Annotated in this window: 51 protein-coding genes and 1 pseudogene (1 of these 52 running past the window's edge); 37 read left to right on the plus strand and 15 right to left on the minus strand. The window is 50.9% G+C overall.

The features are described from left to right. The 11 genes from AACS80_RS21025 to AACS80_RS21075 form a co-directional block, all read left to right on the plus strand. Nucleotides 1-1,309: glutamate decarboxylase (locus tag AACS80_RS21025; protein ID WP_130238282.1), on the plus strand; the 1,309-nt coding region annotated here is incomplete at its 5' end. A gap of 155 nt (nucleotides 1,310-1,464) precedes the next feature. Beyond that, nucleotides 1,465-3,000: an acid resistance gamma-aminobutyrate antiporter GadC gene (gene gadC / locus AACS80_RS21030; RefSeq protein WP_130210471.1), complete on the plus strand. Its 1,536-nt coding sequence runs from the start codon at nucleotides 1,465-1,467 to the stop codon at nucleotides 2,998-3,000. Nucleotides 3,001-3,130: 130 nt separating this feature from the next. Continuing rightward, a complete protein-coding gene (locus AACS80_RS21035; RefSeq protein WP_135409973.1) occupies nucleotides 3,131-4,450 on the plus strand; it encodes a family 10 glycosylhydrolase in 1,320 nt (439 codons plus the stop codon). 349 nt (nucleotides 4,451-4,799) lie between these two features. After that, the gene (gene dosC / locus AACS80_RS21040; RefSeq protein WP_130210475.1) at nucleotides 4,800-6,182 is read left to right on the plus strand and encodes a diguanylate cyclase DosC; all 1,383 of its coding nucleotides are present in this window, start codon (nucleotides 4,800-4,802) and stop codon (nucleotides 6,180-6,182) included. A 24-nt stretch (nucleotides 6,183-6,206) separates the two neighbouring features. Continuing rightward, entirely contained in the window at nucleotides 6,207-8,606 is a 2,400-nt protein-coding gene (gene dosP / locus AACS80_RS21045; RefSeq protein WP_138183982.1) for an oxygen-sensing cyclic-di-GMP phosphodiesterase DosP, read from the plus strand. Between the two features lie 256 nt (nucleotides 8,607-8,862). Continuing rightward, nucleotides 8,863-9,444 (plus strand): D-alanyl-D-alanine dipeptidase, encoded by a 582-nt coding sequence (ddpX, locus tag AACS80_RS21050; RefSeq protein ID WP_130210479.1) that lies wholly within the window; start codon nucleotides 8,863-8,865, stop codon nucleotides 9,442-9,444. 13 nt (nucleotides 9,445-9,457) lie between these two features. Then, nucleotides 9,458-11,008: an ABC transporter substrate-binding protein gene (locus AACS80_RS21055; protein WP_135409972.1), complete on the plus strand. Its 1,551-nt coding sequence runs from the start codon at nucleotides 9,458-9,460 to the stop codon at nucleotides 11,006-11,008. Between the two features lies 1 nt (nucleotide 11,009). Continuing rightward, the gene (locus tag AACS80_RS21060; RefSeq protein WP_130210483.1) at nucleotides 11,010-12,032 is read left to right on the plus strand and encodes an ABC transporter permease; all 1,023 of its coding nucleotides are present in this window, start codon (nucleotides 11,010-11,012) and stop codon (nucleotides 12,030-12,032) included. Further along, nucleotides 12,029-12,925 carry a D,D-dipeptide ABC transporter permease gene (gene ddpC, locus AACS80_RS21065; RefSeq protein ID WP_135409971.1) on the plus strand — a complete coding sequence of 299 codons (897 nt, stop codon included), beginning with the start codon at nucleotides 12,029-12,031 and terminating at the stop codon, nucleotides 12,923-12,925. The genes AACS80_RS21060 and ddpC overlap by 4 nt, the downstream gene beginning before the upstream one ends. Beyond that, nucleotides 12,922-13,908, plus strand: coding sequence for an ABC transporter ATP-binding protein (locus tag AACS80_RS21070; RefSeq protein ID WP_135409970.1), 987 nt, complete (start codon nucleotides 12,922-12,924; stop codon nucleotides 13,906-13,908). The genes ddpC and AACS80_RS21070 overlap by 4 nt, the downstream gene beginning before the upstream one ends. Continuing rightward, a complete protein-coding gene (locus AACS80_RS21075) occupies nucleotides 13,901-14,827 on the plus strand; it encodes an oligopeptide/dipeptide ABC transporter ATP-binding protein (RefSeq protein WP_135409969.1) in 927 nt (308 codons plus the stop codon). Before AACS80_RS21070 ends, AACS80_RS21075 begins: the two co-directional genes overlap by 8 nt. Nucleotides 14,828-14,882: 55 nt before the next feature. Here the strand turns inward: AACS80_RS21075 and AACS80_RS21080 are convergent, their stop codons facing one another. Continuing rightward, nucleotides 14,883-15,773, minus strand: coding sequence for a LysR family transcriptional regulator (locus tag AACS80_RS21080; RefSeq protein WP_138183983.1), 891 nt, complete (start codon nucleotides 15,771-15,773; stop codon nucleotides 14,883-14,885). 141 nt (nucleotides 15,774-15,914) lie between these two features. Between AACS80_RS21080 and AACS80_RS21085 the strand changes: the two genes are divergently transcribed. Genes AACS80_RS21085 through AACS80_RS21110 form a run of 6 tightly spaced genes read left to right on the plus strand, consistent with a single transcriptional unit; the run spans nucleotide 15,915 to nucleotide 21,628 of the window. Beyond that, nucleotides 15,915-16,622, plus strand: a complete 708-nt coding sequence (locus AACS80_RS21085; RefSeq protein WP_135406595.1) for a CoA transferase subunit A — start codon at nucleotides 15,915-15,917, stop codon at nucleotides 16,620-16,622. A gap of 2 nt (nucleotides 16,623-16,624) precedes the next feature. Continuing rightward, nucleotides 16,625-17,281, plus strand: a complete 657-nt coding sequence (locus AACS80_RS21090; RefSeq protein WP_135409968.1) for a CoA transferase subunit B — start codon at nucleotides 16,625-16,627, stop codon at nucleotides 17,279-17,281. A 9-nt stretch (nucleotides 17,282-17,290) separates the two neighbouring features. Then, on the plus strand, nucleotides 17,291-18,496 hold the full coding sequence (locus AACS80_RS21095; protein ID WP_130210497.1) for an acetyl-CoA C-acetyltransferase: 1,206 nt from the start codon (nucleotides 17,291-17,293) through the stop codon (nucleotides 18,494-18,496). Further along, on the plus strand, nucleotides 18,486-19,409 hold the full coding sequence (locus tag AACS80_RS21100; protein WP_135409967.1) for a 3-hydroxyacyl-CoA dehydrogenase family protein: 924 nt from the start codon (nucleotides 18,486-18,488) through the stop codon (nucleotides 19,407-19,409). Before AACS80_RS21095 ends, AACS80_RS21100 begins: the two co-directional genes overlap by 11 nt. A gap of 45 nt (nucleotides 19,410-19,454) precedes the next feature. Then, nucleotides 19,455-20,846 carry a GntP family permease gene (locus AACS80_RS21105; protein ID WP_130224856.1) on the plus strand — a complete coding sequence of 464 codons (1,392 nt, stop codon included), beginning with the start codon at nucleotides 19,455-19,457 and terminating at the stop codon, nucleotides 20,844-20,846. 11 nt (nucleotides 20,847-20,857) lie between these two features. Further along, nucleotides 20,858-21,628 carry a 3-hydroxybutyrate dehydrogenase gene (locus AACS80_RS21110; RefSeq protein WP_135409966.1) on the plus strand — a complete coding sequence of 257 codons (771 nt, stop codon included), beginning with the start codon at nucleotides 20,858-20,860 and terminating at the stop codon, nucleotides 21,626-21,628. Between the two features lie 34 nt (nucleotides 21,629-21,662). Here the strand turns inward: AACS80_RS21110 and osmC are convergent, their stop codons facing one another. Next, on the minus strand, nucleotides 21,663-22,094 hold the full coding sequence (osmC, locus tag AACS80_RS21115; protein WP_000152305.1) for a peroxiredoxin OsmC: 432 nt from the start codon (nucleotides 22,092-22,094) through the stop codon (nucleotides 21,663-21,665). Between the two features lie 344 nt (nucleotides 22,095-22,438). Here osmC and bdm point away from each other — a divergent pair, with 344 nt between their 5' ends. From bdm to AACS80_RS21140, 5 genes are all read left to right on the plus strand, one after another. Beyond that, nucleotides 22,439-22,654, plus strand: coding sequence for a biofilm-dependent modulation protein (gene bdm, locus AACS80_RS21120; RefSeq protein WP_130261363.1), 216 nt, complete (start codon nucleotides 22,439-22,441; stop codon nucleotides 22,652-22,654). A 101-nt stretch (nucleotides 22,655-22,755) separates the two neighbouring features. Next, nucleotides 22,756-22,893 (plus strand): stationary-phase-induced ribosome-associated protein, encoded by a 138-nt coding sequence (gene sra, locus AACS80_RS21125; protein WP_000841557.1) that lies wholly within the window; start codon nucleotides 22,756-22,758, stop codon nucleotides 22,891-22,893. A gap of 156 nt (nucleotides 22,894-23,049) precedes the next feature. Further along, nucleotides 23,050-24,747 (plus strand): malate dehydrogenase, encoded by a 1,698-nt coding sequence (maeA, locus tag AACS80_RS21130; RefSeq protein ID WP_024166593.1) that lies wholly within the window; start codon nucleotides 23,050-23,052, stop codon nucleotides 24,745-24,747. A gap of 133 nt (nucleotides 24,748-24,880) precedes the next feature. Next, nucleotides 24,881-25,891, plus strand: coding sequence for an alcohol dehydrogenase AdhP (gene adhP / locus AACS80_RS21135; protein ID WP_000642407.1), 1,011 nt, complete (start codon nucleotides 24,881-24,883; stop codon nucleotides 25,889-25,891). A gap of 145 nt (nucleotides 25,892-26,036) precedes the next feature. Beyond that, entirely contained in the window at nucleotides 26,037-26,321 is a 285-nt protein-coding gene (locus tag AACS80_RS21140; protein ID WP_004975840.1) for a HigA family addiction module antitoxin, read from the plus strand. Nucleotides 26,322-26,325: 4 nt separating this feature from the next. On the opposite strand, the gene AACS80_RS21145 is transcribed toward AACS80_RS21140, so the two are convergent. The 4 genes from AACS80_RS21145 to fdnG form a co-directional block, all read right to left on the minus strand. Next, the gene (locus AACS80_RS21145; protein ID WP_130259035.1) at nucleotides 26,326-26,802 is read right to left on the minus strand and encodes an NUDIX hydrolase; all 477 of its coding nucleotides are present in this window, start codon (nucleotides 26,800-26,802) and stop codon (nucleotides 26,326-26,328) included. A gap of 71 nt (nucleotides 26,803-26,873) precedes the next feature. Continuing rightward, the gene (gene fdnI / locus AACS80_RS21150; protein WP_000045638.1) at nucleotides 26,874-27,527 is read right to left on the minus strand and encodes a formate dehydrogenase-N subunit gamma; all 654 of its coding nucleotides are present in this window, start codon (nucleotides 27,525-27,527) and stop codon (nucleotides 26,874-26,876) included. Continuing rightward, a complete protein-coding gene (gene fdnH / locus AACS80_RS21155) occupies nucleotides 27,520-28,404 on the minus strand; it encodes a formate dehydrogenase N subunit beta (protein ID WP_001240581.1) in 885 nt (294 codons plus the stop codon). The genes fdnI and fdnH overlap by 8 nt, the downstream gene beginning before the upstream one ends. Nucleotides 28,405-28,416: 12 nt before the next feature. Next, the gene (fdnG, locus tag AACS80_RS21160; RefSeq protein ID WP_138183984.1) at nucleotides 28,417-31,464 is read right to left on the minus strand and encodes a formate dehydrogenase-N subunit alpha; all 3,048 of its coding nucleotides are present in this window, start codon (nucleotides 31,462-31,464) and stop codon (nucleotides 28,417-28,419) included. A gap of 231 nt (nucleotides 31,465-31,695) precedes the next feature. On the opposite strand from fdnG, the gene yddG reads away from it, so the two are divergent. The 7 genes from yddG (at nucleotide 31,696) to AACS80_RS21195 (ending at nucleotide 41,953) form a co-directional block, all read left to right on the plus strand. After that, nucleotides 31,696-32,577, plus strand: a complete 882-nt coding sequence (gene yddG, locus AACS80_RS21165; protein WP_130210507.1) for an aromatic amino acid efflux DMT transporter YddG — start codon at nucleotides 31,696-31,698, stop codon at nucleotides 32,575-32,577. Nucleotides 32,578-32,856: 279 nt separating this feature from the next. Then, the gene (gene narU, locus AACS80_RS21170) at nucleotides 32,857-34,245 is read left to right on the plus strand and encodes a nitrate/nitrite transporter NarU (RefSeq protein WP_138183985.1); all 1,389 of its coding nucleotides are present in this window, start codon (nucleotides 32,857-32,859) and stop codon (nucleotides 34,243-34,245) included. Between the two features lie 81 nt (nucleotides 34,246-34,326). Next, the gene (gene narZ, locus AACS80_RS21175; protein WP_135409964.1) at nucleotides 34,327-38,067 is read left to right on the plus strand and encodes a nitrate reductase Z subunit alpha; all 3,741 of its coding nucleotides are present in this window, start codon (nucleotides 34,327-34,329) and stop codon (nucleotides 38,065-38,067) included. Further along, on the plus strand, nucleotides 38,064-39,608 hold the full coding sequence (gene narH / locus AACS80_RS21180) for a nitrate reductase subunit beta (protein WP_130210513.1): 1,545 nt from the start codon (nucleotides 38,064-38,066) through the stop codon (nucleotides 39,606-39,608). The genes narZ and narH overlap by 4 nt, the downstream gene beginning before the upstream one ends. Next, nucleotides 39,608-40,303: a nitrate reductase molybdenum cofactor assembly chaperone gene (gene narW / locus AACS80_RS21185; RefSeq protein ID WP_131162613.1), complete on the plus strand. Its 696-nt coding sequence runs from the start codon at nucleotides 39,608-39,610 to the stop codon at nucleotides 40,301-40,303. The genes narH and narW overlap by 1 nt, the downstream gene beginning before the upstream one ends. Next, nucleotides 40,300-40,980 (plus strand): respiratory nitrate reductase subunit gamma, encoded by a 681-nt coding sequence (narI, locus tag AACS80_RS21190; protein WP_130210515.1) that lies wholly within the window; start codon nucleotides 40,300-40,302, stop codon nucleotides 40,978-40,980. Before narW ends, narI begins: the two co-directional genes overlap by 4 nt. A 79-nt stretch (nucleotides 40,981-41,059) precedes the next feature. Then, a complete protein-coding gene (locus AACS80_RS21195) occupies nucleotides 41,060-41,953 on the plus strand; it encodes a PhzF family isomerase (RefSeq protein ID WP_135409963.1) in 894 nt (297 codons plus the stop codon). Between the two features lie 100 nt (nucleotides 41,954-42,053). Here AACS80_RS21195 and nhoA read toward each other — a convergent pair whose 3' ends face one another. Further along, nucleotides 42,054-42,899: an N-hydroxyarylamine O-acetyltransferase gene (gene nhoA, locus AACS80_RS21200; protein WP_130210519.1), complete on the minus strand. Its 846-nt coding sequence runs from the start codon at nucleotides 42,897-42,899 to the stop codon at nucleotides 42,054-42,056. Nucleotides 42,900-43,073: 174 nt separating this feature from the next. On the opposite strand from nhoA, the gene AACS80_RS21205 reads away from it, so the two are divergent. Further along, nucleotides 43,074-43,643: a flavin reductase family protein gene (locus AACS80_RS21205; RefSeq protein WP_130217588.1), complete on the plus strand. Its 570-nt coding sequence runs from the start codon at nucleotides 43,074-43,076 to the stop codon at nucleotides 43,641-43,643. A 3-nt stretch (nucleotides 43,644-43,646) separates the two neighbouring features. Here AACS80_RS21205 and pptA read toward each other — a convergent pair whose 3' ends face one another. Next, nucleotides 43,647-43,874, minus strand: a complete 228-nt coding sequence (gene pptA / locus AACS80_RS21210; protein ID WP_130210863.1) for a tautomerase PptA — start codon at nucleotides 43,872-43,874, stop codon at nucleotides 43,647-43,649. A 305-nt stretch (nucleotides 43,875-44,179) separates the two neighbouring features. Here pptA and AACS80_RS21215 point away from each other — a divergent pair, with 305 nt between their 5' ends. Together AACS80_RS21215 and AACS80_RS21220 are read left to right on the plus strand one after the other, a co-directional pair. Beyond that, nucleotides 44,180-46,156: an alkyl/aryl-sulfatase gene (locus tag AACS80_RS21215; protein ID WP_130222654.1), complete on the plus strand. Its 1,977-nt coding sequence runs from the start codon at nucleotides 44,180-44,182 to the stop codon at nucleotides 46,154-46,156. Nucleotides 46,157-46,258: 102 nt separating this feature from the next. After that, on the plus strand, nucleotides 46,259-47,308 hold the full coding sequence (locus AACS80_RS21220; protein WP_138183986.1) for a GGDEF domain-containing protein: 1,050 nt from the start codon (nucleotides 46,259-46,261) through the stop codon (nucleotides 47,306-47,308). Nucleotides 47,309-47,315: 7 nt separating this feature from the next. On the opposite strand, the pseudogene AACS80_RS21225 reads toward AACS80_RS21220, so the two are convergent. Beyond that, nucleotides 47,316-47,427 (minus strand): annotated as a pseudogene (locus AACS80_RS21225) (glutathione S-transferase); the annotation flags it as partial. A gap of 226 nt (nucleotides 47,428-47,653) precedes the next feature. Here AACS80_RS21225 and ansP point away from each other — a divergent pair. Continuing rightward, the gene (gene ansP, locus AACS80_RS21230; protein WP_135409961.1) at nucleotides 47,654-49,153 is read left to right on the plus strand and encodes an L-asparagine permease; all 1,500 of its coding nucleotides are present in this window, start codon (nucleotides 47,654-47,656) and stop codon (nucleotides 49,151-49,153) included. A gap of 80 nt (nucleotides 49,154-49,233) precedes the next feature. Here ansP and yncE read toward each other — a convergent pair whose 3' ends face one another. Then, nucleotides 49,234-50,295, minus strand: coding sequence for a 7-bladed beta-propeller protein YncE (yncE, locus tag AACS80_RS21235; RefSeq protein ID WP_135409960.1), 1,062 nt, complete (start codon nucleotides 50,293-50,295; stop codon nucleotides 49,234-49,236). 240 nt (nucleotides 50,296-50,535) lie between these two features. On the opposite strand from yncE, the gene pqqU reads away from it, so the two are divergent. Then, the gene (gene pqqU / locus AACS80_RS21240) at nucleotides 50,536-52,638 is read left to right on the plus strand and encodes a TonB-dependent receptor PqqU (RefSeq protein ID WP_135409959.1); all 2,103 of its coding nucleotides are present in this window, start codon (nucleotides 50,536-50,538) and stop codon (nucleotides 52,636-52,638) included. 142 nt (nucleotides 52,639-52,780) lie between these two features. On the opposite strand, the gene mcbR is transcribed toward pqqU, so the two are convergent. Next, on the minus strand, nucleotides 52,781-53,446 hold the full coding sequence (mcbR, locus tag AACS80_RS21245) for a colanic acid/biofilm transcriptional regulator McbR (protein ID WP_130210191.1): 666 nt from the start codon (nucleotides 53,444-53,446) through the stop codon (nucleotides 52,781-52,783). A 198-nt stretch (nucleotides 53,447-53,644) separates the two neighbouring features. Continuing rightward, complete coding sequence (curA, locus tag AACS80_RS21250; RefSeq protein ID WP_135409958.1) at nucleotides 53,645-54,682, minus strand: NADPH-dependent curcumin/dihydrocurcumin reductase; 1,038 nt, start codon at nucleotides 54,680-54,682, stop codon at nucleotides 53,645-53,647. Between the two features lie 180 nt (nucleotides 54,683-54,862). Here curA and AACS80_RS21255 point away from each other — a divergent pair, with 180 nt between their 5' ends. Both AACS80_RS21255 and AACS80_RS21260 read left to right on the plus strand, forming a co-directional pair. Beyond that, the gene (locus AACS80_RS21255; RefSeq protein ID WP_130210195.1) at nucleotides 54,863-55,381 is read left to right on the plus strand and encodes a GNAT family N-acetyltransferase; all 519 of its coding nucleotides are present in this window, start codon (nucleotides 54,863-54,865) and stop codon (nucleotides 55,379-55,381) included. Then, nucleotides 55,378-55,827 (plus strand): DMT family transporter, encoded by a 450-nt coding sequence (locus tag AACS80_RS21260; protein WP_001548534.1) that lies wholly within the window; start codon nucleotides 55,378-55,380, stop codon nucleotides 55,825-55,827. The genes AACS80_RS21255 and AACS80_RS21260 overlap by 4 nt, the downstream gene beginning before the upstream one ends. On the opposite strand, the gene ydcY is transcribed toward AACS80_RS21260, so the two are convergent. Then, the gene (gene ydcY, locus AACS80_RS21265) at nucleotides 55,828-56,061 is read right to left on the minus strand and encodes a DUF2526 family protein YdcY (protein WP_113649882.1); all 234 of its coding nucleotides are present in this window, start codon (nucleotides 56,059-56,061) and stop codon (nucleotides 55,828-55,830) included. 85 nt (nucleotides 56,062-56,146) lie between these two features. After that, the gene (locus AACS80_RS21270; protein WP_130260844.1) at nucleotides 56,147-56,320 is read right to left on the minus strand and encodes a GhoT/OrtT family toxin; all 174 of its coding nucleotides are present in this window, start codon (nucleotides 56,318-56,320) and stop codon (nucleotides 56,147-56,149) included. Between the two features lie 194 nt (nucleotides 56,321-56,514). Between AACS80_RS21270 and yncL the strand changes: the two genes are divergently transcribed. Continuing rightward, complete coding sequence (yncL, locus tag AACS80_RS21275; protein WP_074399477.1) at nucleotides 56,515-56,610, plus strand: stress response membrane protein YncL; 96 nt, start codon at nucleotides 56,515-56,517, stop codon at nucleotides 56,608-56,610. A 98-nt stretch (nucleotides 56,611-56,708) separates the two neighbouring features. On the opposite strand, the gene patD is transcribed toward yncL, so the two are convergent. Beyond that, on the minus strand, nucleotides 56,709-57,671 hold the 3' portion of the coding sequence (patD, locus tag AACS80_RS21280) for an aminobutyraldehyde dehydrogenase (RefSeq protein ID WP_131161500.1). Its footprint extends 462 nt past the window's final position; the window shows 963 of its 1,425 coding nt (coding positions 463-1,425); its start codon lies off the right edge, out of view — the gene reads right to left on this strand; its stop codon occupies nucleotides 56,709-56,711.

Below are 57,671 nucleotides of genomic sequence, written 5' to 3' on the forward strand. Positions count from 1 at the left end.
TTTTCCGCTGCATGAAATGCGTGATGATGTCGCATTTCAAATTATCAATGATGAATTATTTCTCGACGGTAACGCTCGTCAGAATCTGGCAACTTTTTGCCAGACCTGGGACGACGAAAATGTCCATAAATTGATGGACCTGTCGATCAATAAAAACTGGATCGACAAAGAAGAATATCCGCAATCCGCAGCCATCGACCTGCGCTGTGTAAATATGGTTGCTGACCTGTGGCACGCGCCTGCACCGAAAAACGGCCAGGCCGTTGGCACCAACACCATTGGTTCTTCCGAGGCCTGTATGCTCGGCGGGATGGCGATGAAATGGCGTTGGCGCAAGCGTATGGAAGCCGCAGGTAAGCCGACCAATAAACCAAACCTGGTCTGCGGCCCGGTGCAAATCTGCTGGCATAAATTTGCCCGCTACTGGGATGTCGAGCTGCGTGAGATCCCTATGCGTCCCGGCCAGCTATTCATGGATCCGAAACGCATGATTGAGGCCTGCGACGAAAACACCATCGGCGTGGTGCCGACTTTCGGCGTGACCTATACCGGTAACTATGAGTTCCCGCAACCGCTGCACGATGCACTGGATAAATTCCAGGCCGACACCGGTATCGACATCGACATGCACATCGACGCCGCCAGCGGTGGTTTCCTTGCGCCGTTCGTGGCGCCAGATATCGTCTGGGACTTCCGCCTGCCGCGCGTGAAATCGATCAGTGCTTCAGGCCATAAATTCGGTCTGGCTCCGCTGGGCTGCGGCTGGGTTATCTGGCGTGATGAAGAAGCGCTGCCGAAAGAACTGGTATTCAACGTTGACTATCTCGGCGGTCAGATTGGTACTTTCGCCATCAACTTCTCCCGTCCGGCAGGTCAGGTGATTGCCCAGTACTATGAATTCCTGCGCCTCGGTCGTGAAGGCTATACCAAAGTACAGAACGCCTCTTACCAGGTTGCTGCTTATCTGGCGGATGAAATCGCCAAACTGGGGCCGTATGAGTTCATCTGTACGGGTCGCCCGGATGAAGGTATCCCGGCGGTGTGCTTCAAACTGAAAGACGGGGAAAATCCAGGATATACCCTGTATGACCTCTCTGAACGTCTGCGCCTGCGCGGCTGGCAGGTTCCGGCATTTACCCTCGGTGGTGAAGCCACCGACATCGTGGTAATGCGCATTATGTGCCGCCGTGGCTTCGAAATGGACTTCGCTGAACTGTTACTGGAAGACTACAAAGCCTCCCTGAAATACCTCAGCGATCACCCGAAACTGCAGGGTATTGCCCAGCAGAACAGCTTTAAACATACCTGATAACGTTTAAGCGGTAACGGTGTCCCGAAACGAACCCGTTTCGGGACAATTTCCGAAGTCTGTTCACTGGCATTAGCAACGGAAAAAATTGTTCTGAAAGCACTTCAGAGCAAAACAGGTGCGGTTCCACAGGACAACCGTTTTAGGGGGATAATATGGCTACATCAGTACAGACAGGTAAAGCTAAGCAGCTAACATTACTCGGGTTCTTCGCCATCACGGCGTCGATGGTAATGGCTGTTTATGAATACCCTACCTTCGCAACATCTGGCTTTTCATTGGTCTTCTTCCTGCTCTTAGGCGGGATTTTATGGTTTATTCCCGTTGGTCTTTGTGCTGCGGAAATGGCTACCGTGGACGGCTGGGAAGAAGGTGGCGTGTTCGCCTGGGTATCAAATACCTTGGGGCCGAAATGGGGATTCGCTGCAATCTCATTTGGCTATCTGCAAATCGCTATTGGCTTTATTCCAATGCTCTATTTCGTGTTAGGGGCGCTGTCCTACATTCTGAAATGGCCAGCACTGAATGAAGAGCCGGTAACGAAAACTATCGCGGCGCTGATTATTCTTTGGGCGCTGGCATTAACTCAGTTTGGCGGTACTAAATATACTGCGCGAATTGCGAAAGTGGGTTTCTTCGCGGGTATTCTACTGCCTGCATTTATTTTGATTGCATTAGCAGCGATTTATCTGCACTCCGGAGCACCGGTTGCTATCGAAATGGATGCCAAAACATTCTTCCCTGATTTCTCGAAAGTTGGCACTTTGGTTGTGTTTGTCGCCTTCATTTTGAGTTATATGGGGGTAGAAGCTTCCGCGACCCACGTCAATGAAATGAGCAACCCCGGGCGCGACTATCCACTGGCAATGTTACTACTGATGGTGGCAGCGATTTGCTTAAGTTCAGTAGGCGGTTTGTCCATTGCGATGGTGATTCCGGGTAATGAAATCAACCTCTCCGCAGGTGTAATGCAAACATTCACCGTGCTGATGTCTCATGTGGCACCGGAAATTGAGTGGACGGTTCGCGTTATCTCTGCCCTGCTGCTGCTGGGTGTTCTGGCGGAAATCGCCTCATGGATTGTTGGCCCTTCTCGTGGGATGTATGTCACCGCGCAGAAAAATCTACTGCCCGCCGCGTTCGCTAAAATGAACAAAAATGGTGTGCCGGTAACTCTGGTAATTTCCCAGCTGGTGATTACCTCTATCGCGTTGATCATCCTCACCAACACCGGTGGTGGTAACAACATGTCCTTCCTGATCGCACTGGCGCTGACGGTGGTGATTTATCTGTGTGCTTATTTCATGTTGTTTATTGGCTACATTGTGTTGGTTCTTAAACATCCTGACTTAAAACGCACATTTAATATCCCTGGTGGTAAAGGGGTGAAACTGGTCGTGGCTATTGTCGGTCTGCTGACTTCAATTATGGCGTTTATTGTTTCCTTCCTGCCGCCGGATAACATCCAGGGTGACTCTACCGATATGTATGTCGAATTACTGGTCGTTAGTTTCCTGGTGGTTCTTGCCCTGCCCTTTATTCTCTATGCCATTCATGACCGTAAAGGCAAAGCGAATACAGGTGTTACACTGGAGCCAATTAACAGCCAGAACGCGCCGAAAGGTCACTTCTTCCTGCATCCACGTGCTCGTTCACCGCACTATATTGTGATGAACGATAAGAAACACTAACCGTGTCTGAGTGGTAATAACACAAGGGAGCGAAAATTAATCGCTCCCTTTTGCGTACTTATTGCCGTATTGACTTGCCCCAGATAAGTACGAGAATAAGCGCACATCTGTTTACCGGAAATAAGCATATATGGATATCTGCTCCCGAACTGTGAAATCCGCGATTAAAAGGCCAGCGGCACTGGTTGCACTGGCTCTTTTACTGTGTAGTTGTAAAAGCACGCCTCCAGATTCAATGACGACACCACCAGCAGGCTCAAAACCACCAGCGACCACACAACAATCGTCGCAACCTATGCGCGGTATCTGGTTGGCCACGGTGTCCCGCCTCGACTGGCCTCCCGTCTCCTCGGTTAACATCAGCAACCCCACCAGCCGGGTTCGCGTGCAACAGCAGGCGATGATCGACAAACTGGAAAACTTGCAACGACTGGGAATTAACACGGTCTTTTTCCAGGTGAAGCCCGACGGCACAGCCCTTTGGCCGTCGAAGATTTTGCCATGGTCCGATCTAATGACCGGCAAAATTGGTGAATATCCTGGTTACGATCCGCTGCAATTTATTCTCGACGAAGCCCATAAGCGTGGGATGAAAGTACATGCCTGGTTTAATCCCTACCGCGTGTCGGTTAATACGAAGCCCGGAACTATCAGGGAACTGAATAGCACCCTGTCTCAACAACCGGCCAGTGTCTATGTTCAACATCGCGACTGGATCAGGACGTCAGGTGACCGTTTTGTTCTCGACCCAGGGATCCCTGAAGTTCAGGACTGGATCACATCGATAGTTGCTGAAGTGGTTTCTCGTTATCCGGTAGATGGCGTGCAGTTTGACGACTATTTTTATACTGAATCGCCGGATTCACGGCTTAACGATAACGAGACATACCGCAAATACGGTGGTGCATTTGCGTCAAAAGCTGACTGGCGGCGCAACAATACCCAGCAGTTAATTGCTAAGGTGTCGCACACCATTAAAAGCATTAAGCCGGAAGTCGAATTTGGTGTAAGCCCTGCGGGCGTCTGGCGCAATCGCTCACACGATCCGCTCGGTTCTGATACGCGCGGGGCCGCAGCTTATGATGAATCCTACGCAGACACTCGTCGTTGGGTCGAACAAGGCTTACTGGATTATATAGCCCCGCAAATTTACTGGCCGTTCTCGCGTAGCGCAGCACGTTATGACGTGCTGGCAAAATGGTGGGCAGATGTCGTCAAACCAACCAAAACCCGTCTTTATATTGGTATCGCCTTCTATAAAGTCGGCGAACCTTCAAAGATAGAGCCAGACTGGATGGTTAACGGCGGCGTGCCAGAACTGAAAAAGCAGCTCGATCTTAACGACGCCGTGCCAGAAATTAGCGGCACGATTTTGTTCCGCGAAGACTATCTGAACAAGCCGCAAACTCAACAGGCAGTTAGCTATCTGCAAAGCCGCTGGGGAAGCTAAACGCCCTTTCTTACTTTGTGACACTGCCGGTGCTTTAAACACCGGCTTGTCATCAACAAAACACTCTCAACTTATAATCAAATCAACTTAAGTCGAATTGTTATAATTCCCCTGATAAAAACGTATGAATATGAAAAACCATACGATATTAACCATCACCGAAAAATAATTACGATAGGCTATACTCTTCAGAAGACCAGTAGCGTAGATTAAAACTGTCATAAGTCACTTATTTCGTTTCAGTATATCTTCATATTTCAGGAGAATATGGTGCCATAACCCTGTCCAAACGAGTTGCGTTTCGTTTTTCAATTCCGTCTGCCTTTCCAGCCGTATAAGGGTATGAATTATGGAGATGTATTTTAAAAGAATGAAAGATGAGTGGACCGGATTAGTTGCCCAGGTCGACCCCCTCATTCGTAACAAAGCGGCAGAAATTGCCGTAACGCATGCTCATTACTTAAGTGTTGAGTTTTATCGAATTGTACGCACTGACCCGCATGCCGAAGAGTTTTTGAGTAACGAACAGGTCGAAAGGCAACTTAAAAGTGCGATGGAAACGTGGATTATCAATGTGCTCTCTGCGCAAACGGACGATGTTGAAAGACTTATACAAATCCAACATACCGTAGCCGAAGTCCATGCTCGTATTGGCATTCCGGTAGAAATTGTCGAGATGGGTTTTCGCGTGCTGAAAAAAATCCTCTACCCGGTAATATTTTCCTCTGATTATTCACCTTCTGAAAAACTTCAGGTTTATCACTTTTCGATTAACAGTATCGACATAGCTATGGAAGTGATGACCAGAGCATTTACCTTTAGCGACAGTAGCGCGGCTAAAGAAGACGAGAACTATCGTATCTTCTCATTACTGGAAAACGCCGAAGAAGAAAAAGAACGACAAATAGCCTCATTACTTTCATGGGAAATAGATATTATTTATAAAGTCTTGTTGGATTCTGATTTAGGCAGCAGCTTACCGTTAAGTCAGGCTGATTTTGGCCTGTGGTTTAACCATAAAGGTCGCCATTATTTTAGTGGCATTGCTGAAGTTGGTCATATCTCTCGCCTTATTCAGGATTTCGACGGGGTTTTTCATCAGACAATGCTCAATGCCAAAAATTTGAGTAACAAAAGTCTGCGCGTGAAGTTTTTATTACAGATACGAAATACCGTATCGCAAATTATCACCTTACTGCGTGAACTCTTTGAAGAAGTCTCGCGTCATGAAGTGGGTATGGATGTACTGACGAAATTACTTAACCGCCGTTTCTTGCCGACTATCTTCAAACGTGAAATTGCCCATGCCAATCGGGCCGGTACACCATTGTCTGTTCTGATCATCGATGTAGATAAATTCAAAGAGATCAACGATACATGGGGACATAACACAGGCGATGAGATTTTACGTAAGGTCTCACAGGCGTTTTACGACAACGTACGTAGCAGTGACTATGTTTTTCGCTACGGTGGCGATGAATTTATCATAGTGCTGACTGAAGCTTCAGAAAATGACACTTTGCGTACCGCAGAGCGGATCCGCAGCCGGGTGGAAAAAACCAAACTGAAAGCCGCAAATGGCGAAGACATAACCCTTTCTTTGTCCATTGGCGCTGCCATGTTTAATGGGCATCCTGATTATGAACGCTTAATTCAAATAGCCGATGAAGCTCTGTATATCGCGAAAAGACGAGGTAGAAACCGTGTTGAACTCTGGAAAGCCAGTCTTTAGATGCTCCCGGATGCAGAGGTAATCATGAAGCTAACCGATGCAGAAAATGCCGCCGACGGCATTTTTTTTCCCGCCCTTGAGCAAAATATGATGGGCGCGGTGTTAATTAACGAAAATGACGAAGTAATGTTTTTTAATCCTGCGGCGGAGAAGCTCTGGGGGTATAAACGCGAAGAGGTGATAGGCAATAACATTGATATGCTGATTCCCCATAATTTGCGCCCTGCGCATCCAGAATATATTCGCCATAACCGCGAAGGCGGTAAAGCGCGGGTCGAAGGTATGAGCCGGGAATTGCAGCTGGAGAAAAAAGATGGCAGTAAAATCTGGACCCGTTTCGCGCTATCCAAAGTCACTGCCGAAGGGAAAATTTATTACCTGGCGCTGGTACGTGATGCCAGCGTAGAAATGGCACAGAAAGAACAGACCCGGCAGTTAATTATTGCCGTTGACCATCTCGACCGCCCGGTCATTGTGCTGGACCCGGAACGCCATATCGTGCAGTGCAATCGCGCGTTTACTGAAATGTTTGGTTACTGCATCAGCGAAGCCAGCGGTATGCAGCCCGATACTTTGCTTAACATCCCTGAATATCCGGCAGATAATCGTATTCGCTTACAGCAACTGCTATGGAAAACAGCGCGTGATCAGGATGAATTTCTGTTGTTAACGCGCATGGGGGAAAAAATCTGGATTAAAGCTTCTATTAGCCCAGTTTATGATGTGCTGGCTAATCTGCAAAACCTGGTGATGACCTTCTCCGATATCACCGAAGAACGACAAATTCGTGAGCTTGAAGGCAATATTCTCGCCGCGATGTGTAGCAGCCCGCCATTTCATGAAATGGGCGAAATCATCTGCCGGAATATTGAATCCATTCTTCATGAATCCCATGTGTCGTTGTATGCATTGCGTAATGGTATGCCGGTGCATTGGGCGTCGTCCTCTCATGGGACGGAAGTAAAGAATGCGCAAAGCTGGTCAGTCACCATTCGCCAGCGCGATGGCGCACCTGCCGGGATTCTGAAAATCAAAACAGCGTCCGGGGCGGTAACCAGCGCGTTTATCGAACGAGTGGCGGATATCAGCCAGCATATGGCCGCCCTGGCGCTGGAACAGGAAAAAAGTCGCCAGCATATTGAGCAGCTCATTCAGTTTGATCCGATGACCGGTTTGCCAAACCGCAATAACCTACACAATTATCTCGATGACCTGGTAGAAAATGCCGTCTCTCCGGTGGTGTATCTTATTGGCATTGACCATATTCAGGATGTCATCGACAGCCTTGGCTATGCGTGGGCAGATCAGGCATTGCTGGAAGTGGTCAATCGATTTCGCGAAAAGATCAAACCTGACCAGTATCTCTGTCGTATTGAAGGTACACAGTTTGTCCTCATCAGTCCGGAAAACGACGTCAGTAACATTACCCAAATAGCTGATGAACTTCGCAACGTCGTGAATAAACCGGTCATGATTGACGATAAACCATTCCCGCTAACCTTAAGCATTGGTATCAGTTACGACGTTGGTAAAAACCGGGACTACCTGCTTTCGACCGCCCACAATGCGATGGATTTTATTCGCAAAAACGGCGGTAACGGCTGGCAATTCTTTAGCCCGGTAATGAACGAAATGGTGAAAGAGCGTCTGATTCTTGGTGCGGCGCTGAAGGAAGCTATCAGCAACAACAAACTAAAACTGGTTTATCAGCCGCAGATCTTTGCGGAAACCGGTGAGCTGTATGGTATCGAAGCCCTCGCTCGCTGGTATGACCCACAGCATGGTCATGTTCCTCCTTCACGATTTATCCCACTTGCTGAAGAGATTGGCGAAATCGAAAACATTGGTCGCTGGGTTATTGCTGAAGCCTGCCGCCAGCTAGCAGAATGGCGTAGCCAGAATATTCATATCCCGGCGCTTTCCGTTAACTTGTCTGCGCTGCACTTTCGCAGCAATCAGCTACCCAATCAGGTGTCTGATGCAATGCAAGCCTGGGGTATTGACGGCCACCAGCTGACGGTGGAAATCACGGAAAGCATGATGATGGAACACGATACCGAAATCTTTAAGCGCATTCAGATCCTGCGTGATATGGGCGTAGGTTTATCTGTCGATGATTTCGGCACTGGCTTTTCTGGTTTATCCCGTTTAGTCAGTCTTCCGGTAACGGAAATCAAAATTGACAAAAGCTTTGTCGATCGTTGTTTGACCGAAAAACGCATCCGAGCCTTACTTGAAGCCATTACCAGCATTGGGCAAAGCCTCAATTTAACCGTCGTGGCGGAAGGCGTCGAAACCAAAGAACAATTTGAGATGCTACGCAAGATCCACTGTCGCGTTATTCAGGGATATTTCTTTTCCCGCCCCCTGCCCGCCGAAGAAATTCCAGGCTGGATGAGCAGCGTGTTACCGCTGAAAATCTGACAATTTTCTCTCGCCCGCACTCGCGGGGTTTAATTTGACGTGACGCTGTCACTTAAATACTGTGATTTCCGCTACGATTCCTGGAGATTCCTCCTTTAAGTCCCCCTCTTGCACCAAAACTGCACTACGCTGCACAAATGTTGATCAAAAGTTAAAAATGTAACTTTAAGCCAGCATTATGGCGCTTATCCCGGCATGGCATGAGATCTGCATAAGCGGAAAGCGCAGCAATTTTTGTCTTATACAGGAACCGTTTATGTCGGATACCACCGAGCTGGTTGATTTAGCCGTTATCTTCCCTGAGCTGGAGATCGATTTGAAATACGCCTGTAGCGATAACATCACAGGCAAGCCGATTTATCAGCAAGCGCGTTGCCTGTTACACAAGGATGCGATTACCGCGCTGGCGAAAAGCATCAGTATCGCCCAACTGTCAGGCTTACAACTGGTGATTTACGACGCGTATCGCCCACAACAAGCACAGGCAATGTTGTGGCAAGCCTGCCCTGACCCGCAATATGTCGTTGATGTGGCCGTAGGCTCCAATCACAGCCGTGGCACGGCAATTGACCTGACGCTTCGTGATGAGCATGGTTTCATTCTGGATATGGGGGCCGGATTCGATGAAATGCACGAGCGCTCCCATGCCTGGCACCCTTCCGTACCGCCCGCAGCCCAGCGTAATCGCCTGTTGCTGAATGCGATTATGACTGGCGGTGGCTTTATTGGTATCTCCAGCGAATGGTGGCACTTCGAATTACCGCAGGCTGCAAGTTACCCGCTGCTCGCTGACCAGTTCGCCTGTTTTGCATCTCCTACTACACAGCACGCTAGTTAATCAGGAAACTGTCATGAAAAGATCGATATCATTTCGCCCTACACTGATCGCAATCGTCCTTGCCGCCACACTGCCGGTTGCTCACGCCGCCGTACCAAAAGATATGCTGGTGATTGGTAAGGCCGCCGACCCACAAACCCTCGACCCGGCGGTGACGATTGATAATAACGACTGGACCGTAACCTACCCATCTTATCAGCGACTGATACAGTACAAAACGGACGGTGATAAAGGCTCAACCGACGTTGAAGGCGATCTGGCAAGTAGCTGGAAAGCGTCTGATAATCAAAAAGAGTGGACGTTCACCCTGAAGGACAACGCTAAATTTGCCGATGGCACGCCGGTCACTGCCGAAGCTGTAAAACTCTCTTTTGAGCGGTTGCTGAAAATCGGCCAGGGGCCAGCGGAAGCATTTCCCAAAGATTTAAAAATTGACGCTCCTGACGAACATACGGTGAAGTTTACCCTTAGCCAACCATTCGCACCGTTCCTGTACACCCTGGCGAATGACGGTGCATCCATTATCAATCCGGCGGTCTTAAAGGAACACGCTGCGGATGATGCCCGCGGTTTCCTCGCGCAAAACACCGCCGGTTCCGGACCGTTTATGCTGAAAAGCTGGCAAAAAGGTCAGCAATTAGTTCTGGTGCCAAATCCGCATTACTCCGGCAATAAACCGAACTTCAAACGGGTATCGGTAAAAATTATTGGTGAAAGTGCCTCCCGTCGCCTGCAGCTCTCCCGTGGCGATATTGACATCGCCGATGCGCTGCCCGTGGATCAACTCAACGCACTGAAGCAGGAAAATAAAGTCAACGTGGCGGAATATCCGTCACTGCGCGTCACCTATCTGTATCTGAATAACAGCAAAGCGCCACTTAACCAGGCGGATCTGCGTCGGGCCATTTCCTGGTCTACCGATTATCAGGGCATGGTTAACGGCATTCTTAGTGGTAACGGGAAACAAATGCGCGGCCCGATTCCCGAAGGCATGTGGGGATACGATGCGACGGCAATGCAATATAGCCATGACGAAACGAAAGCCAAAGCCGAATGGGATAAAGTAGCGAGCAAACCCACCAGCCTGACGTTTCTCTATTCCGATAACGACCCGAACTGGGAACCGATCGCCCTGGCGACACAATCCAGTCTCAACAAGCTGGGCATCAATGTGAAGCTGGAAAAACTGGCAAACGCCACCATGCGCGACAGAGTGGGTAAAGGTGATTACGACATTGCGATTGGCAACTGGAGTCCGGATTTTGCCGACCCGTATATGTTTATGAATTACTGGTTTGAGTCAGACAAAAAAGGTCTGCCGGGTAACCGCTCGTTCTATGAAAACAGCGAGGTCGATAAGTTACTGCGCAATGCACTCGCGACCACCGACCAGATGCAGCGTACCCGGGACTACCAGCAGGCACAGAAAATCGTCATTGATGACGCTGCTTATGTGTATCTGTTCCAGAAAAACTACCAACTGGCGATGAACAAAGAAGTGAAAGGCTTCGTGTTTAATCCCATGCTGGAACAGGTCTTCAATATCAATACCATGAGTAAATAACGTGACCTTCTGGAGTATTTTACGCCAACGCTGCTGGGGGCTGGTGCTCGTGGTGGCGGGCGTCTGCGTGATTACGTTTATTATCTCGCACCTGATCCCCGGCGATCCGGCGCGGTTGCTGGCAGGCGACCGGGCCAGCGATGCTATCGTGGAAAATATTCGCCAACAACTGGGGCTCGACCAGCCGCTATACGTGCAGTTTTACCGCTACGTCAGCGATCTGTTTCATGGTGACCTGGGAACATCCATTCGTACCGGGCGTCCGGTGCTTGAAGAGTTGCGCATATTTTTCCCGGCGACGCTGGAACTGGCAGTTTGCGCCCTGCTGCTGGCACTCCTGATTGGCATCCCGCTGGGCATACTCTCTGCCGTCTGGCGAAATCGCTGGTTGGATCATCTGGTGCGACTAATGGCAATTACCGGAATCTCCACACCTGCGTTCTGGCTTGGGCTGGGCGTCATTGTGCTGTTTTATGGTCATCTGCAAATTCTTCCAGGTGGCGGAAGGCTTGATGACTGGCTGGATCCGCCAACACATGTAACCGGCTTTTATCTGCTCGATGCGCTGCTTGAAGGAAACGGTGAAGTCTTCTTCAATGCGCTGCAACATCTCATCTTACCGGCGTTAACCCTGGCGTTCGTTCACCTGGGAATTGTCGCCCGACAAATTCGCTCGGCGATGCTGGAACAATTGAGTGAAGACTACATTCGTACCGCCCGGGCCAGCGGCTTGCCCGGCTGGTATATCGTTTTATGTTATGCGCTACCCAATGCGTTGATCCCCTCGATTACCGTTTTGGGGCTGGCGCTGGGTGATTTGCTGTATGGCGCCGTGCTCACCGAAACCGTTTTTGCCTGGCCCGGAATGGGCGCCTGGGTAGTGACATCAATACAGGCGCTCGACTTCCCGGCTGTGATGGGCTTTGCGGTCGTGGTTTCGTTTGCTTATGTGCTGGTGAACCTGGTGGTGGATTTGCTCTATTTGTGGATTGATCCGCGTATCGGACGCGGAGGTGATGAATGATGCTAAGCGAGGAAACACCCGTATTACGTCCGCAAAAACGAACGAGATTTAACCTTGCAAAACTGTTATGGATGCTGAAAGGCAGTCCGCTTACCGTGACCGGCGCAGTCATCATTGTATTAGTGTTACTGATGATGGTTTTATCACCATGGCTGGCGACGCATGATCCCAACGCCATTGATTTAACTACCCGCCTTTTGCCGCCTTCTGCGGCGCACTGGTTTGGCACCGATGAAGTGGGACGCGATCTGTTTAGCCGCGTACTGGTCGGTAGCCAGCAATCTGTTCTCGCCGGATTAGTGGTGGTCGCTATTGCTGGCATTATTGGTTCGCTGCTCGGCTGTCTTTCTGGCGTGCTGGGCGGGCGCGCAGACGCCATCATCATGCGCATTATGGACATTATGCTGTCGATTCCTTCGCTGGTACTGACGATGGCGCTGGCTGCCGCTCTCGGGCCGAGTTTGTTTAACGCCATGCTGGCGATTGCTATTGTGCGTATCCCGTTTTATGTACGCCTGGCGCGGGGACAAACATTAGTTGTCCGCCAGTACACTTACGTTCAGGCGGCGAAAACCTTTGGCGCGTCACGCTGGCATCTGATCAACTGGCATATTTTACGTAACTCCCTGCCGCCGCTGATTGTGCAGGCATCGCTGGATATTGGTAGCGCGATTTTAATGGCCGCCACGTTGGGATTTATTGGTCTGGGTGCTCAACAACCGAGTGCTGAATGGGGCGCGATGGTGGCGAATGGTCGCAACTATGTACTCGATCAGTGGTGGTATTGTGCATTTCCGGGGGCAGCGATTTTGATTACTGCCGTCGGGTTTAATCTCTTTGGCGATGGTATTCGCGATCTGCTTGACCCGAAAGCAGGAGGAAAGCAGTCATGACCCAACCCGTTCTGGATATTCAACAACTGCATTTGAGTTTCCCCGGTTTTAACGGCGATGTTCACGCGCTCAACAATGTGTCATTGCAAATCAACCGCGGGGAGATTGTCGGTCTGGTGGGAGAATCCGGCTCAGGTAAATCAGTCACCGCAATGCTGATCATGCGCCTCCTACCGAAAGGAAGTTATCGCGTGCATCAAGGCCAGATTTTACTGCTGGGAGAAGATATTCTTAACGCTGGGGAAAAACAGCTTCGTCGGTGGCGTGGTTCTCGGGTAGCGATGATTTTTCAGGAACCGATGACCGCCCTCAATCCGACACGTCGAATAGGTCTTCAGATGATAGACGTGATCCGCCATCATCAACCATTAAGTCGTCGGGAAGCCAGAACTAAAGCGATTGCTTTGCTGGAAGAGATGCAAATCCCGGATGCGGCAGAAGTGATGTCGCGCTATCCGTTTGAACTTTCAGGTGGTATGCGCCAGCGGGTAATGATTGCGCTGGCATTCTCCTGCGAGCCGCAATTGATTATTGCCGACGAACCGACCACGGCGCTGGACGTCACTGTACAGTTGCAGGTATTGCGCCTGCTTAAACATAAAGCCCGCGCCAGCGGAACTGCGGTGCTGTTCATTAGCCATGATATGGCCGTGGTGTCGCAACTGTGCGATAGCGTCTATGTGATGTATGCCGGAAGCGTAATTGAAAGCGGCGTGACGGCAGACGTTATCCATCTTCCCCGGCATCCGTACGCCATTGGTTTGCTGCAAGGTGCACCGGAACATGGAATACCGCGTCAGCCCTTACCCGCCATCTCAGGGACGGTGCCAAATCTCACCCGTTTGCCTGACGGCTGTGCTTTTCGCGATCGTTGCTATGCGGCAGGTGCACAGTGTGAAAACGTCCCAGCGCTGACAGCGTGTGGTGACAACAACCACCGCTGCGCCTGTTGGTATCCGCAGCAGGAGGTCATCAGTGTCTGACACGTTATTAACGTTACGCGACGTCCATATCGATTTCCCTGCCCGCAAAAACTGGCTTGGCAGAACGACCGAGTTTGTTCATGCCATTAATGGCATAGACTTGCAGATCCGCCGTGGTGAAACCTTAGGGATCGTCGGAGAATCCGGCTGTGGCAAAAGTACCCTTGCGCAGTTGCTGATGGGTATGCTGCAACCGAGTCACGGGCAGTGCACTCGTTCAGGATCACAGCGCAAAATGCAGATGGTATTTCAGGACCCGCTCTCTTCTCTCAATCCTCGCTTACCGGTGTGGCGCATCATCACGGAACCGGTATGGATTGCAAACCGCGGTAGTGAGCTACAGCGGCGGGCACTGGCAGAGGAGCTGGCTGTACAGGTGGGGATTCGACCGGAGTATCTCGACCGCCTGCCTCATGCGTTCTCCGGCGGGCAGCGACAACGCATCGCCATTGCCAGAGCACTCTCTTCGCAACCGGAAGTGATGGTGCTTGATGAACCCACCTCGGCGCTGGATATCTCCGTGCAGGCGCAGATCCTCAATTTGCTGGTAGCGCTACAGGAAAATCGCGGGCTGACCTATGTGCTGATTTCACACAATGTCTCAGTGATTCGTCATATGAGCGATCGGGTGGCGGTGATGTATCTCGGGCAGATTGTGGAACTGGGCGACGCTCAGCAGGTGCTCTCTACTCCGGCACATCCGTACACCCGATTATTGCTGGATTCCCTCCCCGCCATTGATAAGCCGCTGGAGGAAGAATGGGCATTGCGTAAAACAGAACTACCAGGAAACCGCACGCTGCCACAGGGCTGTTTTTTCCGCGAACGCTGCCCTCTGGCAACCCACGGATGTGAAGTCCGGCAATCATTAGCAATAAGGGAGGACGGACGTGAGATCAGGTGCTGGCGGGCACTGTAGAGATGCGGAATCCGGCTATTGCATGTCTGTTCTGGCCGACGGAAACGTGGAAACGTTATGTGTCATAGGTTTTTTTTAACGTTTCCATCAACGCTTGCGCCGCAGTAGAAAGTTTATGGTGTGACGAACGCAGTACGCCTACCCGTCGTTCAATCACCGGATTGTCCAGTTCCAGACACACTGCGCCCAGTTCGCTCATCTGCCTGCGGCACAGTGCAGGCACAGCGCTTCCTCCCAAACCGTTTGCCACCAGCCGCCCAACCGTAACCAGTTGATGGCTTTCCAGCGCCACTTCCAGTTGCGTTCCACTTTGTGCCAACTGTTCTTCCAGCATCAACCTGACGGCTGACGGTCGCTGGAGGGTGATAAAATCGAGCGTCAGTAAATCCCGCCAGCTTACGCGCTGCCGAGTTGCCAGTCGGGAATCGGCTGGAACAATGGCGACAAACCGATCCACGCCCAGCGGGGTAAAATGCAAATGGCCACAATAGTCAGGTTCAAAGGCAATCCCCATCTCCACGCGCCCTTCGCTCACCATTTCGATCACCTGCTCATTCACCACATCGTGCACGGTGACGTTAATCCCTGAATAACAATCGCGGAAGGTTTTCAGCACCGGAGGCAAAACGTTGGCCGCAAATGACGGCATCGCTGCCACTGACACTTTGCCTCGCCTGAGCGTGAATCGCTGACGCATGGCCTCCTCGGCGTTATCCCAGTCAGCCAGCAAAGGCCGTGCCATCGACAATAGCGTTTCACCCTCCTGGGTTAACGTCACTTTTCGCGTAGTGCGCAGCAGTAAAGCGCCCCCTAAGGCATCTTCCAGTCCTTTAATGGCAAGACTTAGCGCAGGCTGCGACATATTCAGCCTTTCACTGGCATGAGCAAAGTTCAGAGTGTGAGCTACCGCTAAAAACGCGCGTAACTGTTTGATGCTCATTTTCATTTGGCATTCCATTAACTCATTGAATACATTTAATTAACATTAAATTGATAAATAATACAAATGAATGAGTCACAAATTTAAAATTAACAAATCATTTTTTGCCCTTAATGATGTTGGAAAGGACAACTGGAGGGCAACTGTATGGCTGGGCTGGATAAACGGGTCGCTACGTATCACGAGGCGCTTGAAGGACTTACCAATGAGATGACGATTCTGGCGGGAGGTTTTGGCCTGTGCGGCATCCCAGAGAATCTGATTGCTGAAGTTCGCCACCGTGGAGTAACCGGATTAACGGTGGTTTCCAATAACTGTGGCGTAGACGGCTTTGGGCTGGGAGTACTACTGGAAACCCGACAGATCCGTAAAGTCGTCGCTTCTTATGTTGGAGAGAATGCTTTGTTTGAAAAACAGGTGCTTAACGGCGAACTGGAGGCGATTCTCACACCACAAGGAACCCTGGCAGAACAACTGCGCGCAGGCGGCGCGGGCATCCCGGCGTTTTTTACTGCCACCGGTTACGGTACTCCTGTTGCCGAAGGGAAAGAAGTCCGCGAATTCAACGGTCGCCCGTACATCATGGAACAGGCTATCACTGGTGATTTTGCCCTTGTCAAAGGCTGGAAAGCCGACTGGTACGGCAACGTGATTTATCGTCATACCGCGCAAAACTTCAACCCACTGATGGCGGCTGCCGGAAAAATCACCGTGGTGGAAGTGGAAGAAATAGTGCCACCAGGTGAACTTGATCCTGCCGCAATCCATACCCCTGGGATTTTTGTTAATCGCGTCATTCAGGGGCAATTTGAAAAACGCATTGAACAACGCACCATTAGCCGCAAAGGAGCCTGACCATGTTAACCCGTGAACAAATGGCGATGCGTGTCGCCCGCGAATTGCGCGATGGCTATTACGTCAATCTCGGCATTGGTATCCCGACCCTGGTGGCAAACTACATTCCTGATGGGATGGATGTGATGTTGCAGTCAGAAAACGGTTTGCTGGGAATGGGCGCATTTCCTACCGAAGAGGAACTGGACGCCGACATGATTAACGCCGGTAAACAAACCGTTACCGCACGGAAAGGCGCGGCAATTTTCGACTCGGCGCAATCATTCGCCATGATCCGTGGCGGTCATGTGGATCTGACTGTGCTTGGCGCATTTGAAGTGGATGTGAATGGCAACATTGCCTCATGGATGATCCCCGGCAAGATGGTTAAAGGCATGGGCGGTGCAATGGATCTGGTTGCCGGTGCCGGGAATATTATCGTGGTAATGACCCACGCCTCCAAATCCGGCGAATCCAAACTGCTTCCCGACTGTACCCTGCCGTTGACTGGCGTCGGCTGTATCAAACGCGTCTTAACCGACCTTGCTCTGCTGGAAATTGCTGACGGCGCTTTCATTCTGCGTGAGCGCGCGCCGGGAATCAGCGTTGCGGAAATCGTCGCCAAAACCGCCGGTAAGTTGTTTGTGCCGGAACATGTCCCGGAAATGCAATTCAACTGAGGAACCACCATGCAGGACGTTGTTATTGTTGCCGCTACGCGCACGCCGATTGGCAGTTTTCATGGCGCTCTCGCCCCACTCTCTGCGGTTGATCTCGGCGCTGCCACTATCCGTTCGTTGCTGGAGAAAACCGCACTTGCAGCAGAACAGATCGACGAAGTGATTTTCGGTCAGGTCCTGACCGCCGGAAGCGGACAAAACCCAGCACGGCAATCGGCGCTCAAAGCTGGGTTAAGCCACGATACACCCGCTGTGACCATCAACCTGGTATGTGGTTCCGGTCTTAAAGCCGTACAGCAGGCCGTGCAGGCGATCCGTTGCGGTGATGCACAGATAATTATCGCAGGTGGCCAGGAAAGCATGAGCAACGCGCCCTATTTTATTGATGGCGCGCGGGCCGGTTTACGCCTCGGACATACCAGTATGAAAGACAGCGTGGTTCATGACGGACTATGGGACGCTTTCAATGATTACCACATGGGCATTACTGCGGAAAACCTGGCGCAAAAATATGCCATCAGTCGCGAGCGCCAGGACACATTCGCACTACGTTCTCAGCAAAAAGCCGCTGCCGCAATGGAAGCCGGGCGCTTTGCAGACGAAATTACTCCGGTCAGCGTACCACAAGGTAAAAAACCACCACGCTGGGTAAATACCGACGAACAACCACGTTCCGGGACGCAACTGGAAAAACTGGCGCAACTGAAACCGGCCTTTCTTCCGGGGGCGGGAAGCGTCACCGCAGGAAATGCCTCTTCCATCAATGATGGTGCCGCCGCAGTCATGTTAATGCGCGCCAGCAAAGCTGCTGAACTTGGCCTCCCTGTGCTGGCTCGGGTGGCCGGTTATGCCGTTTCTGGCGTCGATCCTGCCTTTATGGGCATCGGTCCGGTCGCCGCTACCCGCGAATGTCTTAAGCGTTGCGGATGGACGCTGGAAGATATTGATCTTATAGAAGCCAACGAAGCTTTCGCAGCGCAGGCGCTGGCCGTTGGCGACGAACTGAACTGGGATAGCGACAAAGTGAATGTTAACGGCGGCGCAATTGCACTTGGGCATCCTATTGGCGCTTCCGGTTGCCGCATTCTGGTCACTCTCATTTATGAAATGGCGCGACGTAATGCGCAAAAAGGGCTGGCGACGCTGTGCGTCGGTGGCGGTCAGGGCGTGGCGCTGACGCTGGAAAGAACCTCAGGAGAACACCATGCAAACTGAACAATTTGCGGTACTGGGCGCCGGATTGATGGGCGTGGGGATTGCCACTCATTTCGCCCGCTTTGGTCATGATATCTGGCTGTATGATACCGAGCAGAGCAGGATTGCAGAAATCCCCGCAGTTGCAGGCGGAATTCTTGATGAACTGAATAGCGGCGAACAGTTTACTGCTCCGGAAAAAGAGAATGTGCTTAAACGTCTGCACGGCACGACCTCACTTGCTGACATCGCCGACTCGCAACTACTGATTGAGGCGATCCCGGAGCGGCTTGAACTAAAACACGCATTATATGCCGAGCTTGAAACGCTTATTTCTCCTGAGGCCATTGTCGCCAGCAATACCAGCGGTCTGCCGCCAGATGATCTGGCAGCGAAGATGCGCTACCCGCAACGACTGCTGATCGCCCATTTCTGGCATCCGCCGCACTTGATTCCGCTGGTGGAGATTGTCCCCGGCAGCGTTACCGAGCAAAAGCATTTGCACTGGCTGCAACACTTGCTTGTGTCACTGCAACTGGAAGCGGTATTGCTGGATCGCGCTGCGCCAGGATTTGTCGGCAACCGTCTGCAATTTGCACTGTTGCGTGAAGCCCTGCATATCGTAAAAAGCGGCATCGCCAGTGCCGAAGTGGTGGATCAGGTCATGCGCGCCTCGCTTGGGCGACGTTATGCCATGGTCGGCCCGCTGGAGGCCGCCGACATGACCGGACTTTCGACGGTACAGGATATTTGTCGCCATCTGCTCCCTGAACTGGCGACTGGCAGCGACATGATGTCGTTAGTTGCCGAAAAAGTGGAGCGTGGAGACATCGGCGTGCGTAGCGGTCAGGGATTTTACCGCTGGGATGAATCCCGCAAGCAGTACATCCAGCAGCGTCGGGAACATCAGCTTCGCTTCGCCCTGAAACCGTAACTTCTCTCGCTGTACCCACTATAACAACGATATTGAGGAGTCTCGATGAGTGTATTAATCGCCCTTGCCGCGCTTGGGCTGCTAATGCTGGCAGCCTATCGCGGATACAGCGTTATCCTTTTTGCCCCCATCGCGGCATTAGGCGCTGTTCTTGTCACCGATCCGGGGGCTGTTGGCCCTGCATTTACCGGCCTGTTCATGGAAAAAATGGTCGGCTTCGTGAAATTGTACTTCCCGGTGTTTCTGCTCGGAGCTGTATTCGGAAAACTGATTGAACTTTCAGGATTTTCTCGTTCGATTGTCGCTGCTGCGATCAACATTCTCGGGCGGCGGCATGCGATTCCGGTAATTGTGCTGGTATGTGCATTACTCACCTATGGCGGCGTGTCGCTGTTTGTGGTGGCATTTGCCGTTTATCCGTTCGCGGCTGAACTGTTCCGCCAGAGTAACATCCCAAAACGGCTTATACCGGCAACGGTGGCTCTGGGGGCATTCTCTTTTACTATGGACGCTCTGCCCGGCACGCCACAAATTCAGAACATTATTCCCACCAGTTTCTTTGGCACCAACGCCTGGGCCGCGCCGTGGCTGGGGTTTATTGGTTCACTGTTTATCATTGCCGTCGGGCTTATCTATCTGGAGCGGCAGCGTCGTAAAGCGCAGGCAAAAAATGAAGGTTACGGCACAGAGTTACTTAATGAACCTGAAACACCAGATAACATCAATTTACCGAACCCACTCATTGCTATTTCACCGTTGATTCTGGTGGGGCTGTTGAACTTGTTATTTACCTGGTGGATCCCTGTTTGGTACGGTGCGAGCCACCAACTGGCGTTGCCGGGACTTGCCGCCCCGATTACCACAGATGTCGCCAAAATCACCGCTATCTGGGCCGTTGAAGCTGCACTCATTGCCGGAATTTTGCTGGTGGTGATTTTTGGATATCGCAATATTCATGGAAGACTGGCAGAAGGAAGCCGTACAGCGGTGGGTGGCGCAATTCTTGCCGCGATGAACACCGCCTCAGAATATGGCTTCGGTGCAGTTATCGCCGCCCTGCCCGGTTTTCTGGTGCTCTCGAAGGCGCTGGCCGCCATTCCAAATCCATTACTTAACGAAGCCATCAGCATCACCACGCTTGCCGGAATTACCGGTTCAGCTTCCGGCGGGATGAGTATTGCTCTTGCGGCTATGTCCGACACTTTTATTGCCGCTGCGCATGCTGCCAATATTCCACTGGAAGTTTTTCACCGCGTGGCATCTATGGCCAGCGGCGGCATGGATACATTGCCCCATAACGGCGCCGTGATCACCCTGCTGGCAATCACTGGGCTGAGTCACCGTCAGGCTTACGGCGGTATCTTCGCAATTACGATCATTAAAAGTCTGGCCGTGCTGTTTATCATCGGCGTGTACTACACCACCGGCATTGTCTAAGGAAAACCATCATGAATTTACAAGGTAAAACTGCGCTGGTAACGGGGTCCACCAGCGGTATTGGACTCGGTATTGCTCAGACACTGGCAAAAGCCGGCGCGCAAGTGATCCTCAACGGCTTCGGTGATGTTGACGCGGCAATCAATGCGGTTTCTCGTGTGGGTAAAACGCCTGGCTATCATGAGGCAGACCTCAGCGATGAATCGCAGATTGTCAGCATGATGGCCTACGCACGGCGGGAATTTAGCGGTGTCGACATTCTGGTGAATAACGCCGGGATCCAGTATGTCTCCCCGGTGGAATCTTTCCCGGTTGAAAAATGGAACGCCATTATCGCTATCAATCTCTCTTCGGTCTTTCACACCACGCGTCTGGCACTGCCGGAAATGCGCGCCCGTAACTGGGGGCGGATCATTAACATTGCCTCTGTGCATGGACTGGTAGCGTCGAAAGACAAATCGGCTTATGTTGCGGCAAAACATGGCGTGGTGGGACTCACAAAGACCATTGCGCTGGAGACTGCACAGACGGGTATTACCTGCAACACGCTCTGCCCTGGCTGGGTGCTGACACCGTTGGTACAACAGCAGATTGATAAGCGCATTGCGCAAGGCGAAGACGCGGAAAGCGCACGTGACGCCTTGCTGGCAGAAAAACAGCCTTCTCGTGAATTTGTGACTCCGCAACAACTGGGTGAACTGGCTCTCTTTCTCTGTTCGGATGCGGCAGCACAAGTGCGCGGTGTAGCGTGGAATATGGATGGCGGTTGGGTAGCACAGTAAAAGTTCGCCGGATGACGCGTCATCCGGCAACGCTTTATGATTTCAACTGATAATCCAACGTAATTTCCGCTTTCAGTACCTGAGAAACCGGGCATCCTGCTTTTGCTTTCTGGATAATGCCGTCAAAGGTGGACGCATCAATACCCGGCACGGCAACTTCGCTCTTCAGTGCGATTTTAGTAATCGCAAAACCAGCATCCACTTTATCCAGCGACACATCGGCGGTGGTATCAATCGATGTTGGCGTGAATCCCGCTTCCCCCAGCATCAGCGAAAGCGCCATTGAGAAACATGCGGCATGCGCTGCGCCAATCAGTTCTTCAGGGTTAGTTCCTTTTTCGCCTTCAAAACGCGTGTTAAACCCATACGGCTGTTGGTTCAGCACGCCGCTCTCGGTGGATACTGTTCCTTTCCCGCGTTTGATATCGCCTTCCCAGTGTGCCTGACCTTTCTTATGGATTGTCATTCTTGCTCTCCTGTGGGCTTAAAAAGGAAATTATAGACTACGTGAGAATCAGCACGAGGATAAGCAGGATATTCCGAATAAAATCAGGCGAAAATATTTCTCCTGCACTTAAATTAAACGCCCACAATAGATAACCGGAAATATATAACCCAAGAGATATTACCTCAATATAAATCAACTCATTAAAATAACAATCCCCATCAATATCATGCAGTTAAAATATAAAAATCATCAACCAGGACTAATCTTAACAACGAAGCGGTAAATATTTGTCATGCTGAATGTGCTTTATAAATCTGCGATCCGTAGCAGACACCATAAATACACAGACACGGAGAATCACTATGTTTACTTATTATCAGGCAGAAAATTCAACAGCAGAACCCGCTCTGGTTAATGCCATTGAGCAAGGCCTTCGGGCAGAGCACGGTGTTGTCACTGAAGATGACATTCTCATGGAGTTGACCAAATGGGTCGAAGCCTCTGATAACGACATCCTCAGTGACATCTACCAGCAAACGATAAATTATGTGATCAGTGGCCAGCACCCTGCGCTTTAAGCTGCTATGCTTGATCGGCAACCTAATTTAGGGGTTTAGCACGTGTTTCTTCGCTACGGCGATGTTGTCCTTAAAACTAGCTACAGGATTGAGGAGTACAAATGAAATCGAATCGTCAGGCACGTCATATTCTTGGACTGGATCATAAAATTTCTAACCAGCGCAAAATAGTTACCGAAGGTGACAAATCCAGCGTAGTAAATACCCCAACCGGCAGAAAACGCCCCGCTGAAAAGTAATCTTTAACAATCAGTCCTCAATGACGATTAAACACCATTGCCTGCGCAATGGTGTTTTTGTTTTTATCTGCTTTATACTTGGGGCCGACGCCCTGGCGGTAAAGCAAAGAAGATAAAAGCACCCCAGGGATGGATATTCAAAAAAGAGTGAGTGACATGGAACCAAAAACAAAAAAACAGCGTTCGCTTTATATTCCTTACGCTGGCCCTGTACTGCTGGAATTTCCGTTGTTGAATAAAGGCAGCGCCTTCAGCATGGAAGAACGCCGTAACTTCAACCTGCTGGGGTTACTGCCGGAAGTGGTCGAAACCATCGAAGAACAAGCGGAACGTGCGTGGATCCAGTATCAGGGATTCAAAACCGAAATCGACAAGCACATCTACCTGCGTAATATCCAGGACACCAACGAAACCCTCTTCTACCGTCTGGTAAACAATCATCTTGATGAGATGATGCCTGTTATTTATACCCCAACCGTCGGCGCAGCCTGTGAGCGTTTTTCTGAGATCTACCGTCGTTCACGCGGCGTATTTATCTCTTACCAGAACCGCCACAATATGGACGATATTCTGCAAAACGTGCCGAACCATAATATCAAAGTGATTGTGGTGACCGACGGCGAACGTATTCTGGGGCTTGGTGACCAGGGCATCGGCGGGATGGGCATTCCAATTGGTAAACTGTCGCTCTATACCGCCTGTGGCGGTATCAGCCCGGCGTATACGCTGCCGGTGGTGCTGGATGTCGGCACTAATAACCAGCAACTGCTTAACGATCCGCTGTATATGGGCTGGCGTAACCCGCGTATTACAGACGACGAATACTATGAATTTGTTGACGAGTTTATCCAGGCAGTGAAACAACGCTGGCCGGACGTGCTGTTACAGTTTGAAGACTTCGCGCAAAAAAATGCGATGCCACTGCTTAACCGCTATCGCAATGAAATTTGTTCCTTTAATGATGATATTCAGGGAACCGCGGCGGTAACGGTAGGCACACTGATCGCAGCAAGTCGCGCGGCAGGCGGTCAGTTAAGCGAGAAAAAAATCGTCTTCCTCGGTGCAGGTTCAGCGGGATGCGGCATTGCCGAAATGATCATCGCCCAGACCCAGCGCGAAGGATTAAGCGAGGAAGCGGCGCGGCAGAAAGTCTTTATGGTCGATCGCTTTGGCCTGCTGACCGACAAGATGCCGAACTTGCTGCCTTTCCAGACCAAACTGGTGCAGAAGCGCGAAAACCTCAGTGACTGGGATACCGACAGCGATGTGCTGTCACTGCTGGATGTGGTGCGCAATGTCAAACCGGATATTCTGATCGGCGTCTCCGGACAGGCCGGGCTTTTCACCGAAGAAATCATCCGTGAGATGCACAAACACTGTCCGCGTCCGATCGTGATGCCTCTGTCTAACCCGACCTCACGCGTGGAAGCCACACCGCAGGACATTATCGCCTGGACCGAAGGTAACGCGCTGGTCGCCACTGGCAGTCCGTTTAACCCAGTGGTATGGAAAGATAAAATCTACCCTATCGCCCAGTGTAACAACGCCTTTATTTTCCCGGGCATCGGGCTGGGCGTTATTGCTTCCGGCGCGTCACGTATCACCGATGAGATGCTGATGTCGGCAAGTGAAACGCTTGCTCAGTATTCGCCGCTGGTCCTGAATGGCGAAGGTCTGGTACTGCCGGAACTGAAAGATATTCAGAAAGTCTCCCGCGCAATTGCGTTTGCGGTTGGCAAAATGGCGCAGCAGCAAGGCGTGGCGGTGAAAACGTCTGCCGAAGCGTTGCAACAAGCCATTGACGATAATTTCTGGCAAGCCGAATACCGCGACTACCGCCGTACCTCCATCTAAGCCTGCGCCCGGTAGTGAAGACTACCGGGCAATTTTTCTCTCCCTTTTTCAGATCTCATCCATACTGGGTAGTGGCGAATAAATCTCATTTGCCTCACCTGCTATGCAGAACATCATCCGAAAAGGAGGAACTATGAAGGCTGCGGTTGTTACGAAGGATCATCATGTTGACGTTACGGATAAAACACTGCGCTCACTGAAACATGGCGAAGCCCTGCTGAAAATGGAGTGTTGTGGTGTATGTCATACCGATCTTCATGTTAAGAATGGCGATTTTGGTGATAAGACCGGTGTGATTTTGGGTCATGAAGGTATTGGTGTGGTGGCAGAAGTTGGCCCAGGTGTCACCTCATTAAAACCAGGCGATCGTGCCAGCGTGGCGTGGTTTTACGAAGGATGCGGTCATTGCGAATACTGTAATAGTGGTAACGAAACCCTCTGTCGTTCGGTAAAAAATGCCGGATACAGCGTTGATGGCGGGATGGCGGAAGAGTGCATCGTGGTCGCCGATTATGCGGTAAAAGTGCCAGATGGCCTGGACTCGGCGGCGGCCAGCAGTATTACCTGCGCGGGCGTCACCACCTACAAAGCCGTTAAACTGTCAAAAATTCGTCCAGGGCAGTGGATTGCTATCTACGGTCTTGGCGGTCTGGGTAACCTCGCCCTGCAATACGCGAAGAATGTCTTTAACGCCAAAGTGATCGCCATTGATGTCAATGATGAGCAGTTAAAACTGGCAACCGAAATGGGTGCAGATTTAGCGATTAACTCACGCACCGAAGACGCCGCCAAAATTGTGCAGGAGAAAACCGGTGGCGCTCACGCTGCGGTGGTGACAGCGGTGGCTAAAGCTGCGTTTAACTCGGCGGTTGATGCTGTCCGTGCAGGCGGTCGTGTTGTGGCTGTCGGTCTGCCGCCGGAGTCTATGAGCCTGGATATCCCACGCCTTGTGCTGGATGGTATTGAAGTAGTCGGTTCGCTGGTCGGCACGCGCCAGGATCTAACCGAAGCCTTCCAGTTTGCCGCCGAAGGCAAAGTGGTGCCGAAAGTCGCCCTGCGTCCGTTAGCGGACATCAACACCATCTTTACCGAGATGGAAGAAGGCAAAATCCGTGGCCGTATGGTGATTGATTTCCGCCGCTAAGAGGCCTTTGCTGCGACTGCCATGTTCGGGTCGCAGCATCGCACACTCTCCAACATGAAATGGCTAAATGGATTATTGTTGCGTAGGAAGGAACAATAATGATAGTGTTCCCAGTGAAGGAACACTACTGAGAGTAAAGACACTGATGAAAATGGCCAATCATCCCCGCCCGGGGGACATTATTCAGGAATCACTGGACGAACTTAATGTCAGCCTGCGCGAGTTTGCCAGAGCAATGGAAATTGCGCCCTCAACGGCAAGCCGATTGCTGACCGGAAAAGCAGCTTTGACGCCAGAAATGGCAATTAAACTTTCTGTGGTGATCGGCAGTTCGCCGCAAATGTGGCTGAATCTGCAAAACGCCTGGAGTCTGGCAGAGGCAGAAAAAACGGTCGATGTGTCGCGACTGCGCCGTCTGGCTGCGCAGTAAATATTTACTCATTTCCGACCGCTGGATTTCTCTGCGACACCTGTTTCGAAAGGAAATCGACAAGCAACTCCAGCGGAAATACAGTATCTTTTGTCTGGCGCAATTCCTCCAGTGACCACCAGCGGTGATCGCCTATAACGAGCTTTTCATGATGACTCCAGCCAGAAAATTCAGTCTCTTTTTGCGCTACGCGGATCATAAAGAAACGCTCATCGGCGATAACGCTTTCTCCGCTCGGTAACATCATGGTGAATCTTTGGCTGGCTATTTGTGGTCCGGCTGACTGGCGGGAAATGCCTGTTTCTTCCTGCAACTCCCTTAACGCAGCCTCTTCGAAAGACTCGTTATGTTCCAACCCACCACCAGGCGTAGCCCAGTATTGTCTTCCGGTAAGCGCATCATCAGTATGCTGAAAACGAAATAACAGCACCCGATTATCGGCGCTGAGAACAAATAATCTTGCTGCAGGGCGTATACGCATAATAACCTCCATGTCAGATAAAAAAATGGCGCCTTTTACAGCGCCATTTTCAGCTTAAAGTTCAAAAGAGATTATATCCCTTCTTCACTCTCTTTTTTCGCTTCTGCCTTCTCGATTTCACGATACCAGCGCGGATGGTGTTTCTTCGCCCAGCGACGGCTCACCTTCCCTTCGATCATCCCTTTAATCGACCCTTTCACCCAGAATGCCATATACATATGGATCAGGATGGCGTGGATCAGGATGATACCCGCAGCCGCGTGGATCAGCAGGCTGTAGCGAACAACCTGCATCGGGAAGTACTGCGCAAAGTACGGACGCCAGATAATCACCCCGGTCACCAGCAACACAAAAATCATGCTCATGATCGACCAGAACATCATCTTCTGTCCGGCGTTGTACTTACCAACATCCGCCACTTTGTGCTCATTGCCTTTCAATACTTCAACAATGTTCAACAGCCACGGAATATCTTTCTTATCCGGGATGTTGTGATGCACAAAGCGGAAGAACATAAACATCAGCGCGACGAAAATCGCAATGCCGAAGAACGGGTGCAAAATGCGCCCCATCTGCGGCGTACCGAAGGTTTGCGTCAGCCATTGCAGCGTCGGGAAGAAGAACGAAATCCCGGACAGCGCCACCAGGAAGAAGCAAATCACCACGGTCCAGTGACAGGCGCGATCAATAAACTTGGTGCGCACAATCATTTTCGACTTACTCATGATGTTCCTCCTCGTCATCGTCCACTTCCTTATTCGGGCCAATACCGATGTAGTGGAAAATCAACCCAGCAAAAGTGGCGATAAAGCCAGCCGCTGCCAGCGGTTTCAACGCGCCTTTCCACAGGTTTACCGAGGTGTCGATCTTCGGATCTTTCGGCAGACCGTGATACAGCTCCGGCTGATCGGCGTGATGCAGCACGTACATGACGTGCGTACCACCGACACCTTCCGGGTTGTAGACGCCAGCATGTTCGTAACCACGCGCTTTCAGTTTCGCCACGCGCTGTTCCGCCAGCTCCAGCATCTCCTTTTTGGTGCCGAAGTGGATAGCCCCGGTCGGACAAGTTTTCACACAAGCCGGTTCCTGACCGACGCTGACGCGATCGACGCAGAGTGTGCATTTATATACCCGGTTATCCTCTTTGTTGAGGCGCGGAATATTAAACGGACACCCGGCAATGCAGTAACCACAGCCGATGCAGTTTTCCGACTGGAAATCGACAATCCCGTTAGCGTACTGAATGATTGCACCAGCAGACGGGCACGCCTTCAGGCAGCCCGGATCTTCACAGTGCATACAGCCGTCTTTACGGATCAGCCACTCCAGCTTGCCGTTCTGTTCGGTTTCGCTAAAGCGCATCACCGTCCAGGACTTGGCGCTCAGATCGGCGGGGTTATCGTAAACCCCGACGCAGTGCCCCACTTCATCACGGATGTCGTTCCACTCCGAACACGCCACCTGACAGGCTTTACAGCCGATACAGGTAGAAACGTCGATAAGTTTCGCGACTTCTGCTTTGTAATCACGCACCTGCGAAGGCGGCGTGATGGAGTTAGTTGCGGACCTTTTGATAATGTCCTGCGTTTCCATAGCCATCTGTTCGCCCCCTTACGCCTTCTCGATGTTTACTAAGAACGCTTTATATTCCGGCGTTTGCGAGTTTGCATCACCGACATTCGGCGTCAGAGTGTTAGCGATATAACCTTTACGCGCGACACCCTCAAAGCCCCAGTGGATTGGAATACCCACCGTTTCAACCTGCTGACCGTTTACATTCAGCGGTTTCAGACGGCGCGTTACCACAGCCACCGCGCGGATAAAACCACGCTTGCTGGAGACAGTGACACGATCGCCATTGGCAATGCCTTTCGCTTCTGCCAGCGTTTCGCTGATTTCCACAAACTGTTCCGGCTGAGCAATTGCGTTGAGCAACGCGTGCTTGGTCCAGGTGTGGAAGTGCTCGGTCAGACGATAGGTCGTACCCACATACGGGAACTGCTCTTTTTTACCCATCCGCAGCGCGTCTTGTTCATACAGACGAACGACCGGGTTAGACACCACGTTCGGATGCAGCGGGTTAGTCCCCAGCGGCGTCTCAATTGGTTCGTAGTGTTCCGGGAACGGGCCTTCCGCCATTTTGTTAATGGCAAACAGACGTCCCATCCCTTCCGGCTGCATGATAAACGGCCCGGTTGGCGTACCCGGTGCGGCATTGCCGAAGTCAGGAATATCGTTACCCGTCCACTTGCTGCCGTTCCACTGGATCAGCATCCGTTTCGGATCCCACGGTTTACCGTTGATATCCGCCGAAGCACGGTTGTAGAGTACGCGACGGTTGAGCGGCCACGCCCAGGCCCATCCCAGCGTATTCCCCAGACCGGACGGGTCGGAGTTATCGCGGTTAGCCATCTGGTTGCCCTGCTCGGTCCAGCTACCGGTATAGATCCAGCAAGAAGATGCGGTCGTACCGTCATCACGCAGATGCGCAAAGCTACTCAGCAACTGACCTTTCTTCGCAATCAGCACCCCATTAGCGTCATAGAGATCTTCCAGCGCATAGCCGTTGTTCTCTTTTGCCACTTCGTCAGACTGCGGCTCGTGCGGCTGCTTGTAGTTCCAGCTCATCTTCATCAGCGGTTCTACACCTTTACCACCTTCGGCTTTGTACAGCTCGCGCAGATGATGGTAGATGCCCGCCAGAATTTCGCCGTCGTTACGCGCTTCGCCCGGTGCGTCCTGACCTTTCCAGTGCCACTGCAACCAGCGACCGGAGTTAGCGATAGAACCATCTTCTTCAGCAAAGCAGGTCGAAGGCAGACGGAATACTTCAGTCTGAATAGACGCCGGATCAACATCGTTCGACTCGCCGTGGTTCTGCCAGAAGGTAGAGGTTTCAGTCACCAGCGGATCGATAACCACCATGTACTTCAGCTTGCTCAGGCAGCTCACCACTTTGTTTTTGTCCGGGAAGGACGCAACCGGGTTAAAGCCCTGGCAGAAATAACCGGTAACCTTGCCTTCGTCCATCATGTTGAAATACTTGATGACGTCGTAGGTCTGATCCCACTTCGGCAGCCAGTCGTAGCCCCAGTTATTCTCTTTCTGCGCGGCATCGCCGTAGAAAGATTTCATCAGGCTAACGAAGAACTTCGGATAGTTGCTCCAGTAGTTCACCTGATCGGCCAGCGTCGCTTTCGGCGTATTCGCTTCCAGATACGACTGCAAATCAACCTGTTTTTCTGACGGCAGCGTCAGATAACCCGGCAGGCTGGTAGAGAGCAGGCCTAAGTCGGTCAGGCCCTGAATGTTGGAGTGACCACGCAATGCGTTCACGCCGCCACCGGCCATACCCATGTTACCGAGCAGCAACTGGATCATCGCCATAGTACGGATGTTCTGCGCACCCACGGTGTGCTGCGTCCAGCCCAGCGCGTACAGGAAGGTGGTTGTGCGATCCGGCGCGCTGGTGGAGGCCAGCACTTCACACACTTTCAGGAAGTCGGCTTTTGGCGTACCGCAGATGTTTTCAACAACGTCCGGTGTGTAGCGGGAAACGTGCTCTTTCAGCAGGTTCCACACACAGCGCGGATGAGTCAGTGTTTCATCGCGTTTCGCATAGCCGTTTTCATCGAACTGATAGTTCCAGGACGACTTATCGTACTGGCGTTTTTCAGCGTCATAGCCACTGAACAGGCCATCTTCGAAAGCAAAATCATCACGCACCAGCAGGCTGGCGTTGGTGTAATGCTTAACGTATTCGGCGTTGATTTTGTTATTTTCGATCAGGTAGCGCAAAACGCCAGACAGGAACGTAATGTCCGTACCGGAACGAATAGGTGCGTAAATATCCGCTACAGAAGCGGTACGCGTAAAACGGGGATCGACAACGATCAAGGTTGCATCGTTGTTGTTTTTCGCTTCCATCGCCCAGCGGAAACCGACGGGATGTGCTTCAGCAGCATTACCGCCCATCACCATTACGACATTAGCGTTTTTGATATCCACCCAGTGGTTGGTCATCGCACCGCGACCAAATGTTGGAGCAAGACTTGCTACCGTTGGTCCGTGTCAGACGCGCGCCTGGTTGTCTACCGCCAGCATCCCGAGGGAGCGGGCAAATTTCTGGGTCAACATCCCGGTTTCGTTGCTGGCACCGGAGGCACACAGCATACCGGTAGAAAGCCAACGGTTTACCGTTACGCCCTGCTCGTTCTTTTCAATAAAGTTAGCATCACGGTCAGCTTTCATCAGCTTCGCAATACGGGAGAATGCTTCATCCCAGCTAATGCGCTGCCATTTGTCAGAACCTGGCGCACGATATTCCGGGTAGCGCAGACGGTTTTCGCTGTTGACGTAATCCAGCAAACCGGCCCCTTTCGGGCACAGCGCACCACGGCTTACCGGATGATCCGGGTCACCTTCAATGTGATAAATCGCTTCTCTGGCGTTTTTCGCGCCATCACCCAGGCTATACATCAATAGCCCGCAACCTACGGAACAGTATGTGCAGGTGTTACGGATCTCTTTCGCGCGTAATAATTTGTAGTTTCGCGCCTGAGCCAGTGCTTGCTTCGGGGCAAAGCCCAATGCTGCTACTGTTGTTCCCGCCATACCGCCCGCGCAGATTTTAAAAAATTGTCTGCGACTGACGTCCATTGCTTTCCTCTTTTTTCAGGGGTATTACTGCGCGAGGAAACTAACAGTAAAATTCTGAATCTTTTTGCGCGAAATCAAAAAGAACACCTGTTTGCCACAAAATAATCCGCCTGCGCAAATTGACCTACCTCAATGGCGGTAGAAAAACACACCACTGCCTGACAGCCTGGTTAAAAAAATGCTATAAATTTCAGCTTAATTTTTAACGGCAAGAGAGACTAAACAGCGAGCATGACACGACAAAAAGCAACGCTCATAGGGCTAATAGCGATCGTCCTGTGGAGCACGATGGTAGGATTGATTCGCGGCGTCAGTGAGGGGCTCGGCCCGGTCGGTGGCGCAGCTGCTATCTATTCATTAAGCGGGCTGCTGTTAATTTTCACGGTTGGCTTTCCGCGCATTCGGCAGATCCCCAAAGGTTATTTACTTGCGGGGAGTTTCTTATTCGTCAGCTATGAAATCTGTCTGGCACTTTCCTTAGGGTATGCAGCAACCCGCCATCAGGCAATTGAAGTGGGCATGGTGAACTATTTATGGCCCAGTCTGACGATACTTTTTGCCATTCTGTTTAATGGCCAGAAAACCAACTGGCTGATTGTACCAGGATTGTTATTAGCCCTTGGTGGCGTCTGCTGGGTATTAGGGGGTGAAAATGGCCTCAAGCCGGATGAAATTATCAACAATATCACTACCAGCCCGTTGAGTTATTGCCTGGCTTTTATTGGTGCTTTTATCTGGGCCGCTTATTGCACGGTCACCAATAAATATGCCCGTGGATTTAACGGTATTACCGTTTTCGTCCTGCTGACGGGAGCAAGTTTGTGGGTTTACTATTTTTTAACGCCGCAACCGGAGATGGTATTTAGCACGCCCGTCATTATAAAACTTATCTCAGCGGCATTTACTTTAGGATTTGCTTACGCGGCGTGGAACGTCGGCATTTTACATGGCAATGTCACCATTATGGCGGTAGGTTCGTATTTTACGCCTGTGCTTTCGTCGGCGCTTGCTGCGGTACTGCTTAGTGCTCCGCTATCGTTCTCTTTCTGGCAAGGCGCATTGATGGTCTGCGGCGGTTCCCTGCTCTGCTGGCTGGCAACGCGTCAACGATAAGCAAAGGCTACGACAATAAAGCCACGATTCATACGGCAACAAACACGTTTGCCGTATGTTAGTTTAAAAATAAGTAAAAAAATATGATGCATTGTTGTTACATTCAGTAACACATATCCATTCAGATAATCAGCTTTCTCCCCCCGCAGTTTCGCTTTGTTATCTATTCTTTCAATCAGCACTTCACTCTATTTACTCTTAATTCTAATAACGGACCATTGCGTCCAATGTCCTGCCTTGTCTTTTTTTCATTAACAATGTGTGCATGTGAGGAAGAATATGGCACTACAAAATGAGAAAAATAATCGTTACCTTTTACGCGACTGGAAGCCAGAAAATCCGGCATTCTGGGAAAATAAAGGAAAACACATTGCCCGAAGAAACCTCTGGATATCAGTAAGTTGTTTACTCCTTGCCTTCTGTGTCTGGATGTTATTTAGCGCAGTTGCCGTTAATCTCAATAAAATCGGCTTTAATTTCACTACTGATCAGCTTTTTTTATTAACCGCCTTACCTTCCGTTTCCGGTGCATTATTGCGTGTTCCCTACTCCTTTATGGTGCCTATATTCGGCGGACGCCGTTGGACAGTTTTTAGTACCGTGATTCTGATTATTCCTTGCGTCTGGCTCGGTATTGCTGTGCAAAATCCGAATACCCCTTTTGGGATATTTATTGTTATTGCTTTGCTCTGTGGTTTTGCTGGCGCGAACTTTGCTTCGAGTATGGGAAATATCAGTTTTTTCTTCCCGAAAGCCAAACAAGGCAGTGCATTAGGGATTAATGGCGGGTTGGGGAATTTAGGCGTCAGCGTGATGCAACTGGTTGCGCCGCTGGTGATTTTTGTACCGGTATTTGCTTTTCTTGGCGTCAATGGCGTACCGCAGGCCGATGGTTCTGTGATGTCGCTGGCGAACGCCGCATGGATTTGGGTACCGCTACTGGCGATTGCCACTATCGCCGCCTGGTCAGGGATGAATGATATTGCCAGTTCACGTGCGTCAATTGCTGACCAGTTGCCCGTTTTGCAACGGTTGCATCTGTGGCTGCTGAGTCTGCTCTATCTCGCTACCTTTGGCTCGTTTATCGGTTTTTCCGCCGGATTTGCCATGCTGGCAAAAACACAGTTCCCGGATGTGAATATTCTGCGTCTGGCGTTCTTTGGCCCGTTTATCGGTGCCATCGCGCGGTCAGTGGGTGGTGCTATTTCCGATAAATTCGGCGGCGTTCGGGTGACGCTTATCAACTTCATTTTTATGGCGATTTTCAGCGCCCTGCTGTTCCTCACCCTACCTGGCACGGGTTCCGGCAATTTCATCGCATTTTACGCTGTGTTTATGGGGTTATTCCTAACCGCTGGTTTGGGAAGTGGTTCTACTTTCCAGATGATCGCCGTCATCTTTCGCCAGATAACAGTTTATCGCGTCAAGATGAAAGGCGGCAGCGATGAACAGGCCCAGCGAGAAGCAATCACTGAAACGGCGGCGGCGCTGGGCTTTATTTCGGCCATCGGCGCGGTGGGCGGCTTCTTTATTCCACAAGCATTTGGCATGTCGCTGAATATGACCGGCTCGCCAGTGGGCGCGATGAAAGTGTTTTTAATCTTTTACATCATCTGTGTGCTGCTGACCTGGCTGGTTTATGGTCGGCGGAAGTTCAGCCAAAAATAAGAGATCGATGCCTGGTGTACAACCGTGTCGCATCCGACAAGGCATCAGATCCCAAATCATTCCTGGAGCAGGAGTCATGTCATGAGTAAACTTTTGGATCGCTTTCGCTACTTCAAACAAAAGGGCGAAACCTTTGCCGATGGTCACGGACAGGTGATGCATAGCAACCGCGACTGGGAAGATAGCTATCGCCAGCGTTGGCAATTCGACAAAATCGTGCGTTCCACCCACGGCGTTAACTGCACTGGCTCCTGTAGCTGGAAAATCTACGTTAAAAATGGCCTGGTGACCTGGGAAATCCAGCAGACCGACTACCCGCGCACTCGCCCTGATCTGCCCAATCATGAACCCCGCGGCTGCCCGCGTGGCGCAAGTTACTCCTGGTATCTTTACAGCGCTAACCGCCTGAAATACCCGCTAATTCGTAAACGACTGATTGAACTGTGGCGCGAAGCCCTTAAACAGCACAACGATCCAGTACTGGCGTGGGCATCGATTATGAACGATCCGCAAAAGTGCCTGAGCTACAAACAAGTGCGTGGGCGCGGCGGCTTTATCCGCTCCAACTGGCAGGAACTAAACCAGCTGATTGCCGCAGCTAACGTCTGGACCATCAAAACCTATGGCCCGGATCGCGTTGCCGGATTCTCACCGATTCCGGCGATGTCGATGGTATCTTACGCCGCCGGAACGCGTTATCTGTCGCTGCTTGGCGGCACCTGTTTAAGTTTCTACGACTGGTATTGCGACCTGCCGCCCGCCTCGCCAATGACCTGGGGCGAGCAAACCGACGTGCCAGAATCTGCCGACTGGTATAACTCCAGCTACATCATCGCCTGGGGATCTAACGTACCGCAGACGCGCACGCCAGACGCTCACTTCTTTACTGAAGTGCGCTACAAAGGCACCAAAACTATCGCCATTACCCCTGACTACTCGGAAGTGGCAAAGCTGTGCGACCAGTGGCTGGCGCCAAAGCAAGGCACTGATAGCGCGCTGGCGATGGCAATGGGCCATGTGATTTTAAAAGAGTTTCATCTCGATAATCCCAGCGACTACTTTATCAACTACTGCCGCCGCTACAGCGACATGCCGATGCTGGTAATGCTGGAACCACGTGAAGATGGCAGCTACGTTCCCGGGCGCATGATCCGCGCGTCTGACCTGGTGGATGGACTGGGTGAAAGCAACAATCCGCGGTGGAAAACCGTGGCGGTTAATACCGCAGGTGAACTGGTGGTGCCGAACGGTTCGATTGGTTTCCGCTGGGGCGAAAAAGGCAAATGGAATCTGGAATCCATTGCCGCCGGTACGGAAACCGAATTGTCGTTAACCCTGCTCGGTCAACACGACACCGTTGCAGGCGTGGCCTTCCCCTACTTTGGCGGCATTGAAAATCCGCACTTTCGCAGCGTAAAACACGATCCTGTACTGGTGCGTCAATTACCCGTTAAAAACCTGACATTAGCCGATGGCAGTGTCTGTCCGGTCGTCAGCGTTTATGATTTGGTACTGGCGAATTACGGCCTCGATCGCGGGCTGGAAGATGAAAACAGCGCGAAAGATTACGCTGAAATCAAACCGTACACCCCAGCCTGGGGTGAGCAAATTACCGGCGTACCGCGCCAGTATATTGAAACCATCGCCCGCGAATTTGCTGATACCGCCCATAAAACGCATGGGCGCTCGATGATTATCCTCGGTGCTGGCGTCAACCACTGGTATCACATGGATATGAACTACCGTGGGATGATCAATATGCTGATCTTCTGCGGTTGTGTCGGGCAAAGCGGCGGCGGCTGGGCGCACTATGTCGGTCAGGAAAAACTGCGCCCGCAAACCGGCTGGTTGCCGCTGGCCTTTGCGCTCGACTGGAACCGACCACCGCGCCAGATGAACAGCACCTCGTTTTTCTACAATCACTCCAGCCAGTGGCGCTATGAAAAAGTCACCGCGCAGGAATTGCTCTCACCGCTGGCCGACGCCAGTAAATACAGCGGTCATCTGATTGATTTCAACGTTCGCGCCGAGCGCATGGGCTGGCTACCTTCTGCGCCGCAACTGGGGCGTAACCCGCTATCCCTGAAAGCCGAAGCCGACAAGGCCGGATTATCACCCGCCGAATTTACCGCCCAGGCACTGAAGTCAGGCGAGTTACGCATGGCCTGCGAACAGCCGGACAACGGCAGCAACCATCCGCGTAACCTGTTTGTCTGGCGTTCAAACCTGCTTGGCTCGTCCGGCAAGGGCCACGAGTATATGCAGAAGTATCTGCTGGGTACGGAAAGTGGCATTCAGGGGGAAGAACTTGGACCGACGGAGGGAATCCAACCGGAAGAAGTTGAGTGGCAAACTGCAGCGATTGAAGGCAAGCTCGACCTGCTGGTGACGCTCGACTTCCGTATGTCCAGCACCTGTCTTTTCTCCGATATTGTTCTGCCTACCGCCACCTGGTACGAAAAAGACGATATGAATACTTCGGATATGCATCCGTTTATTCATCCACTTTCTGCGGCGGTCGATCCGGCCTGGGAATCACGCAGCGACTGGGAAATCTACAAAGGTATCGCCAAAGCCTTTTCGCAAGTGTGCGTGGGACATCTCGGCAAAGAAACGGATGTTGTGCTGCAACCGTTGTTACACGACTCTCCGGCAGAGCTCTCACAGCCGTGTGAAGTGCTCGACTGGCGCAAAGGCGAATGCGATCTGATCCCTGGAAAAACTGCCCCCAATATTGTGGCGGTGGAACGCGACTACCCTGCTACCTATGAACGCTTTACCTCGCTCGGGCCACTGATGGACAAACTTGGCAACGGCGGTAAAGGGATTTCGTGGAATACCCAGGATGAAATCGATTTCCTCGGTAAACTCAATTACACCAAGCGTGATGGCCCGGCACAGGGGCGTCCGCTGATTGACACCGCCATTGATGCGTCAGAAGTGATTCTGGCGCTGGCACCGGAAACCAACGGCCATGTGGCGGTCAAAGCGTGGCAGGCGCTGGGCGAAATCACCGGACGCGAACATACCCATCTGGCGCTGCACAAAGAGGACGAGAAGATTCGCTTTCGCGATATTCAGGCGCAGCCACGTAAAATTATCTCCAGCCCCACATGGTCCGGTCTCGAAAGCGATCACGTCTCCTACAACGCCGGATACACCAACGTTCATGAGTTAATTCCGTGGCGCACGCTGTCGGGCCGTCAGCAGCTGTATCAGGATCATCCGTGGATGCGTGCTTTTGGTGAAAGCCTGGTGGCTTATCGCCCGCCTATCGACACCCGCAGCGTCAGTGAAATGCGCCAGATCCCGCCAAACGGCTTCCCGGAAAAAGCACTTAACTTCCTGACGCCGCACCAGAAATGGGGCATTCACTCCACCTACAGTGAAAACCTGCTGATGCTGACGCTTTCTCGCGGTGGACCGATTGTCTGGATCAGCGAAACCGATGCCCGCGAACTGACCATTGTCGATAACGACTGGGTGGAAGTGTTTAACGCCAACGGCGCGCTGACAGCTCGTGCGGTTGTTAGTCAGCGCGTACCGCCGGGCATGACCATGATGTATCACGCCCAGGAACGCATTATGAATATCCCCGGCTCGGAAGTAACCGGCATGCGCGGCGGCATTCATAACTCGGTCACCCGCGTTTGCCCGAAACCGACGCATATGATTGGCGGTTACGCGCAGCTGGCCTGGGGCTTCAACTACTACGGCACCGTCGGCTCGAACCGCGACGAATTTATCATGATCCGCAAGATGAAGAACGTTAACTGGCTGGATGATGAAGGTCGCGATCAGGTACAGGAGGCGAAAAAATGAAAATCCGTTCGCAAGTCGGCATGGTGCTTAACCTCGACAAATGTATCGGCTGCCATACCTGTTCGGTGACCTGCAAAAACGTCTGGACCGGTCGCGAAGGCATGGAGTACGCATGGTTTAACAACGTCGAAACCAAACCGGGCATTGGTTATCCGAAAAACTGGGAAGATCAGGAAGAGTGGCAAGGCGGCTGGGTCCGCGATGTCAACGGTAAGATCCGTCCGCGTCTGGGCAGCAAGATGGGGGTAATAACCAAAATCTTCGCCAACCCGGTGGTGCCGCAGATTGACGATTACTACGAACCTTTCACCTTCGACTACGAACATTTGCATAGCGCGCCAGAAGGTAAACATATTCCCACAGCCCGCCCGCGTTCGCTGATTGACGGTAAGCGGATGGACAAAGTGATCTGGGGGCCAAACTGGGAAGAACTGCTGGGCGGCGAGTTCGAAAAACGCGCCCGCGACCGCAACTTCGAAGCCATGCAAAAGGAGATGTACGGGCAGTTTGAAAACACCTTCATGATGTATCTGCCGCGTCTGTGCGAACACTGCCTCAACCCCAGCTGCGTGGCGACCTGCCCCAGCGGCGCTATCTACAAACGCGAAGAAGATGGCATTGTGCTGATCGATCAGGATAAATGCCGTGGCTGGCGTTTGTGCATTAGCGGTTGTCCGTACAAAAAAATCTACTTCAACTGGAAAAGCGGGAAGTCAGAAAAATGTATCTTCTGTTATCCGCGAATTGAGTCAGGCCAACCCACCGTGTGCTCAGAAACCTGCGTGGGTCGCATCCGGTATCTGGGCGTGCTGCTTTACGACGCCGACCGCATTGAGGAAGCGGCGAGCACCGAGCGCGAGGTTGATCTCTATGAGCGCCAGTGCGAAGTGTTCCTCGATCCGCACGATCCCTCAGTGATCGAGGAAGCCCTGAAACAAGGTATTCCACAAAATGTGATTGAAGCTGCCCAGCGTTCGCCTGTCTACAAAATGGCGATGGACTGGAAACTGGCGCTACCGTTGCACCCTGAATATCGCACCCTGCCGATGGTCTGGTACGTTCCTCCGTTGTCGCCGATTCAGTCCTACGCTGATGCGGGCGGTTTGCCGAAAAGCGAAGGCGTGCTCCCCGCCATCGAAAGCCTGCGTATTCCGGTGCAATACCTCGCCAATATGTTGAGTGCCGGCGATACCGGCCCGGTACTGCGGGCGCTAAAAAGGATGATGGCGATGCGCCACTATATGCGCTCACAAACCGTGGAAGGCGTTACTGATACCCGCGCCATCGACGAAGTGGGTTTGAGCGTCGCTCAGGTCGAAGATATGTATCGCTATCTCGCTATCGCCAACTATGAAGATCGTTTTGTCATTCCGACCAGTCATCGTGAAATGGCGGGCGACGCCTTCGCAGAACGTAACGGCTGCGGCTTTACTTTTGGCGACGGTTGCCACGGCTCGGACAGCAAATTTAACCTGTTCAATAGTAGCCGAATTGATGCCATCGACATTACCGAAGTACGCAATAAAGCGGAGGGCGAATAATGCAGATCCTCAAAGTGATCGGCCTGTTGATGGAGTATCCGGACGAGCTGTTATGGGAAAGCAAGGAGGATGCGCTGGCGTTGATCCGCCGCGACGCGCCGATGCTTACGGATTTCACCAACAACCTGCTTAACGCGCCGCTGCTGGATAAACAGGCCGAATGGTGCGAAGTGTTTGACCGTGGACGTACCACATCGCTGCTGCTGTTCGAACATGTTCATGCCGAGTCCCGCGATCGAGGCCAGGCAATGGTGAACCTGCTGGCGGAGTATGAAAAGGTCGGTCTGCAACTGGATTGTCGGGAACTGCCTGATTATCTGCCGCTGTATCTGGAGTATTTAAGCGTACTGCCGGACGATCAGGCGAAAGAAGGGTTACTCAACGTTGCGCCGATCCTCGCCCTGCTTGGCGGACGCTTAAAACAACGCGAGGCACCGTGGTATTCGTTGTTTGACGCCCTACTGCATCTGGCGGGTAGTACACTTTCAAGTGACAGTGTCACTAAACAGATTCGCAGTGAAGAGCGCGATGACACCCGCCAGGCGCTGGATGCGGTGTGGGAAGAGGAACAGGTGAAGTTTATTGAAGATAACGCCACGGCGTGTGACAGCTCGCCGCTTAATCAATATCAGCGACGCTTTAGCCAGGATGTCGCGCCACAGTATGTCGACATCAGTGCGGGAGGTGGGAAATGATTCAGTATCTGAACGTCTTTTTTTACGATATCTACCCGTACTTGTGTGGCACGGTTTTTATCCTTGGAAGCTGGCTGCGCTACGATTACGGGCAGTATAGCTGGCGCGCCGCCTCCAGCCAGATGCTGGATAAACGCGGGATGGTGCTGTGGTCGAACTTGTTCCATATCGGCATTCTCGGGATCTTCTTCGGTCATCTGTTCGGCATGTTAACGCCGCACTGGATGTACGCGTGGTTTCTGCCGGTGGCGGTAAAACAACAGATGGCGATGGTGCTCGGTGGTATTTGCGGTGTATTAACGTTGATTGGCGGTGCGGGGCTGCTGGTGCGTCGTTTAACAAATCCGCGCATCCGGGCGACGTCTTCTGGTGCGGATATCCTGATCCTCGCCATTTTGTTAATTCAGTGCATTCTTGGGTTAACCACCATTCCCTTTTCAGCACAACATCCGGACGGCAGTGAAATGATGAAGCTGGTGGGCTGGGCGCAAAGCATTGTCACTTTCCAGGGCGGCGCATCGACGCATCTTGATGGCGTAGCTTATATCTTTCGCGTTCATCTGGTATTGGGAATGACCATCTTCCTGCTCTTCCCGTTCACCCGACTGGTGCATGTGTGGAGCGCGCCGTTTGAGTACTTTACTCGTCGCTATCAGATTGTGCGTTCGCGGCGTTAATCATCACCCTGGCCGGATAGCCCTTCGCTCTCCGGCCAGTTGCAGGCTATGATAGTTCTCCAGCCACAGGAGAACGTTAATGAAACCGCAGGTTTACCACGTCGATGCTTTTACCTCTCAACCGTTTCGCGGCAATTCTGCCGGTGTTGTTTTCCCTGCCGATAATCTCAGTGAAGCGCAAATGCAACTTATCGCCCGCGAGTTAGGCCATTCGGAAACTGCGTTTCTGCTGCACAGTGACGACAGCGATGTGCGCATTCGCTACTTTACGCCAACGGTTGAAGTGCCGATTTGCGGTCACGCGACCGTGGCAGCACATTATGTACGTTCGAAGGTATTAGGTTTGGGAAATTGCACGGTCTGGCAAACGTCGCAGGCAGGAAAACACCGCGTGACTATCGAAAAGCACAACGATGATTATCGTATTTCGTTGGAACAAGGTTCTCCTGGCTTTGAGCCACCGCTGGAAGGTGAAACACGTGCGGCGATTATCAACGCGCTTCATCTCACTGAAGACGATATTCTGCCAGGCTTGCCAATTCAGGTCGCAACAACAGGACACTCAAAAGTGATGATTCCGCTGAAACCAGAGGTGGATATCGACGCCCTTTCGCCTGACCTTGCTGCGCTGACCGCTATCAGCAAACAGATTGGCTGCAATGGTTTCTTTCCCTTCCAGATCCGTCCAGGCAAAAACGAAACCGATGGTCGCATGTTCTCGCCTGCGATTGGTATTGTGGAAGATCCGGTGACCGGCAATGCCAATGGTCCGATGGGTGCATGGTTGGTACATCACAACGTATTGCCTCACGATGGTAGCATGTTGCGTGTTAAAGGCCATCAGGGGCGCGCTCTGGGGCGTGACGGTGTGATTGATGTGACGGTGACAATTCGCGATAACCAGCCGGAGAAAGTGACTATTTCTGGTACAGCGGTGATTTTATTTCATGCCGAGTGGGCAATTGATCTTTAAAACCGTTGCCATATACGGCAGAAAAACAAATTGCCTGATGCGCTTCGCTTATCAGGCCTACAATCGCCGGATTAGGCGTTTACGCCGCATCCGGCACAAACTATTTCCCTGCTTCCGGATGCGTATCAAACGCTGCCATCACCTGCGCCAGCTCATCCACAGTAAACCCATGTTTCGCATCATCCACGCCCAGTCCAAACTGCTCCTGCATCACGGCATACAACGATGCCGCATCTGGCAAATTCTGCTGCTCTGCTACGTGACCATTTTCATAATGGGTGAAATGAAAATTGGTCAACGTCAGCTTGCCACCGTCCGGCAAATGGCGGCACATTAACAAATGATGGCGAAAATGCGATTGCGGCCAGTGCGCCGACCAGAAATTACCCATCACATAATCGCTTTGTTGCTGCTCACAGAGATCAAAACGGTACATCGACTGCCAGTGCTGATGATGATTAAACTGCAACACCCAGTCGCCCCCTTCCTGTAACAGCCGATATTCGCCATGTGGCGTTGTTTGCGCGATATCCGGCACTAAACGGATTGGCGCGGTCAGCGTCTGACCACCAAAACCAACGTCGGCAATCCATTGTTCACCTTCCAGTTCTACCAACAGCAAACGGTGCGTGCGCGGCGGTAATGATGGTGGATTAGATAACACTACGCGCCCTAACAGACTACGTACATGAAAACCCAGCTCGCGTAAAACCCGCTCAAACACGCCATTCTGTTCAAAGCAATAACCGCCACGCCGGGCGAACACCAATTTCTCTTCCAGAGATTGATCATCAAGCTGCATTTCCCTCGGCAGCAGAACATCAAGATTTTCAAATGGAATGGTGCAATTGTGTTTCAGGTGTAATGCACGAAGCGTATCGATATTGACCGCAGCAGCTCCCGACCAGTTAATGCGGGCAAAATAATGATTCAGAATGGGCGTCATCAGGCGTTTCCGTTAGTGGTTTTATCAACTTATAACCTGGAATAAACGCCGCACAGGCTATTTTGTGCGATCGCGGACATGCATCACGTTCGCAAATCGCCGATCCCGTTAATTTCGTTGCTTATTGCGTTACGAGCTACGCTTTTAAAACAACCTTCTTAGCGAGGCGATACCGTGAGCCGATTCATCCCCGTAGAATTACACCATGCCAGCCGTCTGTTAAATCATGGCCCTACTGTCCTGATCACCAGTTTAGATGAGCAATCCCAGCGGCGTAACATTATGGCGGCAGCCTGGTCAATGCCGGTGGAGTTTGAACCTCCACGCGTGGCGATTGTGGTAGATAAATCGACATGGACGAGGGAGTTGATTGAGCGTAACGGTAAATTTGGCATCGTTATCCCAGGCGTTGCAGCGACTAACTGGACGTGGGCAGTGGGAAGTGTATCTGGGCGTGAAGAGGATAAATTTAATTGCTATGGCATTCCGGTGGTGAAAGGTCCAGTGCTTGGTTTGCCACTTGTTGAAGAAAAATGTCTGGCGTGGATGGAGTGCCGATTGCTACCAGCGACTTCCGCGCAAGAGAAATACGACACGCTGTTTGGCGAAGTGGTATCAGCAGCGGCAGACGCACGGGTATTTGTCGAAGGCCGCTGGCAGTTTGATGATGATAAGCTCAATACGCTACATCATTTAGGTGCTGGCACGTTTGTTACCAGCGGCAAGCGTGTTACGGCTGGTTAAGCATTACATGCTATAACCAGGTTTCTTTATCAAGGCATCCATTTGGGGCGCGATTTCGGCGTCCCAGATAGCTTGCCATGATTCTGGTTGAATCTGCTGTAGCGCAATGCTTATCGAACTGTCTTTACTGTTCAGATGGCGAATAATAACGTCGGTAATATCTGCAGCAAGCGCTGCTTTTTGTTGTTCGTCCAGTTCACGCGGAAAACATTTAATGTCTATGTGCGGCATGATTGTGCTCCTTTTGAAAGATGTCAGTAAAATTAACACACGTTGTGAATGTCGTGTGTCCGGTAATGCGTTTTTACGGCAGTAATGCCTACTTGAAATTGTACATATTTGTACTACACCCTTTTAAATAAAGCGCCAACGAAAACGTTAACTTGCAGAATATATTCTTCGCCAACATGCCATTAAGAAAACACCAAGTTCCCGGCTTGCCAATTTGTTAACGCCCATTATAGTTATTCTTGCCCTCACTAAAAATTTTCATCCGTAATTACCCTCAATAAAAATCCATTCTGGAGACACTTAAGATGCAGCTTAATCATATTGTTAAAAGTCTGCTAATAACGGGATTATTCACCACCAGTTCCTTACCTCTCCTCGCGGCGGAAGCCCCTAAAAACGCCACCGCAGCCACGCAGCAAGCAAACAATTTACTCTATAACCAGTTGCCGTTTTCCGATAACACTGACTTTACTGATGCCCATAAAGGTTTTATTGCCCCTATTCCTCAGGACGTGATTAAGGGCGAACAAGGAAATGTTATCTGGGATCCACAACAATACGCTTTTATCAAAGAAGGCGATAAAGCCCCTGATACGGTGAATCCAAGTTTATGGCGTCAGGCGCAACTGATAAATATCAGCGGATTATTTGAAGTGACTGAAGGTGTCTATCAGATTCGTAACCTCGATCTATCAAATATGACCATCATTGAAGGCAAAGAGGGTATTACCGTCGTTGATCCACTTGTTTCAGCAGAAACAGCCAAAGTTGGGATGGATCTCTATTACAAAAATCGCGGCCAAAAACCGGTAGTGGCGGTTATCTACACACACAGTCATGTCGATCACTACGGTGGTGTTCGCGGCGTAATTGATGAAGCTGACGTTAAATCAGGCAAAGTTAAAATCTATGCGCCAGCCGGATTTTTGGAGGAGGCCGTTTCCGAAAATATTATGGCTGGCAATGTGATGAGCCGACGAGCCAGTTATATGTATGGCAACTTATTGAAACCTGATGTTAAAGGCCAGGTCGGCGCGGGACTGGGAACAACCACTTCAGCAGGAACGGTCACGTTGATTGCTCCTACTAACTACATCACCAAAACCGGGCAAAAAGAAACTATTGACGGGTTGACCTATGATTTTCTGATGGCGCCAGGTTCCGAAGCGCCTTCTGAAATGCTGTGGTTTATTGAAGAAAAGAAACTGATCGAAACAGCAGAAGATGTCACGCACACCCTTCATAACACCTATTCGCTGCGCGGGGCTAAAATTCGCCAACCGCTGCCGTGGTCAAAATATATTAACGAAGCGCTCAATTTATGGGGTGATAAAGCCGAGATTATTCTCGCTCAACATCACTGGCCAACCTGGGGCAACGATAACGTGGTCAAACTGCTTAAAAGCCAGCGTGATTTGTATCGTTACATCAATGATCAAACTCTGCGTATGGCAAATCAGGGGATGACCCGCGATGAAATTGCCGCAAACTTTAAACTGCCCTCTTCACTGGCTAACACTTGGGCGAATCGCGGTTATTATGGTTCGGTAAGTCATGACGTAAAAGCAACTTACGTGCTTTATCTCGGCTGGTTTGATGGTAACCCCGCAACGCTTGATGAACTGCCGCCAGAAGAAGGCGCAAAGAAATTTGTCGAGTATATGGGCGGTGCTGATGCCATTTTACAAAAAGCCAAACAGGATTATGACCAGGGTAATTTCCGCTGGGTTGCTCAGGTTGTCAGTAAGGTGGTGTTTGCGGATCCAAACAACCAGGCAGCGAGAAATCTGGAAGCTGATGCGCTTGAGCAGTTAGGCTATCAGGCTGAATCTGGGCCGTGGCGTAATTTCTATCTCACTGGCGCACAGGAATTGCGTAACGGCGTACAAAAATTACCAACACCAAATACTGCCAGCCCTGACACCGTGCGTGCAATGACGCCAGAGATGTTCTTTGATTATCTTGCCGTCCATATTAATGGTGAGAAAGCGGCAGATGCCAAAGCCGTGTTGAATTTCGATTTTGGTGAAGATGGCGGCACCTATAAAGTGGAGCTTGAAAATGGTGTTCTCAATCATACCGCTGGTGTAGAAGCTTCGGATGCTGATGCCACTATCACTCTGTCTCGTGATGTATTGAACAAAATAGTACTGAAAGAAGAGACGCTGAAAGAAGCCACAGACAAAGGAGACGTTAAAATTACCGGCAATGCGGAAAAACTCAACGAGCTGTTAGGTTATATGGATAATTTTGAATTTTGGTTCAATATAGTGACACCTTAAATTCAGTATAAATTGGGCAGGTTTCCTGCCCTTTTCTGGTTATAAAAAATGGTTTCTGATAAAAGAAAAAACGCTCATTATTCGTGGAAAAATCGCCAGGATATGGTTATTCGCGGAATGTCGATTAGCCTGCCGTGGTTTGCCTTGATTAACATCTGTTTTTCATCGATGATTTTGCTGCGTGGTATTTTGTTTAATGATGACCTGACTTCAGGGCTTAATGAGAAAAACCTTGTACATACTATTGATATATCATCTTTCGGCATTCTGCTGATAAGTGGCCTTTTATTGCTCATCTCCCGAAAAAAAGTGCTGTATATTCAGCAACTATTGGTCATTCTAAGCCTGTTATGGTCATGGTGTTGCTTTTATTTCATTGCACACTGGACGTTACCTTTTGCTTACCCTCTGTGTGTATTATTAATGCTTAGTGCCGTTGTTGCGCTGTATTTTCACACGCCATCATTACTCGCATTTATCACTCCATTATGGTTTAGCATCCCGTTAGCCAGTCTTGTTCTCAATCAGCATGTGAATGTTCATTTCGCTGTCATCTGGGGCCTTTTTTCACTGGCGCTATATGGTGGGCGACTCATTTTGTTACGTTGGTTTGAAGAAGCATGGCAACAAAACAAGTACAACAACCAGTTAATTAATCGCCTTGATGCATTAGCACATCGCGATCCTTTAACTGGGATAGCAAACCGACGTGCAATGAACAGTATCTTACACGACGCGATAGATAACGGCGGGTCATTTGCTCTCATTATGTTGGATGTCGATTTTTTTAAACGCTACAACGACACCTACGGGCACCCAGCGGGCGATAAATGTTTGATACAAGTTGCCGACGCCCTGCAACGCGCAATACGCCAGCCTGAAGATATAGTCGCTCGTTATGGTGGCGAAGAGTTTGCCATCCTACTTTTTAATGCAACATTGCCGGAAGCTGAGGCGGTAGCAGCCAGAGTGAAGCAAGAACTTAAACTGGCAGCTATCCCGCATCAGGCATCTGCTGTTAGTGCATTTGTTACGGTTAGTCAGGGGATTGCCTGTTCTGCTCCCGCAAAAACGGCTGAACAAATTGTTTCAGATGCCGACGCCGCGTTATACCGGGCGAAAGAAAATGGGCGAAATCGATGGGTGAAATAATTTCCCCCTGTAGTTTCGGCAAATGAGCAACTGCACTGATATTCAGCGCATTATCCTGAAACCATTCATGCCCCACGCCATGTCCTCATAATGCATAGACAGCAGTCCACGAGGATTAGTAGCTAACCAAACACACACGATTTTGTGACCGGTTTTTCACCAGTTGTAGTAATTCCCACTGAAGATGCAAGGGCATGTTTTGCATCGTTACACGATAACGGGTAGGATTCTGCGCCGACAGTTATACCCATAAAGAATAATGGTGAATCTTGTCATCGCCAGGATGAATAAACATTGTTCATGGCAACTTATATGACTTTTTCATTAAAGCAATCAGGGAGAGCAATGAGTAAACACGACACCGACACTTCAGATCAACACGCCGCGAAACGCCGCTGGCTTAATGCCCACGAAGAGGGGTATCACAAAGCGATGGGCAATCGCCAGGTGCAGATGATCGCCATCGGCGGCGCGATTGGCACCGGCTTGTTTTTAGGTGCAGGAGCCCGACTGCAAATGGCAGGTCCTGCGCTGGCACTGGTTTATTTAATATGTGGCTTGTTTTCGTTTTTTATTCTGCGTGCATTGGGTGAGTTAGTATTACATCGCCCTTCCAGTGGCAGTTTTGTCTCTTATGCCCGAGAGTTTTTAGGAGAGAAAGCTGCTTACGTTGCTGGCTGGATGTACTTCATCAACTGGGCGATGACGGGGATTGTCGATATTACCGCCGTCGCTCTGTATATGCATTACTGGGGTGCGTTTGGCGGCGTGCCGCAGTGGGTCTTTGCGCTCGCTGCGCTGACCATCGTTGGCACCATGAATATGATCGGTGTGAAATGGTTTGCGGAGATGGAGTTCTGGTTTGCGCTTATTAAAGTGCTCGCCATTGTGACCTTTTTGGTCGTGGGTACAGTGTTCCTCGGTAGCGGTCAGCCGCTGGATGGCAACACCACTGGCTTTCATTTAATTACCGATAACGGCGGCTTCTTCCCCCACGGTTTGCTGCCTGCGCTGGTGTTGATTCAGGGCGTAGTGTTTGCTTTTGCCTCCATTGAAATGGTTGGTACAGCTGCCGGAGAATGTAAAGACCCGCAGACCATGGTGCCTAAAGCAATTAACAGTGTGATTTGGCGTATTGGCCTGTTTTACGTCGGCTCCGTGGTGTTGCTGGTTATGTTATTGCCGTGGAGCGCGTATCAGGCGGGGCAAAGTCCGTTCGTGACATTCTTCTCTAAACTGGGTGTGCCGTACATCGGCAGCATTATGAACATTGTAGTGCTGACCGCTGCCCTCTCCAGCCTGAACTCAGGTCTGTACTGCACCGGACGTATTCTGCGCTCGATGGCGATGGGCGGTTCCGCACCGAGTTTTATGGCGAAAATGAGCCGTCAGCATGTGCCGTATGCCGGGATCCTGGCGACGCTGGTCGTTTATGTTGTTGGCGTATTCCTTAACTATCTGGTGCCGTCTCGCGTATTTGAGATTGTCCTGAACTTCGCGTCGCTGGGAATTATCGCCTCGTGGGCGTTTATCATCGTGTGCCAGATGCGCCTGCGTAAAGCGATTAAAGAAGGCAAAGCTGCGGATGTCAGTTTTAAACTGCCTGGCGCGCCCTTCACATCCTGGCTGACGCTACTGTTTTTGCTGTGCGTGCTGGTGCTGATGGCGTTCGATTACCCGAACGGGACTTATACCATCGCTGCGCTGCCGATTATCGGTATTTTGCTGGTTGTGGGTTGGTTTGGTGTGCGCAAACGCGTTGCCGAAATTCACAGCACTGCGCCAGTTGTCGAGGAAGATGAAGAAAAACAGGAAATTGTGTTTAAGCCTGAAACGACGAGTTAATTGCATAATTGCTCGGTTTAAAGCCGGATGCGGCGCTAGCGCCGCATCCGGCCTACGAAAGACAAACTCCCCTGTGTCGATTACAGCGCAATACGAATCACATCGTCCGGCTGGGTAGCTTCCTGCTGTTTAGTGGATTTTTGTTTAACACTGACATACAGCGTTTTGCCATCGGCAGACAGCGCTAGGCTATTCGGATGAGTCGGCGTATCGAACGTTTTCACCACCTTATAGCTTTTCGCATCAATCACACTAACTTTACCCGCCTGACGATGCGTCACGTAGGCTTCATTACGCGCTGGGTTAAACAGCACAGCCAGTGATTCCGGTGCCGCAACCTTCGCCAGAATATTGCCATTACGGGTATCGACCACTAACACTTCTGCCGCTTTTGAATCGGTGATAAATGCACGCTGATTGGCGGTATCAAGGCTGATGTTGATAAAGAAGTGCTCTTTGCCGTCATCCAGCAGCTTTTTACGGCTGAGGATTTTATTGTCGGCGGTGTCGATGGTAATCAATTCGCCGTCAGCGTTAGTGGTGTAAAGACGTTTGCCTTTACTATCCAGCGCTAAACCAGTGCTCATTTTACCGGTGTTCTGGATGGCGGTTTTCAGTTTGATATTCTCGCCATCAACGACCCAAATCACGCTCTCTTTGCCAATACCACTGATGTAAACCGTGTTCGTGGCATCGTCAGCTACCAGCTCACGCGGCTGCAACGGGCGCACCTCTTCCGTGCGCTTACGATCATCCAGCACCAGACGCCCTTTCACTTCGCCCGTTGTGGCATCTATCGCCGTGACCGCGCTGTTTACGGTGTTACCAAACCACAACGTCTGAGTCGTGTTATTGATGGTGGCACCAAACGGCTTGAGATCGTTATGGATCGCCTGAGTCACTTCCAGAGTGACCGGATCGAGACGATAAACCACGCCGCCTTTATCCAGTTTGCGGCTTTGCGAAGTAGCAAGCCACAGCGCGTTCTCCTGCTGGCTATAAGCCATTTCGTAGGCACCTTTACCTACCGCTTTACGCAGCATTTCTTCTGCGGCCTGCGTACTGAATGATGAAGCAACGAGCAATGAACCTAACAGTAATGAACCACGCAGGCGCGATGAAAACAGATGACGTAAATGCATGACGACTCCCTTTGATGAACCGATATTTTTGCTGCTTCACAATGCTTCGCTGAGCGTAATCATCGTTACACTCTTGTTATAAATGGGAATGGTAATCATTATTTTCTCAAATGTGGAGTATTTCTTGTCGTTACGACTACAATTTTCTCAATTACTTAACGTATTGTGCCGTTTAGTTTTCCATAAATTTACAATTTTATTACCATGACGGCGTATTCCCATTCTTAACCTGGCTTTTTCATGAAGATTTTTTCCGTCCGACAGACCATTTTGCCCGCACTGATTGCCCTTTCTCCTTCCGCTTTTGCAACCAATGAACAAACCATGATTGTCAGTGCCGCGCCACAAGTGATTTCCGAGCTGGATACGCCAGCAGCCGTTAGCGCGGTGGATGGCGAGGAGATGCGCCTGGCAACACCGCGCATCAATTTGTCTGAATCACTGACCAGCGTGCCCGGTTTGCAGGTACAAAACCGGCAGAACTATGCGCAAGATTTACAGCTGTCGATTCGCGGATTTGGTTCCCGCTCCACTTACGGAATTCGCGGTATTCGCCTGTATGTGGACGGTATTCCCGCCACCATGCCCGACGGACAAGGGCAAACATCCAACATCGATTTAAGCAGTGTGCAAAATGTGGAAGTGCTGCGTGGCCCCTTCTCTGCCCTATATGGCAACGCGTCTGGCGGGGTGATGAATGTCACTACTCAAACCGGGCAACAGCCGCCAACCATTGAAGCCAGTAGTTACTATGGCAGTTTTGGCAGCTGGCGCTATGGGCTGAAAGCAACGGGCGCAACGGGCGACGGCACACAGCCGGGCGATGTCGATTACACCGTCTCAACCACACGCTTTACGACCCACGGCTATCGTGACCATAGTGGTGCACAGAAAAATTTAGCCAATGCCAAACTGGGCGTACGCATTGATGACGCCAGCAAATTAAGCCTGATTTTCAACAGCGTGGATATCAAAGCAGATGATCCAGGTGGATTAACCGAAGCAGAATGGAAGGCGAATCCACAACAAGCGCCACGCGCTGAACAGTACGACACGCGAAAAACCATCAAGCAAACTCAGGCTGGGCTGCGCTATGAGCGTAGCCTGAGTTCGCGGGATGATATGAGTGTGATGATGTATGCCGGAGAGCGAGAAACGACCCAGTATCAGTCAATCCCAATGACACCGCAACTTAACCCGTCGCATGCGGGCGGCGTGATTACTCTGCAACGCCATTACCAGGGGATAGACAGCCGCTGGACACACCGTGGTGAACTGGGCGTTCCGGTCACGTTCACTACCGGCCTGAACTACGAAAACATGAGTGAAAACCGCAAAGGCTACAATAATTTTCGCCTGAATAGCGGCGTGCCGGAGTACGGGCAAAAAGGTGAGTTGCGCCGCGACGAACGCAATCTGATGTGGAACGTCGATCCCTATTTACAGACACAGTGGCAGCTGAACGAAAAACTTTCGCTGGATGCTGGCGTGCGCTACAGCTCCGTATGGTTTGATTCCAACGATCATTACGTTACTCCGGGTAACGGCGATGATAGCGGTGATGCCAGTTATCACAAATGGCTACCAGCCGGATCGCTAAAATATGCAATGACCAATGCCTGGAATATCTATCTGGCAGCCGGGCGTGGTTTTGAAACGCCGACGATTAATGAACTGTCTTATCGCGCTGATGGGCAAAGCGGTATGAACTTTGGTTTAAAACCATCCACCAACGATACAATTGAGATCGGCAGTAAAACGCGTATTGGTGATGGGTTGCTTAGTCTCGCATTGTTCCAGACCGACACCGATGATGAAATTGTTGTCGATAGCAGTAGCGGTGGACGCACCACGTATAAAAATGCCGGTAAAACGCGTCGTCAGGGCGCTGAACTGGCATGGGATCAACGTTTCGCGGGAGATTTTCGCGTAAAAGCGTCCTGGACCTGGCTTGATGCCACCTATCGCAGCAATGTTTGCAGTGAACAGGATTGTAACGGTAACCGGATGCCAGGGATCGCCCGTAATATGGGTTTTGCGTCGATAGGTTATGTACCGGAAGATGGCTGGTATGCAGGCACGGAAGCGCGTTACATGGGCGATATAATGGCAGATGATGAAAATACGGCCAAAGCGCCTTCTTATACTCTCGTCGGCTTATTCACCGGGTATAAATACAATTACCACAATCTAACTATGGATTTATTTGGTCGTGTCGATAATTTATTCGATAAAGAATATGTCGGATCGGTGATTGTTAATGAATCAAATGGTCGATATTACGAACCAGCTCCCGGGCGTAATTATGGTGTCGGCGTGAATATCGCATGGCGATTTGAATAACTATACTCTAAATAATTCGAGTTGCAGCGGCCCCGTAAGGGGTGAGACCCATGGATGGGCCGAATAACCCGCAGACGCAGCACATGCAACTTGAAGTATGACGAGTATACATTGATGCCCGATATTTGCCGGGCGTTTTAATTTAACAACTGTATTGCTGGCACAACATAGCAACGTTTTTTTGCATAATTTCAGCAAGACAATGTCTGCATCCCTCTTTGTCTTTTGCTTTTAACGCGGCGAATAGTACATGATAGCTTTCAATACGCTCACGTAATTCCGCTGGATTAATCGCTTCATAAAGATAATGTAAACCAGGTCCCATCCTGACCCATAATTGCTCAATCATTTCACACAGAATGGGCATTTTTGAACGATGATAAATCGCTAAGCGAAATAGTTTGTTTGCATTAATGAGTTGTTCCATATCGCCGTTTTCTTGCGCCTGCTGTAATTTCTCGAGCAATTCCTGAAGTTCCGCTATGTCTTGCGAGGAAATGTTTTCAACAGCCAGGGCAACTGCCATTAATTCCAGTTCGTAGCGGATCCGATTGATTTCGTCTAATTGACTTTGCCTTACTTCCGGTACTGTAAATGCTTGTGCCGGTGCGACAGAGAGCGCATTAACCGAAACCAGGCGTAATAGTGCTTCACGCACGGGTGTAATACTCATGCCTAATTGCTCCGCCAGATTTTTAGTGATCAAGCGTGCGCCAGGTTTCAGTGCACCAATACTAAGTTGATGTTTCAGGTCGTTCTCAACCTGCATAGTCAAACTGATATGCGATATTTTTTCCGTTCCAGGCATGTTATTTCCTTCAGGTGTATTCGTTCCAACTCTGCCGGTATAGCAGAAGTCGTTTACCTGGTGTATGAAGCTGAATAATCATTATCCACTCATCTTTATTGTTATTAGCTACAGAACAGTGATGTGATTAGTTAATTAAAGCTGGAAATAAGATTTTTGCCTGGATTTTTGTGGCGGCTTTACGCCGCCGCCGTATCTTTAGTCATCACCCGCGACACGAATAACAACTTTGCCGAAGTTTTTGCCGCTCAGCAGGCCGATAAACGTCTGCGGTGCGTTCTCCAAACCGTTGGTAATTTGTTCACGATAGTGAATTTTACCCTCTTTCACCCACTGTCTCATCTCCTGCTGGAACTCATGGATCCGGTGGCCATAATCCTGACTGATAATAAAGCCTTGCAGGCGAATACGTTTTTTCAGCACCGTGGCCATCAACAACGGTAAACGGTCTGGCCCCGATGGCAACTCCGTCGCATTATAGCCGCTTACTAAGCCACAGACAGGAATACGCGCGGAGGTATTAAGCAACGGCAGCACAGCATCAAACACCTTCCCGCCAACGTTTTCATAATAGATATCAATCCCTTTCGGACACGCTTTCGCCAGCTGCCCGGCAAAATCATCCGCGTGGTGGTCAAGGCAAACATCGAAGCCCAGCACCTCGGTAGCATGGCGGCATTTTTCCGCGCCACCGGCCACTCCAACTACCCTACAACCTTTAAGTTTTCCGATTTGCCCCACCGTCGCACCCACTGGTCCTGTCGCTGCAGCAACCACCAACGTTTCGCCCTCTTTGGGCTGACCGATATCCAGCAGGCCCATATAAGCGGTAAAGCCGGGCATCCCCAGCACACCCAGTGACCACGAAGGATTTTGCGGATGATCGCCAAGTTTCACCAGTTCATCGCCACTGGATATGTCATAGTCCTGCCATCCACTGTAGCCAAGCACCCAGTCGCCAGGCTGGTAATCAGGATGATTCGACTCCACGACACGGCTCACCGTACCGCCGACCATCACCCCGCCAATATCAACGGGCGGTGAATAAGATGGCTCATCGCTCATTCGTCCACGCATATACGGGTCCAGTGACAAATAAACTGTGCGCAGTAACACCTGTCCTTCACCCGGTGTGGCGACATCATCTTCTTCAAGACGAAAATTCTCCGGAACCGGCGCGCCATGCGGACGCGAGGCCAGAACCCAACGGCGGTTACGCTGCTTTTGTTGCCCCATAATGCTCTCCTGTGCTTTTGGCATGAATCGATCAATGGTAGCAGGCACACGTGGTTATATTTGTCTGTATGCATCACATTCCTCCCACAACACGCAATAATTTCATTGTAGATTGCGTTGCTTCCGGCTGTTTTCGATAGTATTGATAACATCATCATCAATATTTAATCGAGGCCAGATATGTCCATCCGTTTTGCCTGCAAAGCCGATTGTGCTGCTATTGCGGAAATTTATAACCACGCCGTGTTGTATACGGCGGCTATCTGGAATGACCAAACTGTGGATGCAGATAACCGCATTGCCTGGTTTGAAGCGCGGACTTTAGCAGGTTATCCAGTGCTGGTGAGCGAGGAAAACGGCGTAGTGACGGGATATGCCTCGTTTGGCGACTGGCGTAGTTTCGATGGTTTTCGCCATACCGTGGAACATTCGGTTTATGTCCATCCCGATCATCAGGGCAAAGGTCTTGGGCGTAAATTGTTAAGCCGATTGATCGATGAAGCGCGGGATTGCGGGAAGCATGTCATGGTCGCCGGGATCGAATCGCAAAATCTGGCCTCGCTGCATCTCCACCAGTCTCTGGGATTTGTCGTCACCGCACAAATGCCGCAGGTAGGCACTAAATTTGGTCGTTGGCTGGATCTGACATTTATGCAGTTGCAACTCGACGAGCGCACTGAACCGGACGCGATTGGATGAATCAGTCGCTCACCCTTGCCTTTTTGATTGCCGCCGGAATTGGCCTGGTGGTGCAAAACACGCTGATGGTGCGCATCACCCAGACCTCCTCTACCATTCTCATCGCCATGTTGCTGAACTCACTGGTGGGGATTGTGCTATTCGTCTCCATTTTATGGTTTAAACAAGGGATGGCAGGGTTTGGCGAACTGGTTTCCAGCGTGCGTTGGTGGACACTGATTCCTGGCTTGCTGGGATCATTTTTTGTCTTTGCCAGTATCAGCGGATATCAGAATGTGGGGGCAGCTACGACCATTGCAGTACTGGTCGCCAGTCAGTTGATTGGAGGGCTGGTGCTGGATATTTTGCGTAGCCATGGCGTGCCATTACGGGCGTTGATCGGCCCAATTTGTGGCGCAATTTTACTTGTGGTTGGCGCCTGGCTGGTGGCCAGACGCTCGTTTTAATCACAGGATAGTGCCGCCTTTGGTTAACTGTTCGTGGCGAGCTTCCATATCTTCTTTATGCTTACGCCCGTGATGAGCGATTGCTGTACGCAAACGCTGCTGCTGAGTGTAACGTTCCTCCCGGCTTAACTCTGCGTCATCGCTCAGGGCGATTAATAATTCGTTCATATGGGCAATGACGCTCTCATCAATCGCTGCATCCACGCGTGCGATGACCTCTTCCAGATGCGACATACTTTCTCCTTAGCCACTTGTGAAAATTATCGATTCTCCCAAATGATATAAGTCTGCGTTGTGCCGTCAAGCTAGTGCTCAAGATTTAAAACAGCGAAAACAGCAGCGCCACTGGAAAACTCATCGGCCAGGTCACCGCCACCAGGAAGGCGCTCAGAAAACGAATGTGCTTCTTCTCGTGGGAAAGAAACCAGGTAGTAACAAACGCGATAGCTGCCATAACAGCATAAAAAACAAGCAGGTATTGATAAAGAGACATGTACGGGCATCCAGCCAGAGGAATAAAACGCGCGCAAATATGCGTTATTTTTTGATGCACATCAAGTTTTTCAACCCGTTTGAGATATTTCCATAACCCGGGAGCTTCCCTTGTCCATCTTCAGAATGAGTATTATTGCAGATTTACTTAACCCGTACTATACACATAGGGGCTATGACAAAAGGTGGCAAAATATGAATGTTTCCAGTAGAACTGTAGTGCTTATAAATCTCTTTGCTGCTGTTGGATTGTTTGCTCTTATCTCTATGAGATTTGGTTGGTTTATTTGATGTAGCGATATTGCACGCAGTACACACTGTCAGAGAGATATCAACTCTCTGACAGTGTGTTAGATCTTCTCACACTCTCCCTGGCTACAATATTACCCTTAATGTTTAACCATTACGTGGCGGACAACGGTGTAATCCTCCAGCCCATAAAGTGACATATCCTTGCCATAACCTGAAAGTTTCTGACCACCGTGCGGCATTTCACTTACCAGCATGAAATGGGTATTGACCCATGTGCAGCCATATTGCAGACGTGCACTAACGCGATGCGCCCGCCCCACATCTTTCGTCCACACTGAAGAGGCTAAACCATACTGGCTATCATTTGCCCAGTTCACTACCTGTTCTTCATTATCGAAGACAGTCACGCTCACCACTGGACCAAATACCTCTCTTTGAACGATAGCATCTTCTTGCAACGCGCCTGCCAGCAGCGTCGGCGTATAGTAATAACCGTTACCTTTTCGTTTCTCCCCACCGGTGATCACTTTAATGTGTCCCGTCGCTTTCGCCTCTTCCACTGCTTTGCTGACGCGGTCGAGATGAGCCTGGGAACTCAACGGCCCCAGTTCCGTTGATTCGTCATCTGGCGCGCCCGATTTCAAGGTTGCGACAGCGGCGCCGAGTTTTTCCACCAGCGCATCGTAAATGCCTTTTTGCGCATAGATTCGACAAGCTGCGGTGCAATCCTGACCAGCGTTGTAATAACCAAACGTGCGGACACCTTCAACCACAGCTTCAATATCAGCATCATCAAAAACAATGACCGGCGCTTTGCCGCCTAACTCCATGTGGGTGCGCTTAATGGATGGCGCGGTATGGCTGATGATGTGCTCACCGGTGGCGATAGACCCCGTCAGCGAAACCATGCGCACTTTTTGATGCCCGGTCAGCGGATCGCCCACGGTCTGGCCCCGGCCAAACAGTACATTGATCACGCCCGGCGGGAAGATATCTTTCGCCAGCTCTGCCAGTTTTAGTGCGGTCAGCGGCGTGATTTCTGATGGCTTCAGTACCACGCAGTTCCCCGCCGCCAGTGCCGGAGCCAGTTTCCATGCAGC

This window comes from Escherichia sp. E4385 (assembly GCF_963883145.1).
Taxonomy (GTDB): domain Bacteria; phylum Pseudomonadota; class Gammaproteobacteria; order Enterobacterales; family Enterobacteriaceae; genus Escherichia.

Bases quoted from the DNA above. Each gene is read 5' to 3' on its own strand.
- gadC (WP_130210471.1), top strand. From the start codon at position 1,465: ATGGCTACATCAGTACAGACAGGTAAAGCTAAGCAGCTAACATTACTC.
- AACS80_RS21035 (WP_135409973.1), top strand. From the start codon at position 3,131: ATGGATATCTGCTCCCGAACTGTGAAATCCGCGATTAAAAGGCCAGCG.
- dosC (WP_130210475.1), top strand. From the start codon at position 4,800: ATGGAGATGTATTTTAAAAGAATGAAAGATGAGTGGACCGGATTAGTT.
- dosP (WP_138183982.1), top strand. From the start codon at position 6,207: ATGAAGCTAACCGATGCAGAAAATGCCGCCGACGGCATTTTTTTTCCC.
- ddpX (WP_130210479.1), top strand. From the start codon at position 8,863: ATGTCGGATACCACCGAGCTGGTTGATTTAGCCGTTATCTTCCCTGAG.
- AACS80_RS21055 (WP_135409972.1), top strand. From the start codon at position 9,458: ATGAAAAGATCGATATCATTTCGCCCTACACTGATCGCAATCGTCCTT.
- ddpC (WP_135409971.1), top strand. From the start codon at position 12,029: ATGATGCTAAGCGAGGAAACACCCGTATTACGTCCGCAAAAACGAACG.
- AACS80_RS21070 (WP_135409970.1), top strand. From the start codon at position 12,922: ATGACCCAACCCGTTCTGGATATTCAACAACTGCATTTGAGTTTCCCC.
- AACS80_RS21080 (WP_138183983.1), bottom strand. From the start codon at position 15,773: ATGAAAATGAGCATCAAACAGTTACGCGCGTTTTTAGCGGTAGCTCAC.
- AACS80_RS21085 (WP_135406595.1), top strand. From the start codon at position 15,915: ATGGCTGGGCTGGATAAACGGGTCGCTACGTATCACGAGGCGCTTGAA.
- AACS80_RS21090 (WP_135409968.1), top strand. From the start codon at position 16,625: ATGTTAACCCGTGAACAAATGGCGATGCGTGTCGCCCGCGAATTGCGC.
- AACS80_RS21095 (WP_130210497.1), top strand. From the start codon at position 17,291: ATGCAGGACGTTGTTATTGTTGCCGCTACGCGCACGCCGATTGGCAGT.
- AACS80_RS21100 (WP_135409967.1), top strand. From the start codon at position 18,486: ATGCAAACTGAACAATTTGCGGTACTGGGCGCCGGATTGATGGGCGTG.
- AACS80_RS21105 (WP_130224856.1), top strand. From the start codon at position 19,455: ATGAGTGTATTAATCGCCCTTGCCGCGCTTGGGCTGCTAATGCTGGCA.
- AACS80_RS21110 (WP_135409966.1), top strand. From the start codon at position 20,858: ATGAATTTACAAGGTAAAACTGCGCTGGTAACGGGGTCCACCAGCGGT.
- osmC (WP_000152305.1), bottom strand. From the start codon at position 22,094: ATGACAATCCATAAGAAAGGTCAGGCACACTGGGAAGGCGATATCAAA.
- bdm (WP_130261363.1), top strand. From the start codon at position 22,439: ATGTTTACTTATTATCAGGCAGAAAATTCAACAGCAGAACCCGCTCTG.
- sra (WP_000841557.1), top strand. From the start codon at position 22,756: ATGAAATCGAATCGTCAGGCACGTCATATTCTTGGACTGGATCATAAA.
- maeA (WP_024166593.1), top strand. From the start codon at position 23,050: ATGGAACCAAAAACAAAAAAACAGCGTTCGCTTTATATTCCTTACGCT.
- adhP (WP_000642407.1), top strand. From the start codon at position 24,881: ATGAAGGCTGCGGTTGTTACGAAGGATCATCATGTTGACGTTACGGAT.
- AACS80_RS21140 (WP_004975840.1), top strand. From the start codon at position 26,037: ATGAAAATGGCCAATCATCCCCGCCCGGGGGACATTATTCAGGAATCA.
- AACS80_RS21145 (WP_130259035.1), bottom strand. From the start codon at position 26,802: ATGCGTATACGCCCTGCAGCAAGATTATTTGTTCTCAGCGCCGATAAT.
- fdnI (WP_000045638.1), bottom strand. From the start codon at position 27,527: ATGAGTAAGTCGAAAATGATTGTGCGCACCAAGTTTATTGATCGCGCC.
- fdnH (WP_001240581.1), bottom strand. From the start codon at position 28,404: ATGGCTATGGAAACGCAGGACATTATCAAAAGGTCCGCAACTAACTCC.
- yddG (WP_130210507.1), top strand. From the start codon at position 31,696: ATGACACGACAAAAAGCAACGCTCATAGGGCTAATAGCGATCGTCCTG.
- narU (WP_138183985.1), top strand. From the start codon at position 32,857: ATGGCACTACAAAATGAGAAAAATAATCGTTACCTTTTACGCGACTGG.
- narZ (WP_135409964.1), top strand. From the start codon at position 34,327: ATGAGTAAACTTTTGGATCGCTTTCGCTACTTCAAACAAAAGGGCGAA.
- narH (WP_130210513.1), top strand. From the start codon at position 38,064: ATGAAAATCCGTTCGCAAGTCGGCATGGTGCTTAACCTCGACAAATGT.
- narW (WP_131162613.1), top strand. From the start codon at position 39,608: ATGCAGATCCTCAAAGTGATCGGCCTGTTGATGGAGTATCCGGACGAG.
- narI (WP_130210515.1), top strand. From the start codon at position 40,300: ATGATTCAGTATCTGAACGTCTTTTTTTACGATATCTACCCGTACTTG.
- AACS80_RS21195 (WP_135409963.1), top strand. From the start codon at position 41,060: ATGAAACCGCAGGTTTACCACGTCGATGCTTTTACCTCTCAACCGTTT.
- nhoA (WP_130210519.1), bottom strand. From the start codon at position 42,899: ATGACGCCCATTCTGAATCATTATTTTGCCCGCATTAACTGGTCGGGA.
- pptA (WP_130210863.1), bottom strand. From the start codon at position 43,874: ATGCCGCACATAGACATTAAATGTTTTCCGCGTGAACTGGACGAACAA.
- AACS80_RS21215 (WP_130222654.1), top strand. From the start codon at position 44,180: ATGCAGCTTAATCATATTGTTAAAAGTCTGCTAATAACGGGATTATTC.
- AACS80_RS21220 (WP_138183986.1), top strand. From the start codon at position 46,259: ATGGTTATTCGCGGAATGTCGATTAGCCTGCCGTGGTTTGCCTTGATT.
- ansP (WP_135409961.1), top strand. From the start codon at position 47,654: ATGAGTAAACACGACACCGACACTTCAGATCAACACGCCGCGAAACGC.
- yncE (WP_135409960.1), bottom strand. From the start codon at position 50,295: ATGCATTTACGTCATCTGTTTTCATCGCGCCTGCGTGGTTCATTACTG.
- pqqU (WP_135409959.1), top strand. From the start codon at position 50,536: ATGAAGATTTTTTCCGTCCGACAGACCATTTTGCCCGCACTGATTGCC.
- mcbR (WP_130210191.1), bottom strand. From the start codon at position 53,446: ATGCCTGGAACGGAAAAAATATCGCATATCAGTTTGACTATGCAGGTT.
- curA (WP_135409958.1), bottom strand. From the start codon at position 54,682: ATGGGGCAACAAAAGCAGCGTAACCGCCGTTGGGTTCTGGCCTCGCGT.
- AACS80_RS21255 (WP_130210195.1), top strand. From the start codon at position 54,863: ATGTCCATCCGTTTTGCCTGCAAAGCCGATTGTGCTGCTATTGCGGAA.
- AACS80_RS21260 (WP_001548534.1), top strand. From the start codon at position 55,378: ATGAATCAGTCGCTCACCCTTGCCTTTTTGATTGCCGCCGGAATTGGC.
- ydcY (WP_113649882.1), bottom strand. From the start codon at position 56,061: ATGTCGCATCTGGAAGAGGTCATCGCACGCGTGGATGCAGCGATTGAT.
- AACS80_RS21270 (WP_130260844.1), bottom strand. From the start codon at position 56,320: ATGTCTCTTTATCAATACCTGCTTGTTTTTTATGCTGTTATGGCAGCT.
- yncL (WP_074399477.1), top strand. From the start codon at position 56,515: ATGAATGTTTCCAGTAGAACTGTAGTGCTTATAAATCTCTTTGCTGCT.